50 protein-coding genes and 6 pseudogenes are annotated in these 57,671 nt (G+C 64.9%); 41 read left to right on the top strand and 15 right to left on the bottom strand.

What is annotated here, in order from left to right; translation table 11 throughout:
* Nucleotides 1-113: 113 nt before the first annotated feature.
* From W823_RS41045 to W823_RS41030, 4 genes and pseudogenes are all read left to right on the top strand, one after another.
* Nucleotides 114-502, top strand: a pseudogene (locus W823_RS41045) (RidA family protein).
* Nucleotides 499-1,682, top strand: a pseudogene (locus W823_RS41040) (winged helix DNA-binding domain-containing protein). Before W823_RS41045 ends, W823_RS41040 begins: the two co-directional pseudogenes overlap by 4 nt.
* Nucleotides 1,683-1,772: 90 nt before the next feature.
* Entirely contained in the window at nucleotides 1,773-2,471 is a 699-nt protein-coding gene (locus W823_RS41035; protein ID WP_031332061.1) for a response regulator transcription factor, read from the top strand.
* Nucleotides 2,468-3,892, top strand: a complete 1,425-nt coding sequence (locus W823_RS41030; protein WP_023957424.1) for a cell wall metabolism sensor histidine kinase WalK — start codon at nucleotides 2,468-2,470, stop codon at nucleotides 3,890-3,892. Before W823_RS41035 ends, W823_RS41030 begins: the two co-directional genes overlap by 4 nt.
* A 13-nt stretch (nucleotides 3,893-3,905) precedes the next feature.
* Here W823_RS41030 and W823_RS41025 read toward each other — a convergent pair whose 3' ends face one another.
* Nucleotides 3,906-4,331: an HIT family protein gene (locus W823_RS41025; RefSeq protein ID WP_023957423.1), complete on the bottom strand. Its 426-nt coding sequence runs from the start codon at nucleotides 4,329-4,331 to the stop codon at nucleotides 3,906-3,908.
* 237 nt (nucleotides 4,332-4,568) lie between these two features.
* On the opposite strand from W823_RS41025, the gene W823_RS41020 reads away from it, so the two are divergent.
* From W823_RS41020 to purD, 4 genes are all read left to right on the top strand, one after another.
* Nucleotides 4,569-5,843 carry a bifunctional glycosyltransferase family 2/GtrA family protein gene (locus tag W823_RS41020; RefSeq protein ID WP_023957422.1) on the top strand — a complete coding sequence of 425 codons (1,275 nt, stop codon included), beginning with the start codon at nucleotides 4,569-4,571 and terminating at the stop codon, nucleotides 5,841-5,843.
* Nucleotides 5,840-7,978, top strand: coding sequence for a glycosyltransferase family 39 protein (locus tag W823_RS41015; protein ID WP_023957421.1), 2,139 nt, complete (start codon nucleotides 5,840-5,842; stop codon nucleotides 7,976-7,978). Before W823_RS41020 ends, W823_RS41015 begins: the two co-directional genes overlap by 4 nt.
* 81 nt (nucleotides 7,979-8,059) lie before the next feature.
* Nucleotides 8,060-9,349, top strand: a complete 1,290-nt coding sequence (locus tag W823_RS41010) for a low temperature requirement protein A (protein WP_023957420.1) — start codon at nucleotides 8,060-8,062, stop codon at nucleotides 9,347-9,349.
* Between the two features lie 26 nt (nucleotides 9,350-9,375).
* Nucleotides 9,376-10,626 (top strand): phosphoribosylamine--glycine ligase, encoded by a 1,251-nt coding sequence (gene purD, locus W823_RS41005; RefSeq protein WP_023957419.1) that lies wholly within the window; start codon nucleotides 9,376-9,378, stop codon nucleotides 10,624-10,626.
* A 50-nt stretch (nucleotides 10,627-10,676) separates the two neighbouring features.
* Here purD and W823_RS41000 read toward each other — a convergent pair whose 3' ends face one another.
* Nucleotides 10,677-11,642: an alpha/beta hydrolase gene (locus W823_RS41000; protein WP_030173381.1), complete on the bottom strand. Its 966-nt coding sequence runs from the start codon at nucleotides 11,640-11,642 to the stop codon at nucleotides 10,677-10,679.
* A gap of 90 nt (nucleotides 11,643-11,732) precedes the next feature.
* Here W823_RS41000 and W823_RS40995 point away from each other — a divergent pair, with 90 nt between their 5' ends.
* The 6 genes and pseudogenes from W823_RS40995 to W823_RS58790 all read left to right on the top strand — a co-directional run bounded on the left by W823_RS40995 (nucleotide 11,733) and on the right by W823_RS58790 (nucleotide 16,654).
* On the top strand, nucleotides 11,733-12,884 hold the full coding sequence (locus W823_RS40995) for a pyridoxal phosphate-dependent aminotransferase (RefSeq protein WP_023957417.1): 1,152 nt from the start codon (nucleotides 11,733-11,735) through the stop codon (nucleotides 12,882-12,884).
* Between the two features lie 84 nt (nucleotides 12,885-12,968).
* On the top strand, nucleotides 12,969-13,568 hold the full coding sequence (locus W823_RS40990; protein WP_031332056.1) for a TetR/AcrR family transcriptional regulator: 600 nt from the start codon (nucleotides 12,969-12,971) through the stop codon (nucleotides 13,566-13,568).
* A gap of 70 nt (nucleotides 13,569-13,638) precedes the next feature.
* A pseudogene (gene purB / locus W823_RS40985) lies at nucleotides 13,639-15,074 on the top strand (adenylosuccinate lyase).
* A 278-nt stretch (nucleotides 15,075-15,352) separates the two neighbouring features.
* A complete protein-coding gene (locus W823_RS40980) occupies nucleotides 15,353-15,700 on the top strand; it encodes a helix-turn-helix transcriptional regulator (protein WP_023957415.1) in 348 nt (115 codons plus the stop codon).
* Nucleotides 15,697-16,146, top strand: coding sequence for an SRPBCC domain-containing protein (locus W823_RS40975; RefSeq protein ID WP_023957414.1), 450 nt, complete (start codon nucleotides 15,697-15,699; stop codon nucleotides 16,144-16,146). The genes W823_RS40980 and W823_RS40975 overlap by 4 nt, the downstream gene beginning before the upstream one ends.
* A 253-nt stretch (nucleotides 16,147-16,399) precedes the next feature.
* Nucleotides 16,400-16,654 (top strand): hypothetical protein, encoded by a 255-nt coding sequence (locus W823_RS58790; RefSeq protein WP_235189500.1) that lies wholly within the window; start codon nucleotides 16,400-16,402, stop codon nucleotides 16,652-16,654.
* 67 nt (nucleotides 16,655-16,721) lie between these two features.
* On the opposite strand, the gene W823_RS0128840 is transcribed toward W823_RS58790, so the two are convergent.
* Nucleotides 16,722-17,012, bottom strand: a complete 291-nt coding sequence (locus W823_RS0128840) for a SelT/SelW/SelH family protein (RefSeq protein ID WP_031332054.1) — start codon at nucleotides 17,010-17,012, stop codon at nucleotides 16,722-16,724.
* Between the two features lie 87 nt (nucleotides 17,013-17,099).
* On the opposite strand from W823_RS0128840, the gene W823_RS40965 reads away from it, so the two are divergent.
* The 3 genes from W823_RS40965 to W823_RS40955 are packed head-to-tail and all read left to right on the top strand — an operon-like array spanning nucleotide 17,100 to nucleotide 20,550.
* On the top strand, nucleotides 17,100-17,486 hold the full coding sequence (locus tag W823_RS40965; protein WP_023957411.1) for a DUF1304 domain-containing protein: 387 nt from the start codon (nucleotides 17,100-17,102) through the stop codon (nucleotides 17,484-17,486).
* 53 nt (nucleotides 17,487-17,539) lie between these two features.
* Nucleotides 17,540-18,433, top strand: coding sequence for a phosphoribosylaminoimidazolesuccinocarboxamide synthase (locus W823_RS40960; RefSeq protein ID WP_023957410.1), 894 nt, complete (start codon nucleotides 17,540-17,542; stop codon nucleotides 18,431-18,433).
* Nucleotides 18,430-20,550, top strand: a complete 2,121-nt coding sequence (locus W823_RS40955) for a S9 family peptidase (protein WP_023957409.1) — start codon at nucleotides 18,430-18,432, stop codon at nucleotides 20,548-20,550. Before W823_RS40960 ends, W823_RS40955 begins: the two co-directional genes overlap by 4 nt.
* An 83-nt stretch (nucleotides 20,551-20,633) precedes the next feature.
* Here W823_RS40955 and W823_RS40950 read toward each other — a convergent pair whose 3' ends face one another.
* Complete coding sequence (locus tag W823_RS40950) at nucleotides 20,634-22,097, bottom strand: DHA2 family efflux MFS transporter permease subunit (protein ID WP_023957408.1); 1,464 nt, start codon at nucleotides 22,095-22,097, stop codon at nucleotides 20,634-20,636.
* A 30-nt stretch (nucleotides 22,098-22,127) separates the two neighbouring features.
* Nucleotides 22,128-22,655 carry a MarR family winged helix-turn-helix transcriptional regulator gene (locus W823_RS40945; RefSeq protein WP_023957407.1) on the bottom strand — a complete coding sequence of 176 codons (528 nt, stop codon included), beginning with the start codon at nucleotides 22,653-22,655 and terminating at the stop codon, nucleotides 22,128-22,130.
* A gap of 116 nt (nucleotides 22,656-22,771) precedes the next feature.
* Here W823_RS40945 and W823_RS40940 point away from each other — a divergent pair, with 116 nt between their 5' ends.
* The 5 genes from W823_RS40940 to W823_RS40920 all read left to right on the top strand — a co-directional run bounded on the left by W823_RS40940 (nucleotide 22,772) and on the right by W823_RS40920 (nucleotide 26,391).
* On the top strand, nucleotides 22,772-23,260 hold the full coding sequence (locus W823_RS40940) for a glutathione peroxidase (protein ID WP_023957406.1): 489 nt from the start codon (nucleotides 22,772-22,774) through the stop codon (nucleotides 23,258-23,260).
* Between the two features lie 100 nt (nucleotides 23,261-23,360).
* Nucleotides 23,361-24,065, top strand: a complete 705-nt coding sequence (locus W823_RS40935; protein ID WP_023957405.1) for a DUF2334 domain-containing protein — start codon at nucleotides 23,361-23,363, stop codon at nucleotides 24,063-24,065.
* Between the two features lie 120 nt (nucleotides 24,066-24,185).
* The gene (gene purS, locus W823_RS40930; protein ID WP_030173357.1) at nucleotides 24,186-24,434 is read left to right on the top strand and encodes a phosphoribosylformylglycinamidine synthase subunit PurS; all 249 of its coding nucleotides are present in this window, start codon (nucleotides 24,186-24,188) and stop codon (nucleotides 24,432-24,434) included.
* Nucleotides 24,431-25,111, top strand: a complete 681-nt coding sequence (purQ, locus tag W823_RS40925; protein WP_023957403.1) for a phosphoribosylformylglycinamidine synthase subunit PurQ — start codon at nucleotides 24,431-24,433, stop codon at nucleotides 25,109-25,111. Before purS ends, purQ begins: the two co-directional genes overlap by 4 nt.
* A gap of 8 nt (nucleotides 25,112-25,119) precedes the next feature.
* The gene (locus tag W823_RS40920) at nucleotides 25,120-26,391 is read left to right on the top strand and encodes a M18 family aminopeptidase (RefSeq protein ID WP_023957402.1); all 1,272 of its coding nucleotides are present in this window, start codon (nucleotides 25,120-25,122) and stop codon (nucleotides 26,389-26,391) included.
* Nucleotides 26,392-26,476: 85 nt separating this feature from the next.
* On the opposite strand, the gene W823_RS40915 is transcribed toward W823_RS40920, so the two are convergent.
* From W823_RS40915 to W823_RS40905, 3 genes are all read right to left on the bottom strand, one after another.
* Entirely contained in the window at nucleotides 26,477-27,814 is a 1,338-nt protein-coding gene (locus W823_RS40915; protein WP_023957401.1) for a VOC family protein, read from the bottom strand.
* Complete coding sequence (locus tag W823_RS40910; RefSeq protein WP_051406485.1) at nucleotides 27,811-28,320, bottom strand: RNA polymerase sigma factor; 510 nt, start codon at nucleotides 28,318-28,320, stop codon at nucleotides 27,811-27,813. The genes W823_RS40915 and W823_RS40910 overlap by 4 nt, the downstream gene beginning before the upstream one ends.
* A gap of 120 nt (nucleotides 28,321-28,440) precedes the next feature.
* Nucleotides 28,441-29,715 (bottom strand): PQQ-binding-like beta-propeller repeat protein, encoded by a 1,275-nt coding sequence (locus W823_RS40905; protein WP_161633998.1) that lies wholly within the window; start codon nucleotides 29,713-29,715, stop codon nucleotides 28,441-28,443.
* 75 nt (nucleotides 29,716-29,790) lie between these two features.
* Here W823_RS40905 and W823_RS40900 point away from each other — a divergent pair, with 75 nt between their 5' ends.
* Nucleotides 29,791-30,807, top strand: a complete 1,017-nt coding sequence (locus W823_RS40900; RefSeq protein ID WP_023957398.1) for a triacylglycerol lipase — start codon at nucleotides 29,791-29,793, stop codon at nucleotides 30,805-30,807.
* Nucleotides 30,808-30,823: 16 nt separating this feature from the next.
* Here W823_RS40900 and W823_RS40895 read toward each other — a convergent pair whose 3' ends face one another.
* Complete coding sequence (locus W823_RS40895; protein WP_023957397.1) at nucleotides 30,824-31,750, bottom strand: AraC family transcriptional regulator; 927 nt, start codon at nucleotides 31,748-31,750, stop codon at nucleotides 30,824-30,826.
* A gap of 71 nt (nucleotides 31,751-31,821) precedes the next feature.
* Here W823_RS40895 and W823_RS40890 point away from each other — a divergent pair, with 71 nt between their 5' ends.
* Complete coding sequence (locus tag W823_RS40890) at nucleotides 31,822-32,673, top strand: NmrA family transcriptional regulator (protein WP_023957396.1); 852 nt, start codon at nucleotides 31,822-31,824, stop codon at nucleotides 32,671-32,673.
* Nucleotides 32,670-33,146: a DUF1772 domain-containing protein gene (locus tag W823_RS58785; protein ID WP_023957395.1), complete on the top strand. Its 477-nt coding sequence runs from the start codon at nucleotides 32,670-32,672 to the stop codon at nucleotides 33,144-33,146. Before W823_RS40890 ends, W823_RS58785 begins: the two co-directional genes overlap by 4 nt.
* Nucleotides 33,147-33,403: 257 nt before the next feature.
* Here the strand turns inward: W823_RS58785 and W823_RS59575 are convergent.
* A pseudogene (locus tag W823_RS59575) lies at nucleotides 33,404-33,484 on the bottom strand (transcriptional regulator); the annotation flags it as partial.
* Nucleotides 33,485-33,638: 154 nt separating this feature from the next.
* Between W823_RS59575 and W823_RS40880 the strand changes: the two are divergent.
* Nucleotides 33,639-34,376 carry an NAD(P)H-dependent oxidoreductase gene (locus W823_RS40880; protein WP_023957394.1) on the top strand — a complete coding sequence of 246 codons (738 nt, stop codon included), beginning with the start codon at nucleotides 33,639-33,641 and terminating at the stop codon, nucleotides 34,374-34,376.
* 18 nt (nucleotides 34,377-34,394) lie between these two features.
* Here W823_RS40880 and W823_RS40875 read toward each other — a convergent pair whose 3' ends face one another.
* The gene (locus W823_RS40875) at nucleotides 34,395-35,249 is read right to left on the bottom strand and encodes an alpha/beta fold hydrolase (RefSeq protein WP_023957393.1); all 855 of its coding nucleotides are present in this window, start codon (nucleotides 35,247-35,249) and stop codon (nucleotides 34,395-34,397) included.
* A 59-nt stretch (nucleotides 35,250-35,308) separates the two neighbouring features.
* Here W823_RS40875 and W823_RS40870 point away from each other — a divergent pair, with 59 nt between their 5' ends.
* The 3 genes from W823_RS40870 (at nucleotide 35,309) to W823_RS57730 (ending at nucleotide 39,110) form a co-directional block, all read left to right on the top strand.
* A complete protein-coding gene (locus W823_RS40870) occupies nucleotides 35,309-35,914 on the top strand; it encodes a TetR/AcrR family transcriptional regulator (RefSeq protein WP_023957392.1) in 606 nt (201 codons plus the stop codon).
* Between the two features lie 283 nt (nucleotides 35,915-36,197).
* Nucleotides 36,198-38,738, top strand: a complete 2,541-nt coding sequence (locus tag W823_RS40865) for an ATP-dependent Clp protease ATP-binding subunit (RefSeq protein WP_023957391.1) — start codon at nucleotides 36,198-36,200, stop codon at nucleotides 38,736-38,738.
* Between the two features lie 201 nt (nucleotides 38,739-38,939).
* Nucleotides 38,940-39,110 carry a hypothetical protein gene (locus tag W823_RS57730; RefSeq protein WP_200866372.1) on the top strand — a complete coding sequence of 57 codons (171 nt, stop codon included), beginning with the start codon at nucleotides 38,940-38,942 and terminating at the stop codon, nucleotides 39,108-39,110.
* Here W823_RS57730 and kstR read toward each other — a convergent pair.
* Entirely contained in the window at nucleotides 39,100-39,753 is a 654-nt protein-coding gene (gene kstR / locus W823_RS40855; protein ID WP_051406482.1) for a cholesterol catabolism transcriptional regulator KstR, read from the bottom strand. The genes W823_RS57730 and kstR overlap by 11 nt on opposite strands.
* A gap of 235 nt (nucleotides 39,754-39,988) precedes the next feature.
* On the opposite strand from kstR, the gene W823_RS40850 reads away from it, so the two are divergent.
* The 7 genes from W823_RS40850 to W823_RS40830 all read left to right on the top strand — a co-directional run bounded on the left by W823_RS40850 (nucleotide 39,989) and on the right by W823_RS40830 (nucleotide 48,823).
* The gene (locus tag W823_RS40850; RefSeq protein WP_031332051.1) at nucleotides 39,989-42,193 is read left to right on the top strand and encodes an acyl-CoA dehydrogenase; all 2,205 of its coding nucleotides are present in this window, start codon (nucleotides 39,989-39,991) and stop codon (nucleotides 42,191-42,193) included.
* 93 nt (nucleotides 42,194-42,286) lie between these two features.
* Nucleotides 42,287-43,345: an acyl-CoA dehydrogenase family protein gene (locus W823_RS0128830; RefSeq protein WP_031332049.1), complete on the top strand. Its 1,059-nt coding sequence runs from the start codon at nucleotides 42,287-42,289 to the stop codon at nucleotides 43,343-43,345.
* A 2-nt stretch (nucleotides 43,346-43,347) separates the two neighbouring features.
* Nucleotides 43,348-44,511, top strand: a complete 1,164-nt coding sequence (locus tag W823_RS0128825) for an acyl-CoA dehydrogenase family protein (protein ID WP_031332047.1) — start codon at nucleotides 43,348-43,350, stop codon at nucleotides 44,509-44,511.
* A 5-nt stretch (nucleotides 44,512-44,516) separates the two neighbouring features.
* On the top strand, nucleotides 44,517-45,551 hold the full coding sequence (locus W823_RS40845; RefSeq protein WP_023957387.1) for a bifunctional MaoC family dehydratase N-terminal/OB-fold nucleic acid binding domain-containing protein: 1,035 nt from the start codon (nucleotides 44,517-44,519) through the stop codon (nucleotides 45,549-45,551).
* Nucleotides 45,548-46,018 carry a MaoC family dehydratase gene (locus tag W823_RS40840; RefSeq protein WP_232232960.1) on the top strand — a complete coding sequence of 157 codons (471 nt, stop codon included), beginning with the start codon at nucleotides 45,548-45,550 and terminating at the stop codon, nucleotides 46,016-46,018. The genes W823_RS40845 and W823_RS40840 overlap by 4 nt, the downstream gene beginning before the upstream one ends.
* Nucleotides 46,015-47,190 (top strand): lipid-transfer protein, encoded by a 1,176-nt coding sequence (locus W823_RS40835; RefSeq protein ID WP_023957385.1) that lies wholly within the window; start codon nucleotides 46,015-46,017, stop codon nucleotides 47,188-47,190. Before W823_RS40840 ends, W823_RS40835 begins: the two co-directional genes overlap by 4 nt.
* A gap of 10 nt (nucleotides 47,191-47,200) precedes the next feature.
* Entirely contained in the window at nucleotides 47,201-48,823 is a 1,623-nt protein-coding gene (locus tag W823_RS40830; protein ID WP_023957384.1) for an AMP-binding protein, read from the top strand.
* Between the two features lie 39 nt (nucleotides 48,824-48,862).
* On the opposite strand, the gene W823_RS40825 is transcribed toward W823_RS40830, so the two are convergent.
* A complete protein-coding gene (locus W823_RS40825; protein ID WP_023957383.1) occupies nucleotides 48,863-50,557 on the bottom strand; it encodes an MFS transporter in 1,695 nt (564 codons plus the stop codon).
* Nucleotides 50,558-50,753: 196 nt separating this feature from the next.
* On the opposite strand from W823_RS40825, the gene W823_RS59270 reads away from it, so the two are divergent.
* A complete protein-coding gene (locus W823_RS59270) occupies nucleotides 50,754-50,879 on the top strand; it encodes a hypothetical protein (protein WP_255283862.1) in 126 nt (41 codons plus the stop codon).
* 107 nt (nucleotides 50,880-50,986) lie between these two features.
* Here W823_RS59270 and W823_RS40820 read toward each other — a convergent pair.
* Together W823_RS40820 and kstD are read right to left on the bottom strand one after the other, a co-directional pair.
* Nucleotides 50,987-51,846, bottom strand: a pseudogene (locus W823_RS40820) (MaoC/PaaZ C-terminal domain-containing protein).
* Complete coding sequence (kstD, locus tag W823_RS40815; protein WP_051406477.1) at nucleotides 51,846-53,585, bottom strand: 3-oxosteroid 1-dehydrogenase; 1,740 nt, start codon at nucleotides 53,583-53,585, stop codon at nucleotides 51,846-51,848. The pseudogene W823_RS40820 and the gene kstD overlap by 1 nt, the downstream one beginning before the upstream one ends.
* Before the next feature lie 147 nt (nucleotides 53,586-53,732).
* Here kstD and W823_RS40810 point away from each other — a divergent pair.
* The 4 genes and pseudogenes from W823_RS40810 to W823_RS40795 all read left to right on the top strand — a co-directional run bounded on the left by W823_RS40810 (nucleotide 53,733) and on the right by W823_RS40795 (nucleotide 57,644).
* Nucleotides 53,733-54,520, top strand: a pseudogene (locus tag W823_RS40810) (2-keto-4-pentenoate hydratase).
* Nucleotides 54,521-54,574: 54 nt separating this feature from the next.
* Nucleotides 54,575-55,495: an acetaldehyde dehydrogenase (acetylating) gene (locus tag W823_RS40805; RefSeq protein WP_023957380.1), complete on the top strand. Its 921-nt coding sequence runs from the start codon at nucleotides 54,575-54,577 to the stop codon at nucleotides 55,493-55,495.
* Nucleotide 55,496: 1 nt separating this feature from the next.
* Nucleotides 55,497-56,573 (top strand): 4-hydroxy-2-oxovalerate aldolase, encoded by a 1,077-nt coding sequence (dmpG, locus tag W823_RS40800; RefSeq protein ID WP_031332041.1) that lies wholly within the window; start codon nucleotides 55,497-55,499, stop codon nucleotides 56,571-56,573.
* Between the two features lie 348 nt (nucleotides 56,574-56,921).
* Nucleotides 56,922-57,644 (top strand): hypothetical protein, encoded by a 723-nt coding sequence (locus tag W823_RS40795; protein WP_023957377.1) that lies wholly within the window; start codon nucleotides 56,922-56,924, stop codon nucleotides 57,642-57,644.
* Nucleotides 57,645-57,671: the final 27 nt, after the last annotated feature.

The raw sequence follows: 57,671 nt of genomic DNA, 5'->3' as shown, positions 1-57,671 counted from the left end.
CTCCACATGCCGCCGCCCGCTCCACATGCCGCCGCACGCTCCGCGTGCAACCGGCTCGTATACGAACACGTGGAGCAAATCTGCGCGTCGGAGCGGACAGTTACGATGACGCCATGTCATCAGTGCAGATCAATGGGTCCTCGGGTGGACACACCAGCAGTGCAACCGTCTCGCCGGGGGCGTTGATCTTCACCGCCGGTGCTGCACCCATCGATGCCGAGGGCGCGACGGTCGCGCGGGTGACGTCACCCGGCAGGCGCATCAGTGCATGGCGAACCTGCGCGACGCCCTTGCCGATGCGGGCGCCGACCTGACCGACGTCGTGAAGGTCACGGTGTACGTCGCGGAGAAGCTGCAGGCCGATCTGGTGGTTGCGTGGGACGCGGTCACAGAGGAGTTCGGCGACCACAAGCCGGCAGGCACCCTCCTCGGGGTGACTGTTCTGGCCTACGACGACCAGCTCGTCGAGATCGAGGCCGTGGCGGTTCGCCCGGGCTCATGACCCGGTTCGCGATCGGCACCGAGCAGCGTCGCGCACGGTTGATGCGCCGACATCGGCTGCTCCCGGCTGTCCACGCAGGCTCGCCCGAGGAGGTCGCCGAAGCGGTGGTGGGTCTGCACGCGACCACACCGTCGACCGTCTACATCTCGACATGGGCGCGGATGGCGCACTTCGACATCACCGACATGGAACGTGCGCTCTACGTCGACCGCACGCTGGTCAAGCAACTGGCGATGCGCCGGACCCTTTTTGTGTTCCCGCGGCCGACACTGGCCGACGCGGTGAGTGCGATGGGCACGAGGGTCGCGGCAAGCGAACGCACCAACATGCTCAGAGACCTGCGCCGCGACGACAACTTCCCCGACCCCGAGGGGTGGATAGCCGAGGCCCGCGCGGCGGTTCTGGGTGCCCTCACCGACGGCCGGTCGGCCTCGTCGACTGAACTGCGCAACGAGTTGCCCGCACTCGCCGGCGCCATCCGGCACGGTGAAGGCAAGTCGTGGGGCGGGGTATCCCAGATGGGGCCCCGCGTTCTCAGTCATCTGAGTGCGGCAGGCGACATCGTGCGCGGTCCCAATGACGGCAACTGGTTACGCTCCAAGCCTCGATGGATCTCGATGCAGGACTGGCTCGGTGAACCCCTGCCGATCGAAGACGCGGCGACCGGGCACCGCAACCTGATCCGGCGATGGTTGCGGCAATTCGGCCCTGGTACCGAAACCGACATCGTGTGGTGGCTGGGATCGACGAAAACTGCTGTCCGCAAAGCGCTGTCGGAGCTCGACGTGGTGGAGGTGGAGCTTGATGACGGCTCGACCGGGTTCGTGTTGGCTGACGACCTCGACGAGGTGGAACCCGCGCCACCGACTGCGGTGCTGCTACCCGAACTCGACCCCACCCTGATGGGTTGGAAGCAGCGCGACTGGTTTCTCGGCCCGCATGCGGGGCACCTCTTCGACAGCAACGGCAACGGCGGGCAGACGGTGTGGTGGGATGGCCGCATCATCGGCGGCTGGCATCAGCGGCCCGACGGGTCGATCGGCTTGCATCTGCTCGAGAAGGTCGTCGGGCCGCCGTCGACGCGGCAAGGGCGAGGGCACGCGACCTCGAGCTGTTCCTGGGGGAGGCCCGCCCGAAGCCGGGGTATCCAGCGCCTTTTCATAAAACACTCAGTGGGTGACGAGGCTTCCGGGTCGGTGGTTGCCGGTTCACAGGAAGCTCCCAGCTTGCTGGCAGTTTCTCAAAAGTATGGGTCGGCAGAGTAGGTGCCATGAGTGATCAGGGTGCACGAGTGCTGGTGGTGGACGACGAACCGAATATTCTCGAACTGTTGTCGGTGTCTCTGAAGTTCCAGGGGTTCGATGTCCGGACAGCGCCGGACGGCCCGCGTGCCATCGACCGCGCCCGGACCTTTCGGCCGGATGCCCTCATCCTGGACGTGATGATGCCGGGCATGGACGGTTTCGGTCTGCTGCGTCGGCTCCGGGCCGACGGTGTGGAGGCGCCCGCGTTGTTCTTGACTGCACGCGACTCGTTGGAAGACAAGGTCACCGGGCTGACCATCGGGGGAGACGACTACGTCACCAAGCCGTTCAGTCTCGAAGAGGTGGTCGCGCGTCTGCGAGTGTTGTTGCGCCGCGGAGGTTTCGGTGAGAAGCCGGCGCAGAATCCGCGAATCTCCTTTGCCGACATAGAGCTCGACGACGACACCCACGAGGTGTGGAAGAACGGGGAGCTGGTCTCTTTGTCGCCGACCGAGTTCACCCTGTTGCGCTACTTCATGATCAATGCCGGAACCGTCCTGTCGAAGCCGCGAATCCTCGACCATGTCTGGAATTACGACTTCGGTGGCGAGGTCAACGTCGTCGAATCGTATGTCTCCTACCTTCGCCGCAAAGTCGACACCGGCGACCGGCGGCTCATCCACACACTGCGGGGCGTGGGTTACGTGATGCGCGAGCCACGGTGACCGCGGCGGCCACAGTCCCACGCCGCGGGGTACCCCTGCGGGTGTCGCTGGTGGCGCTGACACTGGTGCTGGTCATGCTCGGACTGTTGGTGTCCGGTATCGCCGTGACGTCGGCGATGAAGAACAACCTGATGGACCGCACGGACAAGTCGTTGCGGGAGGCCTCGCAGACCTGGGCGAGGCCGAAAGAGTTGCCCCCGCAACTCCCCAGGCCCGACGACGTTCAGATCGGCCGTCCTCCGACGCCCTACTTTGTGTACGTGCAGCGCGCCGACGGAACCGTGCTGAAGATCAACGACTTCGGCGGTCAGCCCGACATCACCGATCTGGGCAAGTTGGGGCCAGATCCCGTGACCGTCACGTCGGCCGGCGGCGGCGACCCCCACTGGCGGGTGATCATGACATCCTCACCGACGGGAACCGCCATCGTCGCCATCAAACTGACCGACGTCGACGACACGGTCACGCGGCTCATCTGGCTGCAGTTCGGGATCGGCGTCGGGGTGGTACTCCTGGTCGGAGCATTGGGATACCTGTTGGTGCGCAGCAGTTTACGGCCGTTGCAGCGAGTCGAGAACACGGCTATGGCGATCGCAGCCGGCGACCTCGACCAGCGCGTACCACCGGCTGCACCCAACACCGAGGTCGGAAGACTCGGTGCATCGCTGAACACCATGCTCCACCAGATCCAGAACGCCTTTGCCGCCACCGCTGCGTCCGAGGAACAGGCTCGTCGCTCCGAGGACAAGATGCGCAGATTCGTCGCCGACGCCAGCCACGAACTCCGGACACCTCTGACGTCGATCAAAGGGTTCTCCGAGCTCTATCGGCAGGGTGCGATGACCGACACCGCGCAGTTGATGTCGCGAATCGAAACCGAAGCCGGACGGATGGGACTGCTTGTCGAGGACCTGTTGATGCTCGCGCGTCTCGATGCGCATCGCCCGATCGAGCATGCGTCCGTGGACCTGCTCGCGCTCGCCTCCGACGTGGTGCACAGCGCGCGGGCCACCGCACCCGATCGGGACATCTCGGTGCAAGTCCTCGATGGCCCCGGCCTTCCGGAAGTGCAGGGTGACGCCGACCGCCTGGCCCAGGTGCTGAGCAATCTCATCGGCAACGCCATCCGGCACACCCCGCCGCAGGCCACCATCACCGTGCGGGTCGGCACCCGCGGTGATGACGCGGTTCTGGAGGTTGCCGACACCGGACCAGGCCTGCGTGACGAGGACAAAGCCCAGGTGTTCGAGCGCTTCTACCGGGCCGATGCCTCGCGCCACCGCACCGAGTACTCCTCGGGCAGCGGTCTCGGCCTGTCGATCGTCGCAGCCCTGGTTGCCGCACATGGCGGAACCGTCGGGGTGGACGACACACCGGGTGGCGGTGCCACGTTCTGGGTCCGGTTGCCGCGCGAGCGCTGAGGAAGCCGGTGAGTCAGTCGGCCACGTGATCGGTATGACCGAGTTCGCGTAGCTTCGCCCGGATCTTGTCGGCGACCGCATCAAGTGCCGCGGGGTCGGGGTCCTTGTCGGCGGTGGCGAGGTCGAAGGTCTCGAGCTGCCAGGCCGGGAACACGTGGACGTGCAGGTGCGGAACCTCCAGGCCGGCGATAAGCAAACCCATCCGCGGCGCGTCGAACGCTTCCTTCACGGCCTGGCCGACGGTCTGCGCCACCGTGTTGATCTTTCCGAACAGCTCAGGATCAACGCTTTCCCAGTGGTCGACCTCCTGGCGCGGCACCACCAGCAGGTGACCGTCGGTGACGGGGTTGATGGTCAAGAACGACACCACGTCGTCGTCCTTCCAGACGAACCGTCCGGGGATGTCGCCGTTGATGATCATGCTGAAAACAGATGCCATGGGATGAGCATATTGGTACGTGCGATATCGCGACTCGCTACGCAGCCGAAGCGAAGCCGGAGGTGTGGCCGCGGTTGATCTGGACTGCCGACGAACGAGCGCAGCGATGTGAGGAGAAGGGAAGAGCAACCGCCTGATGGCCATGCCGACAAAGCGAGCGGAGCGAGCCAGATGAACACAGCTTCTTGACAGCTACGCCCGAGGTTTGCGGCAGGTCCGGATTCCAGAGTGTGTGCCATGACAGCAGACACCCTCGACGATGCGCCGAGCGAGACCGCCGCAATCGTGTTCGACCACACGCCGCCAGGACCGGTTCTCGACATAGTCGTCCCGGTTTTCAATGAGGAGTTCGACCTGGGCAGGTGCGTGCAACAGCTCGCCGAGTACCTGAACACCCAGATGCCCTACTCGGCCAGGATCACCATCGCGGACAACGCCAGTACCGACGCCACGTTGCAGATTGCCTGCCGCCTGGCTGCGGTGATCGATGACGGGCGGCGGGTGCGCGTGGCGCATCTCGACGCGAAGGGGCGGGGCCGGGCACTCAAAGCGATGTGGCAGGACAGCGACGCACGTGTGGTCGCGTATATGGACGTCGACTTGTCGACCGACCTCAATGCGCTGCTGCCGTTGATTGCGCCGCTGGTGTCGGGACATTCGGATCTGGCGATCGGCTCTCGGCTGACCCGCTCGTCGCGGGTGGTTCGAGGACCGAAGCGAGAGTTCATCTCTCGTGGCTACAACCTGCTGCTCCGCACCACCATGGGGGCGAGATTCTCGGACGCACAGTGCGGATTCAAGGCGATTCGCTCCGACGTGGCTCGGCGTCTGCTGCCGATGGTCGATGACACCGGCTGGTTCTTCGACACCGAGATGCTTGTCATCGCACAGCGGGCCGGGCTCCGGATCGCCGAGGTGCCGGTGGACTGGGTGGACGATCCGGCCAGCAAGGTCGAGATAGTGAAGACGGCCACCGAGGACGTGAGGGGTTGTTGGCGTGTCGGACGAGCTCTCGCGAGTGGACGGTTGCCGGTGTCGGATCTCCGGGACAGCTTCGGCCGCAACGATCCCGGACCGCAGGTGATCGGGGTGCCGCGTGGGATGGTGGGTCAACTGGCCAGGTTCTGTGTGGTCGGGATGGCCTCCACCATCGCCTACGCGGTGCTCTACCTGGGTTTGCATTCGATCGCCGGGGCGCAGACGGCCAACTTCCTGTCATTACTCATCACGGCCGTGTTCAACACCACCGCCAACCGCGCGTTCACCTTCCGGGTGCGCGGACTTGACGGTGCCGCCAAACACCATCTCCAGGGGATCGCGATCTTTACGTTCGGGTGGGGCCTGACCGCCGGATCGCTTCTCATGCTACACATCTGGGCTCCGGATACGTCCAAGCACGCCGAGTTGCTCGTGCTCGTTGTGGCCAACCTCGTTGCCACGATCCTGCGCTTCATCGGCCTCCGCTGGGTGTTCCGCACATCGCACCGCACTGTGAAAGAGGTCTCGGCATGACCGTGCTCATCGACCTACCACCGGCCAACCCGGCCCGGCTGCGGTGGGAATGGCCCGCGTTCGCGATCCTCGTTGTCGCGACCGGCGTGCTCTACCTGTGGAACCTGAGCATCAATGGGTGGGCCAATTCGTTCTACTCGGCGGCCATCCAGGCCGGCTCACAGTCATGGGAGGCGTGGTTCTTCGGGTCATCCGATGCCGCGAACTCGATCACGGTGGACAAACCGCCGATGTCGTTGTGGATTCCCGGTATTGCCGTACGCATCTTCGGGTTGAACTCGTGGTCGATCATCGTTCCACAGGCACTCATGGGTGTTGCGTCGGTAGCGCTGCTGTACTGGATCGTACGCAAGCGATTCGGTCCGGCGGGTGGACTCATCGCCGGTGCGGCGCTTGCGCTGACCCCTGTGGCGGCGTTGATGTTTCGATTCAACAATCCCGACGCATTGCTGGTGTTGCTGATGATCGCCGCGGTGTGGGCGACACTCAAAGCCATCGACGACGGACGGATACGCTGGATGATCCTGACGGGCGTGTTCGTCGGCTTCGGGTTCCTCACCAAACAGATGCAGGTGTTCCTGGTGATACCGCCGCTCGCGTTGACCTACATCGCGTTCGGGCAGAAGACCTGGATCAAGAGACTCGGCCATCTCTTCGCAGCACTCGGCGCCATGATCGTGTCGGCCGGATGGTGGGTGTTGGCCGTGGAATTGTGGCCGAAAGACTCGCGGCCCTATATCGGTGGATCGCAGAACAACTCCATTCTGGAACTCACATTGGGCTACAACGGCTTCGGACGTCTCAACGGAAACGAGACCGGTAGCGTGAGCCCGGGCGGAGGCGGAATGGTCGAACGGTTCGGTGCCCCGGCCACCGGAGGCGTCAATGAACTCGCCGCGCCCGGTGGCGCGACGTTCACGGGCCCGGGCGGAGGTGGCGGGATGTGGGGCGACACCGGCGTCACCCGGATGTTCGAATCAGGCCAAGGTGGTCAGATCGCCTGGCTGATCCCGGCCGCGCTCATCCTGGGAATCGCTGCGATCGTGTTGCGTGGCAGAGCGTCCCGAACCGACAGTCGCCGCGCGCTGCTGGTCGTCTGGGGCCTGTGGCTGATCACGACGATGGCGGTCTTCAGTTTCATGGCGGGGATCTTCCACGCGTACTACACGGTGGCGCTGGCGCCGGCCGTTGCCGCTCTGGTGGGCGCCGGCGCAGTGGAGTGCTGGCGCCGACGCGAGAAGCGCTGGGTACCAGTAGTCCTCGCTGCGGCGGCGCTGGCTGCCGGCGTCATGTCTTTCGTATTGCTCGATCGATCCGCCGACTTCATGCCGTGGCTGAGATATGTCGTCCTCGTCGGCTCGATCGTCGCTGCACTGGGTCTGCTCCTGTCGAATCTGCGGAACACCGCGGCGCGGCGCGGCGCGCTGGTCGCGGCGCTGGTCGCGGTCGTCCTCGGACTCGCGGGTCCGGCCGCGTACGCCATCGACACAGTGAGCAGCGCACGCTCGGGATCGATCCCGAGCGCAGGCCCCTCCTCGCAAGGAGGGTTCGGTCCAGGTGGCGGTATGCGAATGGGCCGGGGTGCGGCAGGCGGCGGCATGCCTCCCGGCATGTCGAACAATCAGGGCACCGTGCCGGGGATGCCCAACGGTCAGGGCCGCACCACGAACCCCGGGCAAGTGGGCGCCCAAGTGCCGCAGAACGGTACGTTCGAGCTGTTCGGTGGGATGGGAGGCATGGGCGGTGCCGGCGGCGGTCTACTGCAGGGCTCGCGACCGAGCGATGAGCTGGTGGCGTTGCTGAACACCGATGCCGACGACTACACGTGGGTCGCGGCCGCCATCGGCTCGAACAGTGCCTCGGGCTACCAGCTCGCAACCGAGCGTTCGGTGATGCCGATCGGCGGCTTCAACGGCAGCGACCCGTCTCCGACGCTCGCGGAGTTCCAGAAGTACGTGCAGGACGGCGAGATCCACTACTTCATCGCCACGGGCGGCGGCATGATGGGCGGCATGAGTGGCGGGGGCATGAGGGGCAGCGGCACCGGATCGGACATCACCGAGTGGGTTGAGGCCAACTTCGCCAGTACAACAGTGGACGGCGTGACGCTCTACGACCTCACCGCGCCCGCCTGATCAACGATCTGAAGGCACCTTCTTCTAAGCTCGCAGTGCTGTTCAAGAAAGAAGACAGCCTGACAGAGAAGGTGCCTTTAGATGAGCGAGCCAGAAGGTCACAACCGTCCAGCCACCGCGGCAGTCGCCCAACTCAGGCACCGGGTGACCCGGATGACTGGCCGCGACCCGCATGAGGACGGGCGAGCAGCGACCAGCCTCGAGCTGTTCTTCGACCTCACATTTGTGGTCGCCTTCGCGTTTGCCGGAAGCGAAGTCGCACACTTCGTCGCCGAAGGGCACTACAAGACCGCAGTGATCGGTTTTGTGTTCTGCACGTTCGCGGCGGTGTGGGCCTGGATCAACTTCACCTGGTTTGCTTCGGCATTCGACACCGACGACTGGGTGTATCGCTTGACGACGATGCTGCAGATGGTCGGTGTCCTGATCCTCGCCCTGGGCATCGAGCCGCTGTTCGCGTCGGTGGACGAGGGCGGTGTCGTCGACAACCGGGTGCTCGTCCTCGGGTATGTGGTGATGCGCCTGGCCATGGTGCTCCAATGGGTCCGCGCCGCCCTGAGCAGCCCGGACTACCGTCGGACCTGCCTCACGTACGCAGTCGGCATCAGTGTTGTGCAGATTGCCTGGATTGGGGCCATCTTCCTCGACACCACCCTTCTGCAGACCCTGCTGGTGATCGGGGTGCTGGTCGTCTGCGAGATGGCGGTGCCGGCGATCGCCGAGAACATCGGCGATGAGGGCACAACGCCGTGGCATGCCCATCACATCGCGGAGCGGTACGGTCTGCTCGCGATCATCACCTTGGGCGAAGGCATCGTCGGCACCACCGTGGCGCTGCAGGCGGTGGTCCACTCGGCCGGATGGACTCTGGAGACGGCGATCCTCGGCCTCGCGGGAGTCGGCATCACGTTCGGCATGTGGTGGGTCTACTTCATCGTTCCGGCCGGCCACGCCCTGCACCTTCAGCGCGGCAAAGCGTTTGTCTTCGGGTACTTCCACATCATCGTCTTCATGTCGATCGCGATGATGGGGGCGGGACTTCACGTTGCGGCACTGTTCATCGAACACAAGGCGACGATCAGCGAGTTGGCCGCGGTGGTGTCGGTGGTGCTGCCCGTCGGGGTCTTCATCGGGTCGGTCTTCCTGCTGTACGGATTCCTGCTGGGCTTCGATCGAACCAACGTGGCGTTGGCCGTCGGGTCGGGCGCGATCCTGGCGGTCGCGGTGGTGCTGGCAGCAAATGGGGTGTCAGTGGTGACGTGTCTTGTGGTGATCGCCCTGGCTCCGGCGCTCTGCATCGTGGTCGACGAGCGACTCGGCAGTGAGGGACGCAAGAAGGCACTCGAGGCTTTGGTGGCCGGTTCGCGCTGATCGCGGCGGACGGTAAGGTCTGGCACGTGCGAGTACTCGTCATCGGATCGGGCGGCCGCGAACACGCCCTCGTATTGGGCCTGGACCGCGACCCCTCGGTCACCGATCTGCATGTTGCCCCCGGCAATCCCGGCACCGCAGCTGTGGCCACCAATCATGCGGTCGACATCGTCTCGTCGGACGCCGTGGTGGCGCTGGCCCGCGAGATCGAGGCAGACCTGGTGGTCATCGGCCCCGAGGTCCCCTTGGTGGTCGGCGTTGCGGATGCCCTGCGGACAGCCGGATTCGCAACCTTCGGGCCGGGTGAGCAGGCAGCAAAGATCGAGGGCTCCAAGGCCTTTGCCAAAGATGTGATGGCCGCTGCCGGGGTGCGTACGGCGCACAGCGAGATCGTCGACAGTCCGGCCCGGCTCGATGCCGCCCTCGACCGCTTCGGTCCCACCTGGGTTGTCAAAGACGACGGCCTTGCCGCAGGTAAGGGCGTGGTGGTCACCGCCGACCGCGTTGCCGCCCGCGCCCACGCGGCCGAACTTCTCGAGAGCGGCCACCCGGTGCTGCTGGAGTCGTTCCTCGACGGCCCCGAGGTGTCGCTCTTCTGCCTGGTCGACGGTGAGACGGTGGTTCCACTATTGCCCGCACAGGACCACAAGCGGGTCGGCGATGGCGATGCGGGGCCGAACACCGGTGGCATGGGCGCCTATACGCCGTTGCCGTGGCTGCCCGAGGAGATGACCACGCGCATCGTCGACGAGGTCGTCGCCCCTGTCGCGGCGGAGTTGGCCCGTCGCGGGATCCCGTTCTCGGGACTGCTCTATGCCGGTCTGGCCATCGGCGCAGACGGACCGGCAGTGGTCGAATTCAATTGTCGCTTCGGTGATCCCGAGACACAAGCCGTTCTGGCTCTACTCAAGTCACCGCTGGGCGTTGCCCTCAACGCGACCGCGACAGGGCACCTGGACCAGCTGCCGCCCCTGGAGTGGGAGCCCGGGGCCGCCGTCACCGTGGTGCTGGCAGCCGAGAACTACCCGGGTCGACCCCGTACGGGCGATCCGATCACCGGTGCCGACGCGGAGGGCGTGCTGCACGCCGGTACCGCATCGGTCGATGGATCCGTGGTCTCCAGCGGCGGGCGCGTGCTCAGCGTTGTCGGTGTCGGAGAAGACCTCGCAGCCGCACGGGCCCAGGCTTACGAGCGACTGTCGGGAGTCAAGCTCGCGGGTGCGCACTACCGCAGCGACATCGGCCTGGCCGCCGAAGAAGGCCGTATCTCGATCTGACTGCCGCCGAAGAAGGCCGTATCTCTATCTGATTGCCGGCGGCAAGCAGGTCAGGCCGCGAGGTTTCGGCCTAGAAACGCGATCTGCCCGGGCAGGACGCCGCGCCAGTATCGGTTGGTGTGTCCGCCGGGTGAGGTGCCGAAGGCCGGTGGTGGCCGCAGGCCCGCCATCCATTGCCGGGTGTAGGTGAAGAACTGGTCGCTGGATCCACACTCGATCAGCAGGGGGATCTTCATGAACGAATCTTGTTGCCCGAAAAGCGAATTGGCCTGGTAGTCGGCGAGACTGTCGAACGCTCGCGGGGGAAAGGTCGCGGGGTCGCCCCACAGCGCGGGGGAGCTGACGGCGATGGCCGATACCCGTGGTGCGCCCAGTAGTGCACCCAGGCGCAGTGCACCGTAGCCGCCCATGGACCAGCCGAAGAATCCGATGCGATCGGTGCGCAGCTGGAGTTCGGGGGTGCCGTCGAGCAGTGGCAGGAACTCGTCGAGCACCATCGCGCCGCCGTCGGTGCCATCGGCGCGGGGGTGATAGTAGCTGCGCGCGGCATCCACGGCGGCGAGGGCAAACGGTGCATTACCCTGATTCACCCAGTCCTGCATCAGGTTCTGCATCTCCAGACCCCCGCCGAAAGCCGCCCTCTGGTCGGTGTTCAGGGCGTGCAGCACCACCACCACCGGCAACTCGCCGGTGACGCCGGCCGGCCGTGCGACGATCCAATTGGTTTGACGTCCAAGCATTTTGGCGGAGATGAAGCTGCCACTGAACATCTCGGCCGTCCCGCTCTGCGGAACAGTCGGCGCAGTGGAGGTGGTCTTGGGTTCGTCCGCGCGGGCCGGCTGGGGTGCCACGCGCTTCGACTCGTCACCCGACCCGCACGCTGCCAGCAGCCCCATGGCACCCAGCCCGGCACCGGCCGTGAGCAGGGAACGACGGGGTATCGCCAGATCGGCGAGTCCGGAAGTGCCGTCGTCGTTGCTTCCGGGTCGCTGGAAGCGGTTGCCTGTGGTAGTCATTGCGAGATACACGGTACCTGCGGCGCGGCGCCGAGCTACCGTTCGACCCTCTGACGCGATGTCGTTTACGGCAGGCGCTAACTTCGACAGATGCGGTCGCAATCGGACAGATCCCAGGTCGAGATGTTCCATGTGATGGACGTGCTGGCAGCGATCGCCAAGCGACGGGCCCGCGGCCTCGACGTCGTGTCGTTGGCCGCCGGTCAGCCTTCCACCCCGGCTCCGGCGCCGGTCCTCGACGCCACCGCGGCCGCCTTGCATGCCTCTCCACTGGGTTACACCGAGTCGCTCGGTATCGCGCCGCTGCGCGAGGCGATCGCGGCGCATCACCGCGACACCTATGCAGTGGAGGTGAGTGCGGACGACGTCGTGATTACCACGGGCTCATCCGGTGCATTCACCCTGATCTTTCTCGCTGCTTTTGATGCGGGCGACACGGTGGCCATGGCCCGGCCGGGTTATCCGGCATACCGCAACACGCTCTCGGCGCTGGGTTGCCAGGTACTCGAACTCGATTGTGGTCCCGAAACGCGGTTCCAGCCGACGGTCGACATGCTCGAACAACTCGACCGGCCGCCGGCCGGATTGATCGTCGCCAGCCCTGCGAACCCCACCGGGACAATCCTCGCGCCCGAGGAACTCGCCGCTCTTGCCGCCTGGTGCGACGCCCACGGCACGTTGCTCATCTCGGACGAGATCTATCACGGCATCAGTTACGGGCGGCCCACCTCATGCGCATGGGAGACGTCGCGCCAGTCGGTGGTGATGGGTTCGGTGTCGAAGTATTTCTGTATGACCGGCTGGCGATTGGGCTGGATGCTGGTGCCCGAACCTCTGCGGCGGCCCGTCGAGCGACTCACGGCGAACATGACCATCTGTCCACCGACGATCAGCCAGCACGCTGCCGTCGCAGCGTTCACCCCCGAGTCACGGGCTGAACTGGACGGGCACGTGCGGCGTTACGCGCGAAATCGTGAGTTGTTGGTGGGCGGCCTCGCCGCGCTCGGCATCACCGACGTGGCACCTCCCGACGGTGCGTTCTATGTGTACGCCGATGTCGGTGCGATCACCGACGATTCGCTCGGCTGGTGTGAAGGCGTGCTCGAGCAGACCGGGGTTGCCATGGCGCCGGGTCTGGACTTCGACACCCGCAAGGGGCACCGAACCGTGCGGATGAGTTTCGCCGGTGCGACCGACGAGATCGAGCGGGCGCTGCAACTCCTCCGTCCGGTTCTCAGCTGATCGAGCATCACTGAAATCCTTGCCGGGGGTCAGTTTTTTGCCGAAACGATCCCGCCGCCGCGTGCCCTTTGCCACCATGGCGGAGTGAGAGCAGCAGCGACCCCCAAGGGGACGCGCCGAAGGGCGCGATTGATCGCCGCCGCCGGGGAATTGTTTCTGGAAGGCGGTTTTGACGCCGTCCGACATCGGGCGGTGGCCGACCGAGCGCAGCTTCCGCTTGCCTCCACGACGTATTACTTTGCCTCACTTGAGGATTTGGTTGCCGAGGCAGTGGCGTCCGCCTGTGCGAATGATTGCGATGCGATCATCGAGAGGGGCCGGGGGCTGACCCGGCGTCGCCGCGGGGCCGAGGCGACGGCCGAAGTACTCGCCGATGTCTTCATCGGGGAAGACACGTCGCGAGAGCGTCTGACCTGCCGGTTCGAGTCGGTTGTTCTCAGTGCGCGAGTGCCGCGACTGCAACAGGTTCTCATCGACCACCGAAACACGTTGCGTAACACCCACTTCGAGGTTCTCGAGAAGTCGGGCCGCAGCACAGATCCCAGTGGGATCGAGCAGTTGATGGCTGTCGAGGACGGTGTTGTGATCGGGGCCCTGGCCGACTCGGTGGAGGACGTTGTCAAGGTGACCCGCACCGCCCTGAGCGAGGTCATCGACCAGCTCGCACCCGTCGTCGCAGTGTGATGCGCCGGTCGTGACCGCCATGTGAGGGGGCCGTGGTGGACATGTCGCATAATGAGGCGTGTCTGAAACAATATCGCCGACCGAGAAGCCGCGGGTCTCGAACGTCCTGGCCGGTCGCTACGCGTCGGCAGATCTGGTGCGATTGTGGTCTGCCGATCACAAGATCGTCCTGGAGCGGCAACTGTGGGTCGCAGTCCTCAAAGCGCAGCAGGAACTGGGCGTCGAGGTGCCCGATGAGGCGATCGCCGACTACGAACGTGTGCTCGATCAGATCGACCTGGCCTCCATCGCCGACCGTGAACGGGTCACCCGCCACGACGTGAAGGCGCGCATCGAAGAGTTCAACGCCCTCGCTGGCCACGAGCACATCCACAAGGGGATGACCAGCCGCGACCTCACCGAGAACGTCGAGCAATTGCAGATCCTGCGGTCGCTCGAGCACGTACACGCACATGGTGTCGCCACCGCGGCACGCTTGGCCGACCGGGCCGCCCAGTACTCCACACTGGTGATGGCCGGTCGCAGCCACAACGTCGCGGCGCAGGCCACCACCCTGGGCAAGCGATTCGCATCGGCGGCCGACGAACTGCTCATCGCGCTCACCCGCCTTCGCGAGCTGATCGACCGCTATCCGCTCCGCGGCATCAAGGGCCCGATGGGCACCAGCCAGGACATGCTCGATCTGCTCGACGGAGACGTTGACAAACTGTCCCAGCTGGAGTCGAAGGTGGCCGACCACCTCGGGTTCTCGAAGTCGCTGACGTCGGTGGGTCAGGTGTACCCGCGATCACTCGACCACGACGTGGTCTCGGCGCTGGTACAGGTGGCTGCCGGCCCCTCGTCGTTGGCTCACACCATTCGCCTGATGGCAGGCCATGAGCTGGTCACCGAAGGTTTCCAGGCAGGGCAGGTCGCAGTTCGGCGATGCCGCACAAGATGAACACCCGCAGCTGCGAGCGGGTGAACGGGCTCGCCGTGGTGCTCCGGGGCTACGGATCGATGGCTGCGGAACTGGCCGGCGCGCAGTGGAACGAGGGTGACGTGTTCTGTTCGGTGGTGCGCCGAGTGGCATTGCCCGACGCCTTCTTCGCCATCGATGGACTGCTCGAGACGTTCCTGACGGTGCTCGCCGAGTTCGGTGCCTACCCCGCAGTGATCGCCAAAGAACTCGACCGGTACCTGCCGTTCCTGGCGACCACCAAGGTCCTGATCGCCTCGGTCCGTGCAGGCGTCGGTCGCGAGGTCGCGCACGAGGCGATCAAGGAAAACGCCGTCGCCGTGGCCCTCGCCATGCGCGAAGACGGTCGCGATCCCGACCTGCTGGACCGCCTGGCCGCCGACGACAGGATCCCACTCGACCGCGCCGGGCTCGACGCCGCGCTGGCCGACAAATCGGCATTCATCGGCGCAGCAGAGCACCAGGTGGCCGACGTCGTCGCTCAGGTGGGCACACTCGTCGATCAATATCCCGACGCCGCCGGCTATGCGCCGGCGCCTATTCTCTGACCGTTTCGTCTGCTGGGTCCGCAGACCCTCCGACTTCGTGGAGTTCCTCCGGTTGCAACCGGAGTTCCTAGCCGAAGTCGGAGGCTTTGGCGGGCCTGGGTTGCTGGTTGCCTAGACCCTCCGACTTCGTGGAGTTCCTCCGGTTGCAGTCGGAGGTTGTGGCCGAAGTCGGAGTTCGTGCGCGGCCGTGCCGGCCGCAACGGGTTGGCAGCCGCTCTCGAGTCCGTAGTATTCAACCTGCTGGTTCATAACCAGTTGGTTGAATAAGGGAGAACGACGTGTCGGACGATCAACTCAGTGCCGTGTTCGCGGCGCTCGCCGACCCCACGCGGCGGGCTCTGCTGGCTCGGCTCGCGGAAGGGGAGGCGACGGTGTCGGCGCTCGCCGAGCCGTTCGACATGAGTTTGGCGGCGGTGTCCAAACACCTCAAGGTTCTGGAACGCGCCGGACTCATCTCGCGGGGCCGCGACGCGCAGTGGCGACCGTGTTCCCTCGAAGCCGAGCCGTTGGCGGCGGCCAGCGACTGGCTGGCCGGCTATCGCCGTTTCTGGGACGGCAGTTTCGACCGTCTCGAACAACACATCAACCGGATCACCGGGTCCGGCCAGGGAAAGGAAACACCATGACAGACACGGCAACTCGCGAGTTCACGATCGTCAGAGAGTTCGCTGCCACTCCGGAGGTGGTATTCAACGCCTGGGTCGACAACGACCAGGCCGCGCAATGGATGGGCCCCGAGGGTTTCACCATGCCACGAGATCGCATGCATGGCGATGCGCGACCAGGCGGGAGCTATGGCGGAGTGATGATCAGCCCTGACGGTGAGGAATTCGCCACCGGTGGTGTCTATCAAGAGGTCTCGGCACCAGAACGCCTCGTATTCACATGGGGCGACCCGACCAACACCGACAGCGTCTCCGTCTGCACCGTGACCTTCGAAGAAACAACGCCGGGCACCACAACCATGACCTTCCACCTCCTCGCGCCGGGACCGCTGAGTCCCGAAGACGGTGCCCGCAGCGGATGGGACAGCTGCTTCAACAACTTGCAAAGGCTGGTGGAAGTCCGGTGACAACCTCGGCGCACATCGACCCGAATGAGCTCCCGCAGGGCGACATCGGTCTGCTCGAGACGGACGTGGCTCGCGAACTCCTCAGCCTCGCATCGCCTGCTCGGCTCGCTTATGTGGCGGCCGACAACAGCCCGCGCCTCTTCCCGATGAATCACTGGTGGACAGGTACCGAATTGGTCATGGCCACGTTCGCCGGTGCCGCAAAGTTGCAGCGCTTCGTAGGCGCCCGGCAGTGGCGATCACTATCGACACGGTGTCAGCCACACCCCACGTCCTGCTATTGCGAGGCGATGCGGTGGTCACCGACGTCGACGGCATCGTGCCCGAATACGAGCTCGTCATGCGCCGGGATATGCCACCGGCGCAGGCCGATGCCTACTTCGACGGGTTGCGTGCCGATGGCGCGACCATGCATCGCATCGGGGTGATTCCGACCTGGGTGGGTGTACTCGACTTCGAGACGCGTTTTCCAGGAGCGGCCCCGGCCGCAATGAGCGCTCCGAGTTGAGGTCGTCGGAGGCTCCCGGAATGATTGGGAACGTGCTTTCGAAGGCGGGCTCAGGCGATGTGGAGTACTACTCGGCCGCGGTATCGGCGTGCCCGAGGTTCCAATCCGGCACCGCGATGTCGCGCACGAGCTTCTTCAGGGTGACGACGTCCGGAAAGCCGTTGTCGCGCTTGCGCTCCCATATCAACTGTTCGTCGACTTCGATGGTGAACACGCCGCCGGTACCTGGCACCAGGGTCACCGACCCCAGTTCGGTACCGAAGGTGTTCAGCAACTCCGTTGCCATCCATGACGCCCGAAGTACCCAGTTGCACTGAGTGCAGTAAGTGATGGTGACCGATGCAGCCGATGTGCTCACCGGTTCATTGTGGCAGTCTTCGCAGTCGGCGGATATTCATGCCGACAGCGGTAGCGGAGACCACATGACTTCGGACGGGACGACGACGTGACGGTAGTAGGCCTTGTATTCACCGCGATTGCGGCACTCATCCACGTGTACATCTTTGTGCTCGAATCGCTGCGGTGGACGTCACCGGCAACCCGCAAGACCTTCGGAACCACAGCCGAGGAAGCCGAAGCGACCAAGGACATGGCCTTCAATCAAGGGTTCTACAACCTGTTCCTGGCGATCGTCACCGCTGTCGGGATCGTGTTGACCCTCGTCGATCACGCCGATGCCGGAGCTGCGTTGGTGTTCGCCGGCGCTGGGTCGATGGTTGCCGCGGGTCTCGTTCTGCTGATCTCGTCGCCCGAGAAGGGGCGTTCGGCGCTGATCCAGCTGACGCCGCCCGCAATCGGCGTCGCGGCTCTTGCTGCCGGCCTGGTGTTCTAGCGCCACCCGCCCTGAACGTCGAAAGGCGTGCCCGCCCGACTAGCCTGAAAACCATGCGTCCGAGCCTGGAGTCCTACGAACATCTCGCGGCCGGAAAGGTACGTGACCTCTATTCGATCGACGAGCAGACGATGCTGATGGTGGCATCCGACCGCATCTCTGCCTTCGACCACATCTTGCCCACGCCCATCCCTGACAAGGGCCGGGTTCTCACCGCGATGAGCGTCTACTACTTCGGTGCGCTGGGCGTTCCCAACCATCTGGCGGGCGATCCGACCGACAGTCGTATCCCCGCCGAACTGGTGGGCCGAGCGCTCGTGGTGAAGAAGCTCGACATGCTCCCCGTCGAGTGTGTCGCGCGCGGGTACCTGACGGGATCCGGCCTCCTCGACTACATCGCCACCGGCTCGGTCTGCGGTATCGCCCTCCCGGAGGGGCTCGAGGAGTCGAGCAGACTCCCCGAGCCGATCTTCACCCCCGCGACCAAGGCAGACATCGGCCAGCACGACGAGAACGTCAGCTTCGACGCAGTGGTCGCCACCGTCGGCGAAACGCTCGCGCAAAAGCTCAGAGACCTCACCCTCGACATCTACTCGCGGGGATCTGAGCTGGCGGCAGAGCGTGGAATCATCCTCGCCGACACCAAGTTCGAGTTCGGACTCGACGATGAAGGCACTGTTGTCCTCGCCGACGAGGTCTTGACACCGGACAGTTCGCGGTACTGGGACGCGGCGAACTACCGGGCAGGCATGGTGCAGCCCAGTTTCGACAAACAAATCGTCCGCAACTGGCTCACCGGCCCCGACTCCGGGTGGGACCGCGATGCAGACAATCCGCCCCCGCCGTTGCCGGACGACGTCGCGCAACGTACCCGTGACCGCTACATCGAAGCCTACGAACGTATTTCAGGTCTGTCATTTGATGACTGGCCGAAGGGAGAGCAGTGACCGACACCTCGCAGGACGCAGCAGCAGGCACGCCGCCCGTCGCGAAGAAGATCCCGTTCGAGCGCAAACACCACGGAGACACCGTGATCGACCACTACGAGTGGCTGCGCGACAAAGAGGATCCCGAGGTCATCGCATTCCTCGAACAACAGAACGAGTACACCACCGCGCACACCGCCGACCTCGCAGATCTCCGCGCGGACATATACAACGAGATCAAGGGCCGCACCCAGGAAACCGACATGTCGGTGCCGACGCGACGCGGTCAGTACTGGTATTACGCACGTACCGAAGAGGGCAAGCAGTACGCACTCAGGGCGCGGTGCCCGATCGCCGGCCCCGACGACTGGACGCCGCCGACGGTCGAGCCCGGTCAGAGTGTGCCGGGGGAGGAGATCCTCCTCGACTCCAACGTCGAGGCCGAGGGCACCGACTTCTTCAGTCTCGGTGCGCTCTCGGTGAGCGAGGACGGTAATCTGCTGGCGTACAGCGTCGACACAGCTGGTGACGAGCGATACACCATGCGGTTCAAGGATCTTCGCACCGGCGAACTGCTCGCCGACGAGATCCGTGACACCGCGCCGGGCGCACTGTGGTCGCTCGATGGCAACCATGTCTTCTATCAGACTGTCGACGAGGCATGGCGACCCGACACTGTCTGGCGTCACGATCTCGGTGCAGGTACGCCCGACGTCAAGGTGTTTCACGAGCCCGACGAGCAGTACTGGGTGGGGATCGGTGGAACCCGCAGCGACAAGTACCTGATGATCACGCTCGGTTCGAAGATCACCAGCGAAGTCCGGATCCTCGACGCTGCTGACCCGACCGGCGAGTTCACCGTGGTGTGGCCCCGTGAAGAGGGAGTCGAGTACGGCGTGGAGCACGCCGTGATCGACGGACGGGATCGTTTCCTGATCCTGCACAACAAGAACGCCGAGAACTTCGAGCTGCTCGATGCGGCCGTGACCGATCCCACCGACACCCGGGTGCTGGTCCCGCACGACCCGGAGGTCCGGATCGAAGATGTCGACGCCTTCGCCGGCCAACTGGTCCTGAGCTACCGGCGAGAAGCGTTGCCGCGGTTGTCCATCGCGCAGCTCAACGGAAGCGGCACGCCGGAGTTCGTCGAGGTCTCGTTCGATGAAGAGCTCTACTCGGCCGGACTCGGCGGCAACCCCGAATGGGCGGCGCCGCGGCTGCGCATCGGGTACACGAGCTTCATCAACCCCACAGAGGTGTTCGATCTCGACGTCGCGACCGGCGAACGGACACTGCTGAAACGTCAGCAGGTGCTCGGCGACTTCGACCCGGCCGACTATGAGCAGTACCGCGACTGGGCCACGGCGAGCGACGGCACCAAGATCCCACTCTCGGTGATCCGGCGCCGTGAACACGCCGACGGGCCCGCGCCCACGTTGCTGTACGGATACGGCTCCTACGAATCGAGCAACGACCCAGGGTTCTCGATCTCACGGTTGTCGCTGCTCGACCGCGGCGTCGTGTTTGTCATCGCCCATATTCGCGGTGGCGGTGAGATGGGCCGGCATTGGTACGAGACAGGTAAGACCCTCACCAAGAAGAACACCTTCACCGATTTTGTTGCCGCTGCAGAACATCTGATCGAGACCGGTGTCACCACCCCCAAGCAGTTGGTCGGCGAGGGCGGCAGCGCCGGCGGCCTGCTGATCGGAGCGGTCGCGAACCTGGCGCCCGAGCTGTTCAACGGCATACTCGCGGTGGTCCCGTTCGTGGACCCGCTGACGTCCATCCTCGATCCGTCGTTGCCACTCACCGTCATCGAGTGGGACGAGTGGGGAAACCCGTTGGCAGACAAGACGGTCTACGAGTACATGAAGTCGTACTCGCCGTATGAGAACGTCGACGCCAAGCCGTACCCGCAGATCCTGGCGGTCACCTCGCTCAACGACACCCGCGTCCTCTACACCGAGGCGGCGAAATGGGTTGCCCGGCTGCAGGACAGCACAACCGGAGATGCGCCGATCCTGTTGAAGACCGAGATGAAGGCCGGACACGGTGGTGTCAGTGGCCGTTACAAGCAGTGGGAAGAAGTCGCCTTCGAGTACGCGTGGGTACTGCGTCAGACCGGTGCTGTCTGACATATCGAGCGCAACAAAAGGCGCGACCCGGCTGATGTCGGGTCGCGCCTTTTCTCTGCCCTGAACTGTGCGGTCCAGAGTGATCAGTGCATGATCACCGGGGTCTTCGCCTCGGTGTCGGCATCGACCGCGTCGTGCACTATCCGCTTGCGCGGCAGGAAGAACGCTGGGATCAGCGTCAGCACGATCAGTCCCACCGACACGATGAACGTGTCACCGAAGGCTCCGGCGATGTCGCCGCCGCTCTCGACTGCACCCTTCACGTTGTTGGCCAAGATCACCGAGATGACCGCGGTACCCACCGACCCTGCCGCCTGCTGCACAACGTTCATGAGCGTCGAACCGTCGGGAACCTGAGCCGGATTGAGCGTCGCCAGCGCCGCGGACATGATGGGCATCATCGTCATACCCATGCCGAGGCCCTGGACGAACAGAGCCGCGCCGAGGAGCCAGTACGAGGTGTCGGCGCCGATGAAGATGAAGACGCCGAGTCCGATTGCGATCAGGACGATGCCGGGGACCACCATCTTCCCTGGGCCGTGTTTGTCGGTCAGCCGACCGGCCATCGGCATGGTGAGCATCGCCCCGATGCCCTGAGGTGCGATGAGCAGCCCGGTCAAGAGCGTGGTCTCGCCGCGGACGCCGATGTAGTACTGCGGGAACAGCAACATCGCACCGAAGAACGCGATCATGAACAACGACATGGTCACCACCGACCACGACAACTTGCTGTTGGTGAACAGCCGCAGGTCGAGCAGAGGGTTACGGGCACGCAGGGCATGCACGATGAACCCGGCAACCAGGATTGCTCCGATCACGGCCGGTATCAGCACCTTTGCGGTCATGAAGGTGCCCTCTTCGGTACTCGAGGAGATGCCGTAGAGGAACAGCGCCAGACCAGGGGACAGCAGGAGCAGTCCGACGAAGTCGAACGTCGGGCGCGACGTCTCGTTGTCCTTGGGCAGGATCCAGTAGGAGTAAGCGAAGGCGAGTGCACCGATCGGCACGTTGATCAGGAAGATCCAGTGCCAGCTGGCGTACTCGATCAGGGCGCCGCCGATGATCGGCCCGAGGATGGGTCCGAGGAGCATCGGGATCCCGAGCACTGCCATCACCGAACCGACCCGAGCCGGGCCTGCCGCCTTGGTCAGGATCATCATGCCGACCGGCATCAACATGCCGCCGCCGAAACCTTGCAGCACCCGGAAGATGACCAGGGTGCCGATGCTCCAGGCCAGCGCACACAGCACCGAGCCCAAGACGAACAGCACCAGCGACGTCAGATAGACCTTCTTGGTGCCAAAACGTGCGGCGGCCCAGCTCGACAGCGGGATGACCGCGGCCAGGGCCAGTGTGTAACCGGTCATCGTCCACGCCGAACCGGCCTGGTCGGTGCTGAACTCATCCTGGAAAGTGTTCTGCGCCACGGACACAACCGTGGTGTCGAGAATCGACATGATCGCGCCGAGCACGACCACGGCAGCGATCTTGATCACTGCCGGGTCGAGCTTGTCGCTCGCACTCGACGTAGTTGACGGTGAGGTCATGGGGTCACTTTCTCGATCGTGTTCGAATGTCTATCGGGCGGCGGCCGAAGTGGCGGCCGCCGAACCCTGTGTGGCAGAACCAGTGCGGACATCGTCTGAGCACATCGGCGTGCTCAGATAGTCGCCGGCGAGGATGGGGAGCAGGGCACTGTTGAGATCAGCGCGCAAGTCACTCGGGAGTTTCGCGATCACATCACGCACCGAGTCTTCTCGACGCCGGATGCTCAACGCAACTGCTTTTTCGCCACCTTCGGCAAGCGAGACCCTCTTGATCCGGCGGTCGTGCTCGTCTTCGCGTCTCGACACCATGGAAAGACCGACCAGCTTGTCGACGGCACGTCCGGCGGCAGCGAGAGACAGGTGGAGCTCGTCTGCCAACTCGTTGACCGACAGCGCATTACCGTGCCGGCTGAGGATCAGCAGAGCCTTGTAGTGGGTGAAACCCAACTCTGTCTCGATGAGGTCATCCATCGCGTCGGCGTCGAGCGCGCAGGACAACCGGGTCAGGAACTCGTGCACTGTTCGAAAGGTCTCTTCGACCCCGCCTGATTGTGACACTGGCTAACGGTAACGCCGACGCAACTATTGACGCCAGCGCAACCAACTGTGTTTTCGGTTACATCGGCTGCGGCCGACTGCAGCCCCCGACGGCATCATCGTCGTAGCCTGTGTGAATGACCACCGACATCAAGAACATTCCCCTGCGCACACTGTCCGGCGACTCGACCACTCTCGGAGAGTTCGGCGGACCCGTCCTCGTGGTGAACGTTGCCAGCAAGTGTGGTCTGACGCCGCAGTACGCCGGACTGGAGAAGTTGGCCGAGAACTACCGCGATCGTGGCCTGACGGTGGTGGGTGTGCCGTGCAACCAGTTCATGGGGCAGGAGCCCGGGACCCCCGAGGAGATCGCCACGTTCTGCTCGACGACCTACGGAGTGACGTTCCCGCTGCTGGAGAAGACCGACGTCAACGGCGACGACCGCCACCCGCTGTACTCCGAACTCACCAAGGCGTCAGATGCTGATGGCGAAGCCGGTGACATCCAGTGGAACTTCGAGAAGTTTCTGCTCAGCGCCGACGGTGAGGTTGTCGGACGGTTCCGCCCGCGTACCGAGCCCGAGGCGACCGAAGTGGTCGAGGCCATCGAGCGAGCGCTCGGATAGCGGTACCGGGCGTGTGCCGGGACGGTCGCGGGCGCTGATTTTGCGTGTTGTCCACCTGAGGGCAACCGGTTGACCACCTGCGCCCGCAATACTGGGGGCCGTGGCAGGACAACTGATCGTCTCGGTTTCCGGTATCCGTGACACCACCCTTGCGCAGGTCCAGGCCTTCGCCGAGGAGGTGGCCACCCGTGACGTGCCGCTGTCGTTCCTCGCCGCGCCTCGACTCAAGGGCGGATACCGCCTGGCCGAGGATGCCGATACCTGCGCGTGGCTACGCGAACGACGCAGCGGTGACGACGCGATCGTGCTGCACGGGTACAACCAGGTACCCAGCCGCCGCCGGCGAGCCGAGTTCGCCGAACTCGGAGCGCACGAGGCCGGTCTGCGACTGCTCGCCGCCGACAGGATGCTCGAGCAGATCGGGCTACGTACCCGGATCTTCGCCGCGCCCCGATGGAATGCGTCGCCAGGCGCCCGCTCTGCCCTGGCCGGTCGTGGATTCCGTACCAACCTGGGCTTCACCAGCATCGAAGACGTGATGACCGGGACGTCGACCAAGGCGCGAGTCCTCGGTATCGGCGACGGCTTCTCGGCCGAGTCATGGTGGTGCCGGCTCCTCGTCCGCAACACCGTCCGGGTGGCGCGCCGCGGCGGGGTGGTCCGGCTCTCGGTGGCGGCCAAACACCTCGGCGAGCCGGTGACGGGCAAAGCGGTGTTCGACTGCATCGACCTCGCCCTGCTCCACGGAGCGCAGCCGGTCACGTATCGCAACATGACGTCGACCGCGCTGCGACGGGCTGCCTGAGGCAGGAAGTCGACGGCGAGAGTCCCGGGCCAGTTCGAGCCGGGAACCTCCGGGGCCGGTCCATCAAGCGATTGCCGGTAGAGTGACGGCTGAAAACCGCAGCTGAAGAGGAGCGCCCAAGTGGCTCGAGTGGTAGTTGACGTGATGCCCAAAGCCGAGATCCTGGATCCGCAGGGTCAGGCGATCAGCGGCGCGCTGGGTCGATTGGGGTTCGACGGCATCGCCGACGTGCGCCAGGGTAAGCGTTTCGAACTGGAAGTGGACGACTCGGTGGATGACGAAGCGCTCGACCGCATCGCGGCAGAGTTGCTGGCCAACACCGTCATCGAGGACTACTCGGTGACTCGGGTGCAAGAGGCCGCATCGTGACGGCACGCGTGGGGGTCATCACCTTCCCGGGATCGCTCGACGACATTGATGCCGCGCGAGCGGTGCGCCTGGCGGGTGGCGAGCCGGTGGAACTGTGGCACGGCGACGGCGACCTGCAAGGCGTGGACGCCGTTGTGGTTCCTGGCGGCTTCTCTTACGGCGACTACCTGCGCGCCGGCGCGATCGCCAGGTTTGCCCCCGTGATGGGTGCTCTGGTCGAGGCTGCAGGTAAGGGAATGCCGATTCTCGGAATCTGCAACGGCTTTCAGGTGCTGTGCGAAGCCGGGCTGTTGCCGGGGGCACTCACCCGCAACAACGGACTGCATTTCCTGTGTCGCGACCAATGGCTGAAGGTCGAATCGACCGCTTCGTCGTGGAGCAGCCGTTTCGAGCCGGGTGCAGAGATCCTCATCCCGCTCAAATCGGGTGAAGGCCGTTTCGTCGCCTCCGAGGCGGTGCTCGACGAACTCGAAGGTGAAGGCCGCGTGGTGTTCCGTTACGCCGGCGACAACCCGAACGGCTCGATGCGCGACATCGCCGGGATCGCCAGCACGAACGGGCGCGTGGTGGGCCTGATGCCGCATCCCGAACACGCCACCGAAGCGCTGACAGGACCGAGTGACGACGGCCTCGGGTTGTTCTACTCCGCTCTTGACGCAGTGCTCACCACGGCCTGAGCAGAACCATGGTGACCACCTCGGCCGACGCGGCCGGACTGGGTAGGTTCGTCGACGCATCGCCATCGCCGTTCCATGTGTGTGAATCGGTGGCCAAGGCGCTCGAGGCGGCAGGTTTTCGCGAGCTGAGCGAAGAGCATCAGTGGCCGAGCAAACCCGGGCGGCACTACGTGATGCGCGGGGGTTCGATCGTCGCCTGGGACAGCAGCGGACCGGGACGCAGTTTCCGGATCGTCGGGGGTCATACCGACAGTCCCAACCTCCGGGTGAAGCAGAACCCCGGTCTCCGCTCGGCCGGCCTGTCGATGGTGGGGTTGGAGAAGTACGGTGGCGCACTGCTCAATTCGTGGCTCGACCGCGATCTGGGCATATCCGGCCGGCTGGCGATCCGGGACTCCAAAGGGCTCCGGCGCCGGCTGATCAAGATCGACGAACCTGTTCTGCGGGTCCCACAGCTCGCGATACATCTCTCCGAGGACCGGGCCGGTGTGACGCTCGATCCGCAGCGGCACGTCAACGGCATCTGGTCGGTGGGTGAGAGCGGCCCCGGTTTCATGGAATGGATTGCCGCACAGGCAGAGGTGAGCGTGGACCAGCTCCTCGGTTGGGAGTTGATGACCCACGACCTGGCGCCGAGCCGAGTGGTCGGGGTCAGTGACGACCTGCTGAGCGCACCCCGACTGGACAACCAAGGAACCTGCTACGCCGGTACCCGGGCGCTCGTTGATGTTGTCGAAGGTGGTGTCGGACAGTACATTCCCGTGCTTGCCCTGTTCGACCACGAAGAGGTCGGCAGTGGTTCGGATCGGGGCGCCGCGTCAGAATTGCTGCCCACGGTGCTCGAGCGAATCGTGTTGGCGGGCGGTGGTTCTCGTGAGGACTATCTGCGGTCGATGTCGATGAGCGCGTGCGCCTCCGGTGACATGGCCCATGCCACCCATCCCAACTACCCCGAGCGCCACGAACCGGCACATCAGATCTCCATCAACGGAGGACCGGTGCTGAAGGTCAACCAGAACCTGCGTTACGCCAGCGATGCCGAAGGCGAAGCGCTGTTCGCGGTGGCCGCGGAGCAGGCCGGCGTGCCACTGCAGCGCTACGTGCACCGCGCGGACCTGCCATGCGGGTCCACCATCGGCCCGATCACCGCCACCCGAACCGGTTTGACCACCGTTGATGTCGGTGCCCCGCAGCTCGCGATGCACAGCGCCCGCGAGCTGATGGGAACGGCTGACGTGGGAATGTACTCGGCCGCACTGGCTGCGTTCCTGAACCCCTGACGGCCCAGAACCTCCGACTCCGGCCAGATCCTCCGGTTGCAGTCGGAGGATGAAGCCGAAGTCGGAGGGTGTGTGACCGGCGAGATCAGTACTGCGCCAACCAGAACGGGCTGCCCTGGTCGTCGAGGCATTCGGCGGAGATGGCGTAGGACTGCCGTGCGGGGCCTTCGATGACCATGCCGCCGGCCGCGCGAACCCGTTCGACGGCTGTCTCGATGTCGTCGACCACCCACATCGGCACCGACAGCGAATGGTCCTGTCCGCCGGCGACGCCCGTCATCGGGTGGCCGTCATCGACCTCCCACCCGTCGTCGATTCTGCCTGCGGTGAAACTCCAGCCCAGCACCCGACCGTAGAAGTCGCGCCACCGAGAACTGTCCGAGGTGTAATGGGTCATGTACGTCAGTTCGCCATGACCTGTGCCGTTCACCGGAGGACGCGGATCATCGCCGTTCGGCCGGTAGACGGCAAACCGTACCCCCTGGTTGTCGACGGCGTCGAGCAGATCACCGAAGGGGAGCTGTTGCACCTCGCCGGTGGAACCGCCGGCGGCGGCGATGTCTGCCCGGGCCTTGTCCAGGTCCTCAACGGCGTACGCGCACAGCATCGTCGGATCACCGGGAACAGAGAAGATGCCCAACCGTTGCGCGAGGTTGGTGACCTGACCTGTCTCGGAGTCGAACTCCCAGCCCAGGACCGAGTTGTAGAAGCGGGCGGCCCGATCGACGTCGGTGGTCCACAGCGTGCAGTAGCCGAGATCGCCACGTCGGATCCCCTCTGCCGGGTTCGGTTCCCCGGCAGTGGACGAAGAGGGTCCCGTCAGCATCCAGCGGTGACCGAACGGGTCGATGATCGACCCGGTCCGTGATCCGTACCCTTCGTACGGTTCGCGCTGCACGGTTGCACCACCGTCGGCTGCCCGGCGCACCGCGACATCGGTGTCGGGTACCGGCAACATCAGCGAGACCGAGACGGATTGTGGCGCAGGCGCCTTGAGTCCGAGCTCGGCGAACTCGCCGGCAAGGTAGATGACCCCGCCGCCGATCAGGAGTTCGGCGTGGCCGATCTTCCCGTCGTCCATCACGATCGGCTCACCACGCAGCTGCGCGCCGAGATGCTCGACGTACCACTCGATGGCTGCGCCGGGATCGGCGACGGTGAGGTAGGGCAGCGCGCCGGGGCGCTCGACGACCGAGGGCGTAGCAGGACTGCGAGATTCGGAAGCACTGACTGACTTGCCGGTACCGACTGACTTCGCGGCATCGGCTGATTCGGGCAGGACATCTGTGGACATGGTCACTCCTTCGGGTAGGTCCAGTCCCCGTTCGAGCCGCGTTCGCAGCCGGCGCGCGAAGGCGGGGTCGGGCGCGACCGGAACATCGTCTGCGGCCAGTGCGGTGAACGGGTCGAAGTCTGGGTTCATGACCGGCCTCCTCTCGGTCGCAGCGACGTGGGACTGGGATCGTTGGTGTCGGGATAGGCCGTGCGGAAGGCCCGCTTGGCCCGGGTGAGCAACGCCTCGGTGGCCGCGACGGTGCGGCCCAACAGCTCCGCGCATTGACTGACCGTGCAGTCGTCGACGTACCGCAGGGTCAGCACTGCCCGGTGCGTGGTCGACAACTGGGCAAGGGTGTACTCGGCCACCAACCGGTCCAGGTGGACGTCCCATTCGTCGTCGGCGGGATCGTCGCGCACCTCGTCGACGGGTGTCGGGGTGCGTTGCATGCGACGCCAGTGGTCTGCCAGTTTGTGTCTGGCGATGCCGATGAGCCATGGAATGGACGGTTCGGGAGCGTCCACACCACGTGCGCTGTCCATCGCGGCCAGAAACGTTTCCGACGCGAGATCTTCGGCCACACTGGTGTCACGTGTTCGCCGCAGCAGGTACCCGTACACGGCCGGCAGCGCTTCGTCGTACAGGTCGAGCAGAGTTCGCCCGGCCGACGGTGGTCCACCGTCCGGCCGATTCGATGTGCTCCCCGCTGTGCCGCTCACATCCTCATAGTCGTCCCGGCGGGGCGTTTTCCGACGGCCTCTGGCGAAACTTTTTTACGACGGGGCCAGGAGCGAGAGGGTGGTGCCCTCCTCGAGCACGAGATATCCGTCGACGATGGCGGCTTGCCCACCGACTATCGACCGCTGCCAGGCAACGGATCCGTCACCGATGTTGAACGCTGTGAGCTCACCCGCGTTGCCGAACACTGCGGTGTCCTCGCCCTGGCCGACGCACGTGAGGTAGTCGATGTTGGTACCAGGCTGTCCCGGCTCGGGGCGCGGGACCTCGCCCACCTTCTCCCCGGTCCGCAGGTCGAGGATCGACCGACTTCCGTCCTTGCGGGCGAAAGCGACCACGGAGCCGCACGGCCGCGAGGCCACCTTCGACAGCTCGGGATCGGTGACCTGCCACAGTTTGTCCTTCTGGGCGGGGTCGAAGACCGAGTAGGCGCCCTGGGTCTGCATGACCTGTCCCGGGCCGGACCCGGTGGTCACAGCGAGGACTGCCGGTCCCGACACCAGCTGTTGTCCCTCGTTCACGGAGGTCCGGGTGCCGCCACGCGTGTAGAACTCGACGCGAGGGGATCGGGCATCGGTGAACTGCAGGGCCACGCCGGTGGGATAGATGCGCAGATCGCACGACGCGCAACCGAACTTGTCGGCCCCTGTCGCCGGATCGATGACGTGCTTGGAACCGTCCGACGCGCTGATCACCACGAGTTCGCCGTCGACCTCTGTTTTCGCCGCCGCCGCAAAAGAACGGGCCCAGAGCTGTGTGCCGTCGGGCTTGTTACGGGTGACCTGATAGCCGGACCCGTTGACCCGGAGGAAGTCCGGCCCCACACCTGTTACCGACTGAGTGTCGTTGTCGGACGAGAAATCCCGCAGTTGGCCGGTTGCCAGGTCTGCGAGATAGAACCCGTCTGGCTGGTCCGCCAGATTCAGGGCGCATCCCACCTCGCCGCTGCCGTTGATCGCGCAAGAACCCAGCCCGGCGTCGATCGGCGTATCCCACAACTGTTCACCGGTGCGGTGGTCGATTGCCGAATAGGTGTTGCCGAGCCCCGACGGATAGGCCACCAACCAGACGTCACCGAATGTGCCCACCACTTCCGGGGTGTCGCCCTCCCCGTAGGTTTGCATGCTGGTGAGGTCGAGGCTCCACCGCTCTTCTGGTGAGTTCGGGTACGGACGGAGCTGACCGTTGCCGTACGCCGTGGCGTCAGCGGTCGGGTTGACCGAGAACACCAGACCGACGGACACAACCATCGCAACGGACAGCAGAAACACAACGGATCCGATTCCGGGCATGGATCGGCGTGTGAGCATGTGGTCCATCCAATCACGACACCCATACCGACCAGGGTGAACATCGGCCTACGACACACCCTTTAACCTGGACACATGCCCAACAATGCGATCGGTCGCCTCCTGGGCGACGCGATGACGGTGCCGCTACGCGTGGGTGGGATGCTGCGGGGCCGTGCGCAACCCAAGGCCGGCGCTCTGAACGGGCTCGCAGGCGTGTCGAATCCCGCCGCGGCCGCCACTGCGCAGGAACGCAAGGTCGCCTACAACTTCTTCTCCGGTATCCCGTACGAACTCCGAAATCCGGGCGGTCACCTTCCCGGTGCGAACGACTGGGACAAGCCGCTGAGCCGCGACCATCCGAATCCGGTGGTCCTGGTCCACGGCACCGGTGGTGGGGCGCAGACCAATTGGGGCACCTACGTCCCGCTGTTGCTCAACGAGGGTTTCTCCGTTTTCTCGCTGACCTACGGCGCGATCAAGGGTGTGCCGTGGCCGCTGTCGGCAATCGGCGGAATGGCGAGGATGGAGGACAGTGCAGCCGAGTTCGGGGAGTTCGTGGACAAGATCCTCGATTCCACCGGCGCCGACAAGGTCGATGTCGTCGGACATTCACAGGGGACGCTGATGCCCAGCTACTGGGCGAAGTTCCTCGGCGGACACGACAAGATTCGCAAGTATGTGTCCATCGCTCCGTTGTGGCAGGGGACGTCCGCCTTCCAAGGTGTGCTGCAACGAATCAATCTGCCGCTCGGCCTTGATCCGACAAAGGTCCTGCCCTGCTATTCGGCGCCGCAGATGATGGCAGGGTCGGATTTCATCTCGAAGATCAGCGCTGACGGCGGACCGTATCTACCCGGTATCGACTACATCAACATCTCCACGAAGTACGACGAGTTCGTGGTGCCGTACAGCAGCGGCCAGCTCCCTGGCGGTGAAGACAGATCGGTCACGAACATCGTTGTGCAAGAGAATTGTTCACATGATTACAGCGATCACCTTGCGATATGCGGCTCGCAGCGGGCGGCGCTGTACGTCCTCAACTCGCTCGACGATCAAAGGGACGCACGAGACGTTCCGTGTATGTTCGTGCCGCCCTTCTTCGGATCATGACAGCCACCGGAGCTGATCACCCGGCCAGCGATCTGCGGTAGTCGCGCGGGCTCATTCCACGAACGCGTTTGAACGCGGCGCTCAGCGCAAAAGCGCTGCCGTATCCGACCTCTCGGGCAACCGCCTCGAGAGTGTGATCGCCCGATGCGAGTAGATCGGCCGCCATGGACAGCCGCCACGTCGTCAGATAGGTCATCGGTGGTTCCCCGACGAGGTCGTTGAACCGCCGCGCGAGTGCTGCGCGGGATACAGCGCATCGGCGGGCCAGGTCGGACACCGTCCAGGGATGCTCCGGATTGTGGTGGATCAAGGAGAGCGCCTGGCCCACCACCGGATCCGATTCCGCCGCGATCCACGTCGGCCCCGCCGATTCAGGCCTCGAGAACCATGCTCGCAGGGTGTCGATGAGCAGGAGGTCGAGGAGGCGGTCCAGCATCACTTCCTGGCCCGGTGCTCGCCGCGTCATCTCGGCTGCGAGGAGCGCCGTCAGCGCGGCGTTGCCCCGCACCGTGATCAGCCGGGGGAGTGCGGCAAGTAGTCGAGCCGAGACCTCTCCCGTCGCGCCGTAAGTCCCCACGAGTGACACCGAATCGCCGGCGGCGTCATTGCCCCATGTGCGAACACCGAGATTCATCTCATCGACCAGATCGGTACCGTCGGCGCGGACGCATCGCTGGCCCGGTTGGATGAACGCGGCCGGCGGCGCCTCCACGTCGCCGTAGGCGTACGGGTCGGGGCCGCGGACGACCGCGACATCGCCTGGATGCATCGACGTGGTCTCGCCGTCGTCGAAGCGCACCGCGGCGGTACCGCTGACCGCCACCACCACGGTCAGAGGCGCTTCGTCTTCGATTCGCACCGACCACGGCGGTGTCATCACCACCCGCAACAGAAAGGCATCGGCGGCGCGAGGACCGTTGAGCACACTTCCGAGCGCATCCATTGGACGATTACACATGAAAGTGAGCGTTCAAGCCATGGAAAGGCTCAACGTCGAGGGCTGTACTCGGATGTATGACAACCACAACGCACACCCAACGTCCAGTTCTCATCATCGGCGCCGCCGGCAAGACCGGTCGGCGGGTGGCCGGCCACCTATCCGGCCTCGGAGTACCGACCCGACTGGCGAGCCGCTCCGGTGCGACCAGATTCGACTGGACCGATCGCACGACCTGGAGGCCCGCACTCGATGGCGCCGGTGCCGTGTACATCACCTACCAGCCGGACCTCATCGTCGAACGTTCTGCCGATGATCTCAGGGTGTTTGTCGAGGTCGCACGAGATGCGAACGTCGACAAGCTGGTCCTGCTGTCGGGCCGTGGAGAGCCCGAGGCACGCGCATGCGAAGAGATTGTGCTGCACTCGGGCATGGTGTCAACGGTGTTGCGCTGCAGTTGGTTCGCACAGAACTTCTCCGAATCATTTCTGGCGGACGGGGTGCGTGAAGGAGCGGTGGTGCTGCCTGTGGACGCAGTGGGGGAGCCGTTCATCGATGCCGACGACATTGCCGACGCTGCGGTGACGGCGCTGACGAAGTCAGGTCACGACGGGAGGGTGTACGAGTTGACCGGCCCCAGGCTCCTGACATTCGCCGATGCCACGGCCCAGATCGCGGCGGCTGCGAATCGTGAGATCGACTATGTGACAGTGTCTCTGGAAGACTACCGGGCGGGAATGGCAGAAGCTGGTGTGCCAGACGACTACGCCGACATGGTGATCTCGTTGTTCGGGACCCTCTTCGATGGGAGGAATGCAACCATCACTGACGGGGTGCGTGAACTGCTGGGCCGTGCGCCCACGGATTTTGCCGACTTCATCGAGAAGTCGGTTGCCGAGGGCGCCTGGTTCGACGGAGCTCAGGCATGACTGCGTTACGCGAGTCGCTCCTCATCGCAGCGGTCCTGGCCGTCGGTCTGATCGCAGGACTGTTCTGCGCCTTCGCTTATGCGGTGATGCCAGGACTGGCTCAGACAGACGATCGGGTCTTCGTCTCCTCGATGCAACGCATCAACGTGGTGATCGTCAATCCACTGTTCCTGCTCCTCTTCTTCGGCGGTCTGGTGTTCACCACCGCGGCGGCAGTGTTCTACCGCGGCGAGCCGATCTTCTGGTGGATCGTCGCCGGGGCGGTGACCTACGCGGTCGGGTTGCTGATCACAATGGTGTTCAACATCCCCTTGAACAACGACTTGGCCGCCATCGGTGGACCTTCGAGCATCACCGATCCGGCAGCAGCCAGAGCAGCCTTCGAAAACGTCTGGGTGCGCTGGAATCTCGTTCGCGCGGTGGTGCACACGGTGGCGTTCGCCGTCCTCCTCGCAGGCCTGGTGACCAGGTGAGATTTGACCCGCTTGTCGTCGTGCCGTTCCGGATCCACGCCGCGAGGCCGTGGATCAGGCGGGGGCCTCGGACTCGGAAGGTGCACTGACCTGATCCAGGTAGCTCGCCCCCCCAATCGTTGAGTGCGCGGACCATCGGTGCCAGGGTCTCGCCGAGCGGAGTCAACGAGTATTCGACCTTGGGGGGGTACCTGGGAGTACACGGTGCGCAGCACGATGCCGTCGGCCTCCAACTCGCGAAGCTGCCGGGCGAGCACCCGAGGGGTGACGGAGCCGACGGCCCTGCCCAATTCGCCGAACCGCAGGGTGCCCTCGGTCAGGTGCTTGACGATGGTCATCTTCCACGACCCGCCCAGAACGGCAACGGCCACCTCGACGGGGCAGACCTCCGCTGCCTTCCTGATCGCTTCACGCATGACACTATCCATTCAGTCCCTATGGACAAGATTGTGCGTACTGTTCGCTGCGGACCTTTGGCTGCACACTAAGTCCGTGGCAGAGAACAACGCAACCAAAATCCTGTGGGTCCACGGACATCCCGAGTCCGACTCGCTGAATCATCAGCTGATGGAAACCGCGTCCCGGAACCTGCGCTGCCGTGCGGAGGTCACCGTGGTCGACCTGTACGAACTCGGCTGGAATCCGGTCCTGAATTCGGCAGAGCTCTCCGGGACCGGTGGCCCAGCGCCCGAAGTGGTTGCGCAGCAGCACCTCCTGCGCGACGCCGATCTGCTCATCATCCAATTCCCACTCTGGTGGCATGGAATGCCCGCCATCGTCAAGGGCTGGTTCGACCGCGTTTTCTCCCACGGTTTCGCGTACGGGATCAAACACCCCGAGACCGGTCGAACGTTGAAGTACGGCGGCGGAGGCCTGGCCGGACGCAGAGCGCTCACGATCGTCACCGCCGGTGATCGGCAATCGTCGTTCGACCCTCGAGGGATCAACGGCGATATCGAATTACTGCTGTTTCCGTTGCTTCACGGAACTCTGTGGTACTCAGGCATATCCGCGTTGAAGCCTCACCTCATCGCCGGAACGGACGTACCCGGTTGGAGTGACGCCGACGACGAGTGCCGGCGATTGCTCGACCGACTCGACACCATCTTCGACGAGGAGCCGATTCGCTACCGGGCGTTGGAGTCTGGCGACTACTGGCCCGACAGGACACTTGCACCCGAGCATGCGTGGGCGTCCGAGGGACTCGCCATGCACATCCGTGCCGATTGAGTCCGTCGGAGGGAAGCCTCAGCTGGACGATGGTGCCGATGCCGAGATCTTCTCCACTGCACGCACCACTGCATCGGGTTCATCAAGGGATACGAACGTTCTGGCGTCCCGCACCTCGGTGAACGTCGCGTTCGGGAACTGCGCGGCGAGCCGCCGCCCGAGCGCTGGTTTGAAGCACTTGTCCTTCATCCCCCACACAACGGACACCGGCTTGTCGAAGGTGCCGAGGCGGCGCGTCACCTGGTCGAGCTCGGCAGGCTTGATCGTGCGCGCCAACGCAGCCAGATCGGTTCGCACCGCGTCGGATTCACGCGCCGGCGTCAGCCATGACCTGGTCAATTCCGGATCGGGGCGGTTCGCAAGGAGCCCGAATCCGATGGCGGAGTGCCGTATCGCAGTCGCCGAGAGTGCAACGGCGAAAGGTTTGAGGATCGGCTTGAACCTGCCGAGGGCAAACAGAGCATTGAACGGGAAAGGCGGAAACGTATCGAAGGCATCGCAATTGGTCAGTACGAGCCTGCCGACGAACTCGGGATGTGCGTCGATCGCGAACTGGCACAGCGCTCCACCGGTGTCGTTGCCGACAAGAGTGACGTCGTCGAGACGGAGGGCGGCAGCGAAGTCCCGGATCATCGTTGCGAGTCCGCGCGGGGACAGGTCGGCGGTTGGGCCTGCAGGTATCCGTTGAGAGCCCAGCGGCAGTGTCGGCAAGATGCAGCGGTATCCCCGCGCCGCGAGCGAGTCGGCGGCCGTATCCCAGAGGCGGCCGTCGACCAGCGCGCCATGAACGAACAGCACCGGGGGGTGGGGTGAATCCACTGGACCGACGGCCCGGTATTCGAGTGTGCCGTGATTCAGCTCGATGGTCTCCATGGCGGTACCCTTCTGTGGCTATTTACGTACACCTAGCATGGAAGTTACATACAAGCTGCATGGAAGTCAATCGTCGTACTCAAGCCGAGCGCACCGCCGCGACGCGGGCTGCGCTGATCGCGGCCGGGCGCACCCTGTTCGCCGAGCACGGATTCAGCGGAGTCGGCACGCAGGCGATCGTCGCGCAGGCCGGCGTCACCCGAGGTGCGCTCTATCACCAGTTCGCAGACAAGGACGAATTGTTCGTCGCAGTCTTCGAACAGGTGGAGGAAGAGGTGATGGGCAAGGTCACCGAGGCCGTCGTCGCGGCTGGGGTCGATGGCCCACTCGAGGCGATGGAGGTGGGCGTCCGGGAATGGTTGGAGTTGTGCGCCGACCCCGAGGTGCACCGGATCATCCTGCTCGAGGCCCCGGTTGTACTCGGCTGGGAAGCGTGGCGTGAGGCAGGCGCCCGCTACGCGATGGGACTGATCGAGTCGCTGATCGAACAGGCGATCGCCGATGGCACTGCGCCGGCGCAACCGGTACGGCCTCTCGCACATGCGATGATCGGCGCAGTGGACGAGGCGGCGATGTATGTGGCGAGGTCTGCCGAGCCAGAGAAAGCCCGAGTCGAGATGCTCGATGTCGCCCGTAGACTGATTCGCGCCATCACGATCGAATGAGCGAACGCGTTCGCTGACGGCGTATCCCCAGCGCAAACACCCTTGCAAGCTGGGACGTTGACCATTTGTGACCCCCGATCAAGGGGTGCCATCCGAGGGCTCGGCGACACATCTGCGGTGCCGGTGACCTGCGGCCATTACAGTGGGAGCAAGGCTGTTGCAGGTGAGCTATCGGTTCATCGTCGACACTGCCAACCCTGGGAAGACCGGAGCCTGTCGACCAGACACACTGGGAGACGAAGCCGAAGGCCGAGCTCGACCCATAGAAACGTAAGGGAGAACAATGTTCGAACGGTTCACCGACCGCGCTCGCCGGGTTGTCGTCCTGGCCCAAGAAGAAGCGCGGATGCTCAATCACAACTACATCGGCACCGAGCACATCCTGCTGGGTCTGATCCACGAGGGTGAAGGCGTCGCCGCCAAGTCGCTCGAGTCGCTGGGTATCTCCCTCGAAGGCGTCCGCAGCCAGGTCGAGGAGATCATCGGCCAGGGCCAGCAGGCTCCCTCCGGCCACATCCCCTTCACCCCGCGCGCCAAGAAGGTCCTCGAGCTGTCGCTGCGCGAAGCACTGCAGCTCGGCCACAACTACATCGGCACCGAGCACATCCTGCTCGGCCTCATCCGCGAGGGTGAAGGCGTTGCCGCCCAGGTTCTGGTCAAGCTCGGCGCCGATCTCAACAGGGTCCGTCAGCAGGTCATCCAGCTGCTGTCGGGCTACCAGGGCAAGGAGCCGCAGGAAGCGGGCACCGGTGGCCGCAGCACCGAGGCGGGCACACCGTCCACCTCCCTGGTGCTCGACCAGTTCGGCCGCAACCTGACCGCCGCTGCCGCCGAGGCCAAACTCGACCCGGTGATCGGGCGCGAGAAGGAAATCGAGCGCGTGATGCAGGTGCTCAGCCGCCGCACCAAGAACAACCCGGTGCTCATCGGCGAGCCCGGTGTCGGTAAGACCGCCGTCGTCGAGGGCCTGGCACAGGCCATCGTCAACGGCAACGTCCCCGAGACGCTCAAGGACAAGCAGCTCTACACCCTCGACCTCGGGTCGCTGGTTGCCGGCAGCCGGTACCGCGGTGACTTCGAAGAGCGACTGAAGAAGGTCCTCAAGGAGATCAACACCCGCGGCGACATCATCCTGTTCATCGACGAGCTGCACACGCTCGTCGGCGCGGGCGCCGCTGAAGGTGCCATCGACGCGGCCAGCATCCTCAAGCCCAAGCTGGCTCGCGGCGAGCTGCAGACGATCGGTGCCACCACCCTCGACGAGTACCGCAAGTACATCGAGAAGGATGCCGCCCTCGAACGCCGCTTCCAGCCGGTGCAGGTCGGCGAGCCCAGCGTGGAGCACACCATCCAGATCCTCAAGGGTTTGCGTGACCGCTACGAGTCGCACCACCGCGTCTCGATCACCGACGGTGCGTTGGTCGCCGCCGCCACCCTGGCCGACCGGTACATCAACGACCGCTTCCTGCCGGACAAGGCGATCGACCTGATCGACGAGGCCGGCGCCCGGATGCGCATCCGCCGGATGACCGCGCCGCCAGACCTGCGCGACTTCGACGACAGGATCGCCGACGCCCGCAAGGAGAAGGAATCTGCGATCGATGCGCAGGACTTCGAGAAGGCCGCAAGTCTGCGCGACAAGGAGAAGCAGCTCGTCACCGAGCGCGCCGAACGTGAAAAGCAGTGGCGCAGTGGCGACATGGACATCGTTGCCGAGGTCGATGACAACGAGATCGCCGAGGTTCTCGGCAACTGGACCGGCATCCCCGTGTTCAAGCTGACCGAGGAAGAGACCACCCGTCTGCTGCGGATGGAAGATGAGCTGCACAAGCGGATCATCGGCCAGACCGAGGCGGTCAAGGCGGTGTCCAAGGCGATCCGCCGTACCCGCGCCGGTCTGAAGGACCCCAAGCGCCCGTCCGGTTCGTTCATCTTCGCCGGCCCGTCCGGTGTCGGTAAGACCGAGCTGTCCAAGGCGCTGGCCAACTTCCTGTTCGGCGAGGACGACGCGCTCATCCAGATCGACATGGGCGAGTTCCACGACCGCTTCACCGCGTCGCGGCTCTTCGGTGCTCCTCCCGGTTACGTCGGCTACGAAGAGGGCGGCCAGCTCACCGAGAAGGTGCGCCGCAAGCCGTTCTCGGTGGTGCTGTTCGACGAGATCGAGAAGGCCCACCAGGAGATCTACAACACGCTTCTGCAGGTCCTCGAGGACGGCCGTCTCACCGACGGTCAGGGTCGTACGGTCGACTTCAAGAACACCGTGCTGATCTTCACCTCGAACCTCGGTACCGGCGACATTTCCAAGGCCGTGGGCCTGGGCTTTTCGCAGTCGAATGCCGAGGGCTCGAACTACGAGCGGATGAAGCAGAAGGTCAACGACGAGCTGAAGAAGCACTTCCGGCCTGAGTTCCTCAACCGTATCGACGACGTTATCGTGTTCCACCAGCTCACCCGCGACGAGATCATCAAGATGGTCGACCTGATGATCGCCCGCGTGGAAACCCAGCTGCGGAACAAGGACATGGCACTGGAGCTGACCGAGAAGGCCAAGAGCCTGCTCGCCAAGCGTGGATTCGATCCCGTGCTCGGTGCCCGTCCGCTGCGTCGCACGATCCAGCGCGAGATCGAGGACCAGCTCTCGGAGAAGATCCTCTTCAACGAGATCGGTGCCGGCGAGATCGTCCTGGTCGACGTGGAGAACTGGGACGGCGAGGGCGAAGGCGAAGACGCCAAGTTCACCTTCGTCGGGTCGAAGAAGCCGATTGCTCTGCCGGACACCCCGGTCGAGCTGGCCAAGACCGGTGAATCCACCGACAGCTAGTCATGACAGCCGAAAGGGGCGCAACCACGAAAGTGGTTGCGCCCCTTTTTGTTGCTCAGACGCGGCGGCCAACCCTTGATCGTGCCGATACTGCCGTTGAGCGGGCCTTTGTTCGGATCGAGCGGGCTTCGGCACCGGTCGACGAGATCTGAGAGCGGCTCGATAGGCATTTTCGGCACGGTCAAAGGGATTATCGGCCCGGTGGGCGGAAACATTGGCACGGTCAACGGGATTATGGGCCCGGTGGGCGGAAACTTCGGCACGGTCAACGGGATTATGGGCCCGGTGGGCGGAAACTTCGGCACGGTCAACGGGATTATGGGCCCGGTGAGCGGACTTTTCGGCCCGGTGGGTTTGTGGGTCAGTCCCTGATCTCGGGTTCCTGATCGCGGCCGGCGAGCAGCAGCGTGATGGTGAGTTCCAGACGGTTGGTGACGTCGGTCGCGGACGCGCGGCGGGTCAGCCACTGCACCAGGTTCGACATCCACACGTCGGAGACCACACGGGCGATCTTGAGATCGAGATCGGTGGGCTCACCTTCGACCATCGCGTTGGCCAGCAGGCGGTCGATGATGTTCGCGACCTTGTCGACTTCGGCCGACGCCGAGGCGTCCGCGAACATGAACGCCCGCGTCATCGCCTCAGTGAGCAAGGGATCGCGTTGCATTGCCATGGTGATCATGTCGAGCACGTGGCGCAGGCGCTCGAGTGACGTGGTACCGCGCAGCCGTGACTTGTCCGCGCGACTCTCGACTGCCTCGAACTCGCGCGCGAGTGCGGTCACCAGCAGGTGCACCTTGGAGGGGAAGTAGCGGTAGAGAGTTCCCACGGCCACATCGGCACGGTCGGCAACGGCTCGCATCTGTACGGCGTCATAGCCGCCCTTGGAGGCCAGGGCCAGCGTCGCGTCGAGGATGCGTCGACGTCGTTCGCGTTGTGCATTCGACCCGAGGTCGACCTCCGAGCCGACGGCGGCATTACTCGCCGGGGTTCCGGTCGGGATCGGGCTTGCCATCGAGGTCCCACTTTCGTTCAGGTCGACTTCTCGCGTCGGTCGGTCACGTAGGTCATCTGGCAACGACACCTTTGCGATGTCGAAACCGACCAAGTACACGGTAATCGCTCATGCCGGAAAAGCGACTTCTCCGACTTCGCGACACGGGCCCCTTCATTCTGCCCCCTGGGACGTGCAATATTAGAACAGGTTCTACTACGCACCGACAATCCCGAGCAGGCAGGATCCGATCTCCGTGACCATTGCTTCCACCCCAGAACATACCGCCGTCGCCGACGCAATTGGTCAATGGTCCAAAAAGGTGTCGGTCATCACCTCGGTCCGGCGTGGCGACGCCGAGGCGAACGGCACCGGCGAAGCCTGGCCTGCGCTGTTCCCGGACTTGGCCGAGCTCGGTGTGTTCGGCGCTGCTGTCCCGGAGCACTGCGGCGGCATGGATGCCCAGTTCGCCGACCTCGCCGTCATGCTCGAGCAGACGGGCTACGACCTGGTGCCCGGACCTGTCGCCGCGACCGCCGTCAGTGCCCTGTTGTCGGCCGTGTCCGGGGCCCCGAACGAGAACGCGTTACTCGCGCAGCTGATCGCCGGTGAGGTGGGCGCCGCGGTGGCCACGTCGGTGCTGTCCGGCGGTCAGGCGCCCACCGCCCACGAACCGCGCCGGGGCGTCCTGTCGGCGAGCGGCGAGCTCGGGTTGGTCGCCGGATACGTACCCGGGGCGGCGTTGCTCGCCCCGATCGACATCGCCGGAAGCCACCGCTGGGTGCTGCTCGAACCGGGAACCGACGGCATCATCGCCGATTCGGTTGACGCCCTGGACTTCTCGATGGAGCTGGCGAAGGTGCGATTGGACGAGGTGGTGATCCCCACGCGCGACGTGCTGCACCTGTCGGACACCTACGTGCGAGCCACCCTCATCGCAGCCATCGCCGCCCAGGCCTCAGGAGTCGCACGCTGGACTCTCGACACCGCGGTCGAGTACGCCAAGGTGCGCGAGCAGTTCGGTGCGCCGATCGGCAGCTTTCAGGCGGTCAAGCACATCTGTGCCGAGATGCTCTGCCGCAGCGAGCAGGTCAGTGCGGCCGCCTGGGATCTGGCCGGAGCGATCGACGACCTCACCGAAGCCGAGGGTGACGAGCGGACGAGCGCCGCGCAGCAGGTGGAGATCAGTGCGGCCGTGGCTGCGGCGACGGTCTCCGATCTCACCGTCGACAACGCCAAGGACTGCATCCAGATCCTCGGTGGTATCGGATTCACCTTCGAGCACGACGCGCATCTGTACCTGCGCAGGGCTCTGGCGTGGCAGGCGCAGCTGGGCGGCGCGGCCACCTGGCGCGCGCGGGTGGCGGAGTTGAATCGGCAAGGTGTCCGCCGGGTGCATCGGCTGGACCTCGGTGATGCCGAGAAACGCCGGGCGCAGGTCCGCGCCGACGTCGACTCCATCGCTGCCGCCGACGACCAGCGGCATGCGCTCGCCGAATCGGGGTACCTCACGCCGCATTGGCCGGAGCCGTATGGACTGGCGGCAGAACCGGCGCAGCAGGTGCTGATCGATCAGGAACTCGACCGCGCCGGTGTTCGCCGCCCAGATCTCGTGATCGCGGGATGGGCGATCCCGACCATCCTCCAGTACGGCACCGACGAGCAGCGTGAGCGATTCGTCGGCGCCACCCTCGACGGCGACATCATCTGGTGCCAGCTGTTCTCCGAGCCCGGCGCGGGTTCTGACCTCGCGGCCCTGCGCACGAAGGCCACCAAGGTCGACGGCGGTTGGAAACTGCAGGGGCAGAAGGTCTGGACCTCTCACGCACATACGGCCGACTGGGCGATCTGCTTGGCGCGCACCGACCCGGAAGCACCGAAGCACAAGGGCATCACCTACTTCCTCGTCGACATGAAGTCCGAGGGCATCGAAACCCGGCCGCTCCGAGAGATCACCGGGCGAGCGCTGTTCAACGAGGTGTTCCTCGACGACGTGTTCGTGCCCGACGACTGCGTGGTGGGGGAACTGAACAACGGCTGGCGGCTGGCCCGCACCACGCTCGCCAACGAACGGGTTGCGATGGGCGGTTCGGCCCTCGGCAAGGAGATGGAGGCACTGCTCGCACAGATCGAGGGGCGCCGGCTCGACGCGGTCGAGTGTGCCGAACTGGGCGAGCTGATCGTGCAGGCCCAGCTAGGTCAAGTTCTCGATCTGCGCGCGGTCCTCGGGTCGATCAACGGCACCGACCCCGGAGCCGCCTCGAGCGTGCGCAAACTGATCGGTGTCCGGCACCGGCAGGCGGTGCCGGAGTTCGGCCAGCGACTACGTGGGCTGGACGGTCTGGAGTACTCGGAGATGGCTGACGAGTTCCTGCTCAATCGGTGCCTGTCGATCGCCGGCGGCACGACGCAGATACTTGCGACCGCGGCCGCCGAACGCCTGCTGGGACTGCCGCGCTGAGTGCTGGACCGGGTGTCGACAACACGTAGCTGACGCGCGCCCGACTCTGATACAACTAGAACAGGTTCTAATTCACTGAAGAGGTGCAAAACGGTGGACTTCACCCTCGATTCGACAGCCCAGACTGTGAGCGATGTCATCGCCTCCGTGCTGGAAAGGCACGAGTCGGTGTGGGACGCCTCGCTGTCCGACACCGGCGGCTTCGAGGGTCCGTTGTGGTCGGCCCTCGCCGACTCCGGACTGCTGGCCCTGCCGCTACCCGAGGCGCAGGGCGGTGACGACGTCGCAGTCGGGGGACTGACCCCGGTACCGACCGCGCTCGGTCGCGCTGCCGCGATCACCCCCGCGATCGGAACATTGCTGTCCGGGCTCGCGCCGCTGGTGCAGCGTGCGCCCGACATCGCGGCGAACCTGGGTGCCAAGGTGCAGGCGGGTGGCTGGCTCGCAGCCGCGATCAACGAACCCGGCGCCCCGATGACCTCCACCCCGCACACCGCCGTTTCTGGTGGCAAGCTCTCGGGCGTCAAGACCGGTGTGCTGCACGCCGAAGGCGCCACCGCACTCCTCGTCGCCGCAGACGCGGGTGTTGTGGTTGTGTCACCCGGAGACGACGGCGTGAAAATCACCCGCACCACGTCCTCGTCGGGTTGGGGTGAGTACACGGTCGAGTTCTCGGATGTACCGGCCGACACCGTCATCGGTGGCGACCCGGTGTGGCTCACCCAGCACCACGCCCTGGGAATCGCGGCCTATGCGGATGGGCTGATAGCCGGCGCGATGAAGCTGACCGCCACCCACGTGTCCGAGCGCATCCAATTCGACAAGCCGATCGGGACGTTCCAGGCCGTTCAGCAGCAACTCGCGGACATCTACGTGGTGGCCCGATCGATGACCCTGGCCACCACGTCGGCGGGATGGCGTCTGAGTGAAGGTCTCGACGCCGGAACGGACCTGGCTTTGTCCGGTTATTGGCTGGCACAGGAGATCCCGGCAGCCATGCGCACCATGATCCATCTGCACGGCGGTGTCGGTGTCGACCTGACCTACCCGTTGCACCGCTACTTTTCCCTGGCCAAAGACCTTGCCCGCCTGGTCGGTGGGCCCACTGACCGACTCGACGCACTCGCCGAGCAGGTCGAGGCAGGAGCGTGACAATGTTCATCGATCTCACCCCCGAGCAGCACGCGCTGAAGATGGAATTGCGCGAGTATTTCTCGAACCTCATCTCGCCCGAGGACGCGGTCACCATGCTCACCGAACGGCACGGGCCCACGTACCGCAAGGTGATCCGCCAGATGGGCAAGGACGGGTGGCTCGGCGTCGGATGGCCAAAGGAGTACGGCGGCAGGGGCTTCGGACAGATAGAACAACAGATCTTCGTCAACGAGGCCGCTCGGGCGGACGTGCCGTTGCCTGCGGTGACCTTGCAGACCGTCGGTCCGACGCTGCAGGTGTACGGGACCGACGAGCAGAAGCAACGTTTTCTCCCCGACATCCTGGCCGGTGAGGTGCACTTCGCCATCGGTTACACGGAACCAGACGCCGGTACCGACCTGGCGTCGCTCAAGACCACAGCGGTGCTGGAGGGTGACGAGTACGTCATCAACGGCCAGAAGATCTTCACCACCGGCGGGCACGACGCCGACTACGTGTGGCTGGCATGCCGCACGGACAAAGATGCTCCCAAACACAAGGGCATCTCGATGATCATCGTCGACACCAAGGATCCCGGCTACAGCTGGACCCCGATCATCACGGCCGACCATGCCCATCACGTCAACGCGACGTACTACTCCGATGTGCGCGCGCCCGCGAGCATGGTGGTCGGTGAGGTGAACGGCGGCTGGCGACTGATCACCACCCAGCTCAACCACGAACGGGTCATGTTGGGGCCGGCCGGACGGCTCGACGGTCTGCTGGCCCGCATCACCGACTGGGCCGGCCGGCCGGGGCCCGATGGCACGGTTCCCGGCAAACACACCGACGTCAAGCGGGCGCTGGCCGAGCTCCACGCCTACTACCGGATCAACGAACTGCTCAACTGGCAGGTCGCCTCCGGCGGTGACTCGATCTCCATGGCCGACGCCGCAGCCACCAAAGTCTTTGCCACCGAACGACTCCAGCGAGTCCACCGCTTGATCGACGAAGTGCTCGGCCGGCATGGCGACTTCTCGGATCCCGCGACCGCCGAGCTCGCCGAGTGGTTCGACGTGCAGTCCAAGCGCAACGTCGTCATCACCTTCGGTGGCGGCGTGAACGAGGTGATGCGGGAGATGATTGCGACCGCGGGTCTCGGACTGCCGCGTGGAAAGCGTTGACCACGATGGCATCTGATGCAGCCGCGATCATCGCGGCCACCGACGCGGTCCGCGCTGCCGGTACGAGTGCACCTATCTCAGGTCGCGATCCGATCAACACCCCGATGATCAACAACTGGACCGAGGCGCTCGGCGACACCAACCCCATCTACTCCGACGACGCAGCGGCCCGGGCGGCAGGCCACGACGGCGTTGTCGCGCCTCCGGCAATGGCCCAGGTGTGGACGATGCGGGGCCTCGGAGGCGTGCGCGCCGAGGACGATCCACTCGGCCAGGTCACCGAGATACTCGACCAGGCGGGCTACTCGTCGGTGGTCGCGACCAACTGCGACTCGACCTACCATCGCTACACCAGTCCGGGTGAGCACGTGACCATCGAGGCCGCGCTGACCGACGTCGTCGGCCCCAAGCAGACCGCGCTGGGCGAAGGCTGGTTCTTCACCACCAAGAACATCTGGAAGGTCGGCGACGAGGTGGTGGCCGAGATGGACTTCCGGATCCTCAAGTTCCGCCCCGCCGCGAAGGCGCGGTCAGCAGAGGCGCCGGCGCCCGAACAGGCTGCGGGCGAGGTCATCTCGTCTCTCGGGTCGAACACGGACGACTTCGAGCCGGCAAAGATGATGCGACCCACGCCAACCCTCGACACGCTGTTCTTCTGGGACGGCGTGCGTGCGCACGAACTCCGAATCCAGCAGCGTGCCGACGGATCGCTGCAGCACCCACCGGTGCCCGCATTGTGGAAGCCGACGGGCGAGACCACCGACTACGTAGTGTCGTCGGGCCGGGGCACCGTCTACAGCTACGTGGTCCACCATGCACCGCAGGTGCCCGGACGACGTGTGCCGTTTGTGATCGCTCTCGTCGAACTCGACGAGGGGGTGCGGATGCTCGGAGAACTCCGTGGAGTCGACCCGGCGCAGGTCGAGGTGGGCTACCCGGTACAGGTGGAGTTCATCGACTTCCCGGCAGGTGAGGACGGAGACACCCAGGCATGGACGCTCTATGCCTGGCAGCCCGCGAAAGCAGGAGAACAGTCGTGAGTACACAAGTGGTACCGCCCGCCACGCCTCCCGACGTCAAGGAGGGGGATACGCTCCCCGAGCTGACGATCGAGGCCACTCCGACCTTCGTGGTCTCGACGGCACTGGCCACCAGGGACTTTCAGGACGTGCACCATGATCGCGACCTCGCGCATCAGAAGGGGTCGAAGGACATCTTCGTCAACATCCTCACCGACACCGGCCTGGTGCAGCGATACATCACCGATTGGGCCGGTCAGCGAGCGCAGATCCGGTCGATCAAACTGCGCCTCGGCGTGCCCTGGTACGCCTACGACACCCTCACGCTGACCGGGACCGTCACCTCGGTCGCCGACGGTCTGGTGAACGTCGAGGTGGTCGGGACGGACAGTCTGGGAAAGCACATCACCTCGCAGGTGTCACTGGTGATGGATCGCACCGTCGCCGGCGCGGTTGCGGAAACGAGCCGAGCGGGGGTTGCCGGATGAGCGGTCAATTGTCCGGCGCCGCAGCGATTGCCGGAATCGGCGCCACCGACTTCTCGAAGAACTCCGGTCGCAGCGAGTTGCGGCTGGCAGCCGAGGCGGTCACCGCGGCCATCGCCGACGCGGGTCTGGCACCCTCCGATGTCGATGGCCTGGTCTCGTTCACCATGGACACCAACACCGAGATCGCGGTCGCGCGTTCCGCCGGGATCGGCGAGCTGAAGTATTTCTCGCGTATCCACTACGGCGGTGGTGCGGCTTGTTCCACGGTGCAGCAGGCAGCCATGGCCGTGGCCACCGGCGTCGCCGATGTCGTTGTCGCATACCGGGCGTTCAACGAACGGTCGGGGATGCGGTTCGGGCAAGTGAATACCTCGCTGGTGGCCCAGGACAACTCCTCGGGCACCGACAACGCGTTCAGCTACCCGCACGGGTTGAGCACTCCTGCCGCCTTCGTCGCCATGGTCGCTCAGCGATACATGCACGAGTACGGCGCCACGAGTGAGGATTTCGGCCGGATCTCGGTGGTGGGCCGTAAGCATGCAGCGGTCAATCCGAACGCGTTCTTCTATGGAAAGCCGATCACCCTCGAGGACCACCAGAACTCGCGGTACATCGCCGAGCCGCTCCATCTGCTCGACTGCTGCCAGGAATCCGACGGTGGCGTGGCGTTTGTCGTGGTCTCGGCCGAGCGGGCCAAGGACTTGCCTCATCCGCCGGCCGTCATCGCCGGTGCGGCATCGGGAAGTGGCAACGACCAATACATCATGACCAGCTACTACCGTGACGAGCTCGCCGGTCTTCCAGAGATGGGTCTGGTCGGCAGGCAGCTGTGGGAGCAGTCCGGACTCGGTCCGGACGACATGGATCTGGCAATCCTGTACGACCACTTCACCCCGTACACGTTGATGCAGCTCGAAGAACTGGGCTTCTGCGGCAGGGGAGACGCCAAGGACTTCGTCCGCGAACCCGGCGCGCTCGAGGTCGGTGGACGGTTGCCTCTCAACACCCACGGCGGCCAGCTCGGCGAGGCGTACATCCACGGGATGAACGGCATCGCCGAGGCCGTACGGCAGCTTCGCGGAAAGTCGGTCAATCAGGTTCCCGGTGCCAGCAAGGTCGTCGTCACCGCCGGAACTGGCGTTCCCACAAGTGGTTTGGTACTCACAGCTTAGGAGTTGCGCGATGGGGTTCAATCTGGCGGATGTCTTCGAGACCGTGGCGGACGCGGTTCCGGACACGGTGGCGCTCACCTACGAGGGCGTCGACCACAGCTACCGACAGCTCGAGGTCGAATCGAACAAGGTGGCCCACATGCTGACCGCCGCCGGTATCGGTGCGGCCGAGCATGTCTCGCTGTTCCTCAAGAACAGCGTGGAACACGTGACCACCATCCTCGGTGTGATCAAGATCCGCGCCGTACCGATCAACATCAACTACCGGTACACACCGGCGGAGTTGCTCTACATCTTCGAGAACTCCGATTCGGTTGCGATCGTGGTCGAGGAAGCCGAGCACCAGGACAATCTCGCCACAATCGTCGGTCAGATCCCCACGTTGCGAACGATCTTCGTGATCGGTGAGATCACCGAACAGCTGTCGGTGGCCGCCGCGGACGCGGGTGTCGACGTTCGGTTGTTCGATCCGTCGGGTCAGTCGGACGAGCGAGACTTCGAGCCCAGGACCGGCGACGAGCTGTGGGTCCTCTACACGGGCGGAACAACGGGATACCCCAAAGGCGTCATGTGGCGACACGACGACTTCTTTCACAAACCTCTGTCCGGCGGCAATCCGTACGAGGACAAACCTCGCAAGGACCTTGCCGAGATCGGCGCTGCAGCCAAGGAGTTCCCCGGTCTGTCCTTCTTGATTGCGGCGCCACTCATGCACGGCGCAGCCCTGTACTCGCTGTTCACCTTCCTCACCTTGGGCGCCAGACTGGTGCTGATGCGTGCTTTCGATCCGGAGAAGGTCGTGCGGTCGATCGAGGCCGACAAGGTCAATGTGGTGCTGATCGTCGGCGACGGCATGGGTTCCCCCTTGGCCGACGCGATGCAGAAGCTCAAGGACGAGGTCGACATGTCGACGCTGTTCTCCATCACCTCCGGTGGTGCGATCTGGTCGGTGGGTGTTCGGGAGAAAATGCTGGCCGCCAAGCCGGACCTGTTGCTGCGCGACAACTTCGGAGCGTCGGAAACCGGCAACGACGGTGCCTTCGAAGTACGCGAGGACGGCACGCTGGCGATGCCACCCACCTCGAAGATGACCGTGGTCGACGAGAAGCTCAACGTGATCGAACCCGGAACCGGAGACGTGGGCATGATCGCCCGCATCGGCAGGGTCCCGCTCGGCTATTACCGGGACGAGGAGAAGTCGGCACGTACGTTCCCGACACTGCCCGACGGGACGCGTCTGGCGGTGCTCGGCGACATGGGACAGGTGGAGGCCGACGGGACGATCGTGTTCCTGGGCCGCGGGTCGCAGTGCATCAACACCGGAGGCGAGAAGGTCTTCGCCGAGGAGGTGGAGGCGTGCCTTCACGCACACCCCTCGGTCGCAGACGCGCTGGTTGTTCCCGCACCCGATGAGCGGATGGGTCAGAAGGTGTCTGCGGTCGTCGCGATTCGTCCCGACGCTCCAGAGCCCGATCTCGACGAGATCCAGGCCCACTGCCGAACGATGCTCGCCGGGTACAAGATCCCGCGGCTGCTGGTGGTGGTGGACGAGATCAAGCGCACGCCGGCCGGCAAGGCGGACTACCGATGGGCCAAGCAGGCTGCGCTGGACGCGACGGGCACGCCGGTCTAGTCCTCAGCGGCAACGAGTGGTCCGGTCACCCGGGTCCGGTCAGTCGGTCGACGACTTGGCCGCAGTCGCGGCAGCAGGGTGCCCGGTGGGCAATTCGCCCACCGTGGCGTCCTGCCCGCCCATCGCCTTCGGGGTGAAGATGGCCAACAGCACCGCACCGGCGATCCCGATCGAACCGAGAACGATGCAGGCGGTGTTCATGGGTCCGACAAAGGCTTCTTTTGCACCCTCGGAGATCTGCGCGGCGAGTTCGGGTTGGCGCGGCGCGATGCCCTGAGCAACCTGCAGTGCTTCGGCGAGTGTGCGCGTGATGTGTTCGCCGATGGAACCGGCCGCGGAGGTGGCCTGTTGCGCCTGTTCGGGCTGGCCGGCCGCCTGCAATTGACTCGCGGCCTGGGTCAGCTGGTTCTGGGCCGAATCTGCGGTCGGCTGAACATCTCTCGTGTAGCCGGCGGCCAGTAGGCTGCCGGCGATGGCGATTCCGACCGCCGAGCCCAGCTCTCGAGCGGTGTCGTTGACCGCCGAACCGACTCCCTGATTGTCGGCAGGGGTGTTCACCATGATCCCGGTGGTGGACGGTGCGGTGGCGATTCCCAGACCCGCCGCCATGACGATCAGCGACACCGCGATCGTCCAGTACTCGGTGTGATCGATGACGCCCAGCATGACGACGCCCACGCCCATGAAAAAGGTGCCGACGGCCAGGATGGCACGCAGATTGATCTTCACCGCAACCCAGTTGCCCAGCAACGAGAAGATCATCACGACCACCACGAGGGGGAACATCGCGACGGCCGACTTCAACGGGGAGTAGCCGAACACCAGCTGCAACCGCTGCAGCAGGACAAAGAACACCCCGAAGGCGACCAAGAATTGGAGCATGATGCTGAAGGCGCCGGCAGAGAAGGCCCGGTTGCGGAACAGCGTGACGTCGAGCAGGGGCTGGGCCCGCCTCGTCTGGAGCATCCAGAAGACCCCGATCAGGGCGACACCGCCGACCAGGGCGGCGATGACAAGCGGGTTGACCCAGCCGCGGTGTGGAGCCTCGATGAGACCGAATACGACAAGCGCGATGGCTGCCGCAGAGCTGATCGAGCCGATCAGATCGAAGCGTTTCGAGGTGGAGTCGCGAGATGTCGGGATGGTGCACGAGAGCACAGCGGTGGTTCCTGCTGCGACGGCGAACGCGATGAAGATGGAATGCCAGTCGAAGAACTCGAGCAATATCCCGGTGACGAAGAATCCGCCGATTGCCCCGATCCCGGCCACGCCGGCCCAGATGCTCACAGCCAGTGGTCGTTTGGACTCCGGCACCCCTGAGGTGATCAGCGACAGGGTCGCCGGCATCGCGAAGGCGGCACCCACACCGGTGAAACAGCGCGAGGCGATGAACAGGTTCGGATCATTGATCCACACCGGCAGGAGGGAGCCGATGGCGAAGATGATGAGACCACCGACCAGAGCCAGGCGGCGGCCGTATCGGTCGCCCAGAGCGCCGGCAGGCAACAGCAGGGCGGCCAGGGTCAGCGTGTATCCGTCGATGAGCCAGGTCAGCTGGTTCGACGTCGCCTCGATGTCGGGAGCGATCTCGGGAATCGCGGTGTTCAACGCGGCCATCGCAGCCACGACCATCGAGACGGCGGTGCACACCACGAAGATGAGCCAGACGGTTCGGAGTCCGAACTTCTCGTCTGTTCCCGAATCGCTCGGCGACGCCCCCACAGATGTCTTCATCCACTCAAAGTAGTCGAGTGGAACGTGTTCTAGACACACCTTCGTGTTGTGTAATCGTTATCACGATCCCACGGTGTGGCACACACGCATCGACTGTCTCTTATGTCACATTAACAACACTGGTAACTCGACAGTGAGCTTGCTGGTACAGACCGACCCAGCCGGGTCCGGCCACACCCACATGAGAGGGAATCCGATGGCCTCAACTCAGGTCAACGACGTCTCGGCGGTCAAGCTGCGCGCATGGCGTGTGCTCACGATGCTGGCGTCACTCGTCGCCGTCATCGTCGGGCTCGTTGCCATCTTCATGAGCGCTGCCTGACAACGCTTTACAACTCTTGTCGCCGGTATTGCCGAGCTGTCGGTGCCGGCCACCGATCGCGATGCGGACCTGTCCGGCAGTCCCGCCCGCGATCAGCAGATGGGCCGTCAGCGCCTCGTCAGCACCACGTTCCCGAGGGCCGGTGCATCGTCGCGATCGGCCACGGATGCGGAGATGAGAAGGCGAGATCCGTCTTCCCACACCTTGATTCGTAGAGTCTCGCCCGGAAAGACGATACCGGCGAACTTCGCCGCATATCGCTCGATCTGGTCCACGTCTCCGCCGAGCATCGTGTCCGTGACAGCGCGGCACACCGTTCCGTACGTGCAGAGCCCGTGAAGTATCGGCCGGGGGAAGCCTGCCATCTCGGCGAACTCCGGACTCGAGTGCAACGGGTTGCGGTCGCCGCAGAGACGGTAGAGGAGCGCTTGTTGCGGGAGCGTCTTCTCCTCGATCGTCCGATCCGGTTCGCGGTCGGGGTAGGCCACCTTGTCCGAGCTCCCACGCTCGCCGCCGAATCCGCCTTCGCCCTTGGCGAAGATGGCCGAACGCGCAGTCCACAGCGGCTCACCGGCGTCGTCGATCGTCGTCGACTCCTGAACGATGACCGCGGCCGAGCCCTTGTCCTGGAGTTCGGCGATGGTGGTACGTGTGGTGGCCGAACCCGAAGGCGGGATGGGGCGGTGCACGGTCACCTCTTGCGAACCGTGAACCACTGCGGCAAGGTCGATTTCGATGCCGGGCATGGAGACCTTCGGTGGCTCGGTCTCGTGGAAGCTCGCGGCGACGGTAGCGAACGTGGGAAGCACCTTCGGTTCGGCGTCGTGCAGATACCGAAGGCTGTTCGCGTCCAGCGGGTCTGCGCCTGCGCCGACGCCAGGTGATAGAGCGCGATGTCGGAGGCGTTCCAGCTGAATGTGGTCTGGCCGACCTCGGCGCCGAGTGCGACCGACGGATCGATGGGCATCAGCTGGCCCTCTCTCCGGCGGCACGCGACCGCTGAGCGTTGTCGGCGATGTCCAGTGCGGCAAGGTATCCGAAGACCATTGCGGGCCCGATGGTGGCGCCGGGCCCGGCATAGGTGTGGCCCATGACCGGCGAACTCGTGTTGCCTGCGGCGTAGAGCCCCTCGATGATCGATCCGTCGGCGCGCAGAGCGCGGCCTGCCGCGTCGGTGTTGATCCCGCCCTTGGTCCCGAGGTCGCCCGGCACCATCTTCACTGCGTAGAACGGCGCCTTCTTCAGGGGGCCCAGGCTTGGGTTGGGCTTGTTGGTGATGTCGCCGTAGTAGTGGTCGTACTGGCTCACCCCGCGCCCGAAGTCCTCGTCCTCGCCCTTCTTCGCGAATTCGTTGAACCGCTCGGTGGTTCGGGACAGACGGTCGGCGGGCACGCCGATCTTTTCCGCGAGTTCGGCCAGACTTCCGGCCTTGGTGATCACGCCGGACTTGAACCACTTGCCGGGCAACGGTTGACGGCCCGACACCGATGCGAACATGTACCGGTTGCGGTAGGTCTGGTCGAACACCAGCCAGCACGGCAGGTTCTCTCCTGGCCCCTCGCCCTGGCCGAACTCGCCGCCGTACATCCGGTGCACGGCTTCCACGTAGGGCAGTGACTCGTTCATGAAGCGTTCGCCGCGGTCGTTGACCATGAAGCTGCCCGGGAGTGCGCGCTCGGAGAGAGCGAACCACGGCCCGCGGGGGAGCGGGATCGTCGGACCCCACCAGGCGTCTTCCATGAAGCTCACGCCCGCACCGATTTTCAGGCCCGCGTTGATGCCGTCGCCGGTGTTGGACTCGGCGCCGGTGGTCCACTGCGATCCGATGGGTTCGCGCTGGTATTTGTGGCGCATCTCCTCGTTGTGCTCGAAGCCGCCACACGCGAGCACCACGCCGTGCCGGGCACGGATGGTTCTCTGCTTGCCGTCGGTCTCCACCACCACGCCGACGACGCGACCGTTCTCGGTGACCAGATCGACGAGCCCGGTGTTCAGGCGCAACGGGATACCGGCCTGACGGACTCCGAGAAGCAGCTCCGCGGTGAGAGCGGCGCCCATCGCGATCAGTCGTTTGCCGGTCAGCTTGGCCACGGCGAACCGCGTGGCGACCTTGATCGCGCGCAGGGGCCCGCGCCAGTGACGCAGTCCTGTGCTCAGCCAGCGGTAGTCCGACTGCATCACCACCACGTTCAAGGGGGATTTGCTGTACGGGGGGTGCAGGGTCTTGATGTCGTCACCCAGTTTGCGGGAGTCGAACGGCTTGGGCTCGCAGGAGCGCCCGCCCACCCGGCCGCCCGGTGCCTCCGGGTAATAGTCGGAGTAGTTCTTGACCCACTCCAGTTCGAGGGGCGCGTGCTCGCTCAGGAAGTCGAGCGCCTCGGGACCGCGGTCGATGTAGGCGTCGATGCGCTCCGGTGCCACACCGTCGCCCACGATGGCGCGGACATAGGTGCGTGCGGCCTCGGGATCGTCCTTGACGCCATCACGCTTGAGCACCTGGTTGTTCGGGATCCAGACACCTCCACCCGACCGGGAGGTGGATCCACCCCAGTACGGCGACTTCTCGATGATCACTGTGTCGAGGCCATGAGCGGCGGCCGTGATGGCCGAACTCATACCGGCGCCACCGGCGCCGACGACGATCACATCGAAGATCTCGTCCCCAGGAATCTCTTCCGAACGGCTCATCATTGCCCCTTCGCGCATTGCCGAGCTCTACCCTCTAGGTAGAACACGTTATAAACTCACGTCCATGGCAGGCTATACCAGCCTGGAAGGCATTGGCGAGTGCCTGACAGCCCCAAAACAGAAACACGTTCCAGTGCCCAGCTCGTACTGCAGGAGGAGCCACCAGTGACCGTTTCCGACCAGGAACGTCAGCGTATCGCCGACGATCTGGCCCGGGCCGAGGCGACCGCGGTCGCATCGATCCACCGGTGGTGAGCCACCCGGATCTCGACGTCACAGACGCCTACGAGATCCAGCTGATCAACATCCGCAGGCGGCTCGAGGCGGGTGCGTCGGTCGCCGGCCACAAGGTGGGCCTGGCGTCTGAGGCGATGCAGAAGATGATGGGTGTCGACGAGCCGGACTACGGTCACCTGCTCGACGTGATGCAGTATCACGAGCACACCCCGATCGATGCCACCAAGTTCTGCTATCCCCGGGTCGAGGTCGAGGTCGGATTCATCCTCGGCGCTGATCTGCCCGGTGCGGGCTGCACCAACGACGACGTGATCGCGGCGGTCGAGTGGGTGGTTCCCTCGATCGAACTGATCGACAGCCGCATCCGAGACTGGAAGATCTCTCTGCCCGACACCATTGCCGACAACGCGTCGTCCTGCGGCTGGGTGCTGGGCGAACAGCGCGTCCGCATCTCCGACATCGACACCGGCAACATCGACGCCACCTTGCACCGCAACGACGAGTTGATCGCCGAGGGAAACTCGAGCGCGGTGCTCGGTCATCCGCTCAACGCGGTGTCCTGGCTGGCACGAAAGGTCGAGAGCTTCGGTGTTCGCCTGCGAAAGGGTGACGTCATCCTTCCGGGCACCGCCACCAGGGCGATCGACATCCGGTCGGGCGACCACTTCGTCGCACAGTTCGCCGGACTCGGCAGCGTCACGCTGGATTTCACGTAGCACCGCACACATCACCGAAAACTTTGGCAAGACCTGAGGTTAGGAGCACCACCCGTGGCACAGAAGGTCACTGCAGCAATCATCGGTTCGGGCAACATCGGGACCGACCTGATGTACAAGTTGGCGCGTTCGGAGGTGATCGAACCACGCTGGATGGTGGGTATCGACGCAGACTCCGAGGGCATGAAGCGTGCGGCCGACCACGGGCTCATCACGATGGCGGGCGGGGCTGACGAACTCCTGGCGTCAGAAGAGAAGCCCGACATCATCTTCGAGGCCACCTCGGCCTACGTACACCGTGAGTACGCCCCGAAGTACGAGGCGGCCGGCATCACCGCGGTGGACCTCACCCCGGCTGCCATCGGCCCTGCCGTGGTTCCCCCGGCGAACCTGCGGGAGCATCTCGACGCACCGAACACCAACATGATCACCTGCGGCGGCCAGGCGACCATTCCGATGGTCCACGCCGTCTCGTCCGTGGTGCCGGTGGTGTACGCCGAGATCGTGGCGTCTGTGTCGTCCGAGTCCGCCGGACCGGGAACGCGGGCGAACATCGATGAGTTCACGCGTGCCACATCGCGGGGAATCGAGACGATCGGCGGCGCCGACCGGGGTAAGGCGATCATCATCCTCAACCCGGCCGATCCGCCGATGATCATGCGCGACACGATCTTCTGCGCAATTCCGGAGGATGCCGACACCGACGCCATCGCTCAGTCGATCTTGGATCGCGAGAAGGAAATCCAGCAATACGTGCCGGGTTACCGACTGTTGCAAGAGCCGCAGTTCGACCCGCCCAGCGTGGTCAACGGTGGGATGGCCCGGGTGTCGATCTTCGTGGAGGTCGAAGGCGCCGGTGACTTCCTGCCGCCGTACGCGGGCAACCTCGACATCATGACCGCCGCCGCCACCAAGGTGGGCGAAGAGATCGCGAAGAAGAAGCTTGCCGAGAAGGCAGAAAAGGTTGGTGTCTGACATGTTCGCTGATTCGGCAGACCTCATGGCAGGTGCTCGCAAATACAGTGATGCCCTGGACATTCGCATCACGGATTCGTCGTTGCGTGACGGCAGCCATCACAAGCGTCACCAGTTCACCGAGCAAGAGGTGCGTGACATCGTGGCCGCCCTCGATGGTGCGGGTGTTCCGGTGATCGAGGTGACCCACGGCGACGGTCTCGGTGGGTCGTCCTTCAACTACGGGTTCTCGAAGACTCCTGAGCAGCAGTTAATCCGGGCGGCGGTCGAGACGGCGACGACGGCGAAGATCGCGTTCTTGATGTTGCCTGGTCTGGGGATCAAGGACGACATCCGGGCGGCGCAGGACAACGGTGCGCAGATCTGTCGTATCGCGACCCATTGCACCGAGGCCGATGTGTCGATTCAGCATTTCGGGTTGGCGCGTGAGTTGGGGCTCGAGACCGTGGGGTTCTTGATGATGTCGCACAGTCAGCCTCCCGAGGTGCTCGCGAAACAGGCGCGGATCATGGCCGATGCGGGTTGCCAGTGTGTGTACGTCGTCGATTCGGCCGGCGCACTGGTGCTGGAACAGGTGTCGGATCGGGTGTCCGCATTGCGTGCCGAGCTGGGGGACGACGCTCAGATCGGCTTCCACGGCCATGAGAACCTCGACATCGCGGTCGCCAATTCCATTGCGGCCGTTCGGGCGGGCGCTCAACAGATCGATGGGTCGGTCCGCCGCTTCGGTGCCGGCGCCGGCAACACGCCCGTGGAGGCGTTTGTCGGTGTCTGCGACAAGCTGGGTATCAGCACCGGCATCGACTTCATGAAGATCGCCGACGCCGCGCAGGACGTGGTGCGGCCGGTCATGCCCACCGAATGCCTGGTCGACCGGCCCGCGATGATGATGGGCTACGCCGGGTGTTACAGCTCGTTCCTCAAGCACGCCGAGGGCCACGCCGAGAAGTACGGTGTGTCCGCCGCAGCGATCTTGATCGAGGCGGGCAGTCGAAAGCTGGTCGGTGGCCAGGAAGACCAACTGATCGACATCGCCCTGGAACTCAAGAAGAAGCAGGACGCGAACGCCGGCGTGTGAGAGTTCGCCGCCTGCGTTGCCGCCGACTCGCGGGCCTCGGTCTCCACCGAACACCGGACGCTACGATCGGGGTCCGAACGTGCGTCCGCGCGTCGGTGATGCACTGATCAGGGGGAGAACATGACCTACGGTCCGCCATCCGGAAACAGCGGTGGGTTCCCGCCGCCTGGGGGTCCCGGCGGCCATCAGCCCGGTGGGTACCATCCCGGGGGTCATCAACCTGGCCACCAACCGGGACCCGGCTATCCGCCGCAGCAACCCGGTTATCAGTCGGCCTTCGGTTCCGCCGGTCCGAACCAGACGTCCGCCAAGAGTCGACTGCTCGCTCCCAGGTCGTCCAATTCCGCGGTGAGGTTCCCGGGCATCGCTCTTGCCGTCGGCGGCCTGCTGATCGTGCTGTTCAGCTTTTTCACCTGGGCGTCACAGGACTTCGGTGTTGGAAGCGTGTCGATCAGTGGCCTCGGTTCGGTGACCATCGACGCAGGCGACGACACGGCCGACTCGAGCGAGGTGGCCGACGCCGAGAGCGAGGCAGAGGCCGAAACCAGTGCGCCGGGCATCGCCACCATCATCATCGGGCTCCTGTTGGCCGGTGCTGCTGTTCCGTTGATCATCAACAGGTATCCCGCGATCGCGGCCATCGCGGGGACGGTTCTGGGACTGGTCGCGGTGATCGTGTCCCTTGTGTTCATCGCCGACCCGGGCAGTGTTGTCATCGACGGCGATGCCGGCGACACCTCCGAGGTGGACGCGGGGTGGGCACTGTGGCTTGTGGTCCTCGGCGCGTTCATCACCTTGATCGCTGCCGGCGTCGCCGCTTATTTGGCCTTGGCCGCGGGTAAGGGCAGTCGGCCCGGGCCCGGAGTGTCCGGTCCGAACCAGCCACAGGGCGGCGGTCAGCCACAAGGCTACGGTCAGCCACCGGCTCACGGTCAGCCGCAAGGTTACGGTCCACCGCCGCAGCAGTTCGGTACTCCCGGCGGACAGGCCGGGGGCTACGGACAAGCGCCCGGGCCGTACTACGGCCCGCCCGGTTCGGGCAATCAGAGGCCCGGTCCGTACGGACAGTGAGGGTTACGACAGAAGAACACCACTCGC

Origin of the sequence: Williamsia sp. D3 (assembly GCF_000506245.1) — a bacterium.
Classification (GTDB): Bacteria; Actinomycetota; Actinomycetes; order Mycobacteriales; family Mycobacteriaceae; genus Williamsia; species Williamsia muralis.
This window is presented reverse-complemented; position numbering and strand designations above follow the sequence as displayed.

Bases quoted from the DNA above. Each gene is read 5' to 3' on its own strand.
- W823_RS41035 (WP_031332061.1), top strand. From the start codon at position 1,773: ATGAGTGATCAGGGTGCACGAGTGCTGGTGGTGGACGACGAACCGAAT.
- W823_RS41025 (WP_023957423.1), bottom strand. From the start codon at position 4,331: ATGGCATCTGTTTTCAGCATGATCATCAACGGCGACATCCCCGGACGG.
- W823_RS41020 (WP_023957422.1), top strand. From the start codon at position 4,569: ATGACAGCAGACACCCTCGACGATGCGCCGAGCGAGACCGCCGCAATC.
- W823_RS41015 (WP_023957421.1), top strand. From the start codon at position 5,840: ATGACCGTGCTCATCGACCTACCACCGGCCAACCCGGCCCGGCTGCGG.
- W823_RS41010 (WP_023957420.1), top strand. From the start codon at position 8,060: ATGAGCGAGCCAGAAGGTCACAACCGTCCAGCCACCGCGGCAGTCGCC.
- W823_RS41000 (WP_030173381.1), bottom strand. From the start codon at position 11,642: ATGACTACCACAGGCAACCGCTTCCAGCGACCCGGAAGCAACGACGAC.
- W823_RS40995 (WP_023957417.1), top strand. From the start codon at position 11,733: ATGCGGTCGCAATCGGACAGATCCCAGGTCGAGATGTTCCATGTGATG.
- W823_RS40975 (WP_023957414.1), top strand. From the start codon at position 15,697: ATGACAGACACGGCAACTCGCGAGTTCACGATCGTCAGAGAGTTCGCT.
- W823_RS40960 (WP_023957410.1), top strand. From the start codon at position 17,540: ATGCGTCCGAGCCTGGAGTCCTACGAACATCTCGCGGCCGGAAAGGTA.
- W823_RS40950 (WP_023957408.1), bottom strand. From the start codon at position 22,097: ATGACCTCACCGTCAACTACGTCGAGTGCGAGCGACAAGCTCGACCCG.
- W823_RS40940 (WP_023957406.1), top strand. From the start codon at position 22,772: ATGACCACCGACATCAAGAACATTCCCCTGCGCACACTGTCCGGCGAC.
- W823_RS40920 (WP_023957402.1), top strand. From the start codon at position 25,120: ATGGTGACCACCTCGGCCGACGCGGCCGGACTGGGTAGGTTCGTCGAC.
- W823_RS40915 (WP_023957401.1), bottom strand. From the start codon at position 27,814: ATGAACCCAGACTTCGACCCGTTCACCGCACTGGCCGCAGACGATGTT.
- W823_RS40905 (WP_161633998.1), bottom strand. From the start codon at position 29,715: ATGCTCACACGCCGATCCATGCCCGGAATCGGATCCGTTGTGTTTCTG.
- W823_RS40900 (WP_023957398.1), top strand. From the start codon at position 29,791: ATGCCCAACAATGCGATCGGTCGCCTCCTGGGCGACGCGATGACGGTG.
- W823_RS40895 (WP_023957397.1), bottom strand. From the start codon at position 31,750: ATGGATGCGCTCGGAAGTGTGCTCAACGGTCCTCGCGCCGCCGATGCC.
- W823_RS40890 (WP_023957396.1), top strand. From the start codon at position 31,822: ATGACAACCACAACGCACACCCAACGTCCAGTTCTCATCATCGGCGCC.
- W823_RS58785 (WP_023957395.1), top strand. From the start codon at position 32,670: ATGACTGCGTTACGCGAGTCGCTCCTCATCGCAGCGGTCCTGGCCGTC.
- W823_RS40875 (WP_023957393.1), bottom strand. From the start codon at position 35,249: ATGGAGACCATCGAGCTGAATCACGGCACACTCGAATACCGGGCCGTC.
- W823_RS40870 (WP_023957392.1), top strand. From the start codon at position 35,309: ATGGAAGTCAATCGTCGTACTCAAGCCGAGCGCACCGCCGCGACGCGG.
- W823_RS40865 (WP_023957391.1), top strand. From the start codon at position 36,198: ATGTTCGAACGGTTCACCGACCGCGCTCGCCGGGTTGTCGTCCTGGCC.
- kstR (WP_051406482.1), bottom strand. From the start codon at position 39,753: ATGGCAAGCCCGATCCCGACCGGAACCCCGGCGAGTAATGCCGCCGTC.
- W823_RS0128825 (WP_031332047.1), top strand. From the start codon at position 43,348: ATGTTCATCGATCTCACCCCCGAGCAGCACGCGCTGAAGATGGAATTG.
- W823_RS40845 (WP_023957387.1), top strand. From the start codon at position 44,517: ATGGCATCTGATGCAGCCGCGATCATCGCGGCCACCGACGCGGTCCGC.
- W823_RS40835 (WP_023957385.1), top strand. From the start codon at position 46,015: ATGAGCGGTCAATTGTCCGGCGCCGCAGCGATTGCCGGAATCGGCGCC.
- W823_RS40830 (WP_023957384.1), top strand. From the start codon at position 47,201: ATGGGGTTCAATCTGGCGGATGTCTTCGAGACCGTGGCGGACGCGGTT.
- W823_RS40825 (WP_023957383.1), bottom strand. From the start codon at position 50,557: ATGAAGACATCTGTGGGGGCGTCGCCGAGCGATTCGGGAACAGACGAG.
- W823_RS59270 (WP_255283862.1), top strand. From the start codon at position 50,754: ATGGCCTCAACTCAGGTCAACGACGTCTCGGCGGTCAAGCTGCGCGCA.
- kstD (WP_051406477.1), bottom strand. From the start codon at position 53,585: ATGCGCGAAGGGGCAATGATGAGCCGTTCGGAAGAGATTCCTGGGGAC.
- dmpG (WP_031332041.1), top strand. From the start codon at position 55,497: ATGTTCGCTGATTCGGCAGACCTCATGGCAGGTGCTCGCAAATACAGT.